Genomic DNA, 56,915 nt, shown 5'->3' on the forward strand with positions numbered 1-56,915 from the left:
TGCACCCCGGCCCCATGAGCCCCGCAACGGCTCACGGGCGTTCGGGGGAACCGCCGCACGAGCCTTACGACGACGGCGTCAGCCGGTCACGAACGTGTGCGCCGCCTTGTCGTGCCAGCACTGCCGCCACGGCCGGTCGAAGAGGCACCAGAGCACATTGAGCACACCGACGACAAGGACGCCGAGCACGCCGTAGAGGAGCCAGCGGCGCAGTGCACCGCCGAAACCGGGCGGCTCGTGGGTCTCGATGTCCACGACCTTCAGACCGCAGAGCTTCTTGCCGAGCGTCCGCCCCCACTTGGCGGTGGGCAGCGACTCGTACAGCACGCCGAGGATTAGCAGGGCACCGAGGACGATGCCCAGATGGCCGGCGGTGGTGCCGTCGAGCAGCCAGACAGTGACCGTCTCGCCGGACAGCTTCGCCGCCTCGATCTTGTCGTCGATGTGGGCGCGCGTCTGCGCGAGGACCGGGACGGCGACCGCGCCGACGAGCGCGCCGAGCAGCACCGTGTCGATCAACCGGGCGGCCAGCCGCTTGCCGAGACCCGCGGGCCGGGCGGCCGCCTGTGCCTGCGCGGCGGCGAGAAACGGGTCGTTGACCGGGGGCTTCCAGGGCAGGACCGGCTCGCCCTCGGCGGTGCCCGGCGACTGCGCGAGCTGGTGCACCTGCTGCGCCCACGAGGCGGCGCCGCCACCGGCGCTGCTGGTCACCGGCGGCTGGGACTGTGCGGGCACCTGGGGCTGGGCCGGGGCCTGCTGCGCGGCCTGGGCGTGCGGGGCCGGCTGGGCGTGGGGAGCCTGCTGGGCGTGGGGAGCCGACCGGGCCTGCTGGGCGGCCGGGGCCGGCTGCGCCTGGGCCGCCGGGGTCCGGGCAGCGGCGGGCGTTTGCGGTGCGGCGGCGGACTGCGGGCCGTGCTGCGCCGGGCCCGGCCGGCCGGGAGCCGCCCCGGCTTCGCCGCCGCCCGGGCGCGGCGGCGCCGCGCCGTCGGCCTGCCCCGGGCGCTGGGCCCGGATGGTGACGGTGTTCTCCGCCGGCTGGTGCGGGCCCGGCGTGCGGCGGGCTGACGTCCCCTCCCCTGCCGGCTGCCCCGTACTGGCGCCCGGCCCCTGGCCGGGACGGACGGCGCGGATGGTGACGGTGCCGTCCGCCGGCGGCTCACCGGAGGATGACGTGCTCACGGGACGGACGCCGCCGGGGACCTCGTCGGCTGCCGGCCCGGCCTGCGGGCCCACGGACCGTACGCCGGGAAGCCGGCCGCCGGTCGGATCGGCGGGCCGGGCGGGTTCGGCCGGGCGGCGCGGGTCGGCCGGTGCGCCGGACGCCGCAGGCCGGTCGGCGGTACGGGGGTCGCCGCCCCACGAGACCCGGTTGTCGAGGTCGCCGCCGAAACCGGCCTGACGCGAGGTGTCGGCCTGCCAGGCGGTGGCGGGCTCGGGGCGGGAGGGTTCGTCCGACGGCTCCTCGTCGAGGAACACCGGGCCCGTCTCCTCGACCGAGGGAGCGGGCGGGGCGGCGGCCGACGCGGCCGGCGCGGAGGAGGCCGCCGACCGTGGCGGGGCGGGCATCGGCTCGTCCGCCTTGGGGGCGGGCCTGCTCGTGCCGGGCACCCATGCCGCTCCGTTCCAGTACCGGACATATCCGGGAATGGACGGGTCCGGGTAGTAGCCGGGCGTGGGGCTGCCGTCACCGGTCGCCGGGGTTGGGGCGCTCATCACCGTGGTCCCGTATCTCTTCGAGGCCTCAATTCAAGGCACCACATCTATCAGACCCGCGCGCACCGCTGGGCCGGTCCTGCCGTAACGACCCCTTTCCAGTCACGGGACAGTCACGGAAAGTTACTACGGAAAGTCGCGTCATGACCGCGGGGCAGGGCGCTCTCCTCCCCTGAGGCCCACTCACCGGGCCGCCGCAGCAGGCGCAGAAGGAAGGAAGAGACCCATGCAGAACGTGGTGGAACGCGAGCTCGAACTGAAGCTGGTGCTGTCGCCGGAGCGCAACGTCCCCGTACCGGCCCGGCTGAGTTACCGTGCGGACGACCCCTATGCCGTGCACATCGTCTTCCACGTCGGCTCCGAGCATCCCGTCAACTGGACGTTCGCCCGCGAGTTGCTGATCGAAGGGGTGTCCCGGCCGTGCGGCACGGGGGACGTGCGGGTCTGGCCGTCGAAGAGCCAAGGGCGTGGCGTCATCCTCATGGCGCTGAGTTCACCCGATGGGGAGGCGTTGCTGGAGGCGCCGTCCACAGGGGTGTCGGCCTGGCTGGAGCGGACGCTGCGGGTCGTGCCGCCGGGTTCGGAGCCGGCGGCGCTCGGCCTCGACGAGGCCCTGGCGGAGCTGCTCGCTCCGGCCGGGGCGGACGAGATGCGGGCGCACGGCTCCTCCGGTGACCCGCAGGACGGCGATGCCTGAGGGGTGTGGACCGGCGGCGTCCGCCCGGGACGGGTCAGAAGAGCTTGCCCGGGTTGAGGATGCCCAGCGGGTCGAAGGTCTGCTTGATGCCGCGCTGCAACTCGAGGCTCACGGGGCCGAGTTCGCGGGCCAGCCATTCCTTCTTGAGCACCCCGACGCCGTGTTCGCCGGTGATGGTGCCGCCCAGTTCCAGACCGAGCGCTATGATCTCGTCGAAGGACTCGCGGGCGCGCCGCGACTCGTCGGGGTCGAGGTGGTCGAAGCAGACGACGGGATGGGTGTTGCCGTCACCGGCGTGGGCGCAGACGCCGATGGTCAGGTCGTACTTCTGTGCGATCGCGGCCGTGCCGTCGATCATCGCGCCGAGCTTCGACCGCGGTACGCACACGTCGTCGATCATCGTCGCCGACTTGACGGTCTCCAGGGCCGTCAGCGACATCCGGCGGGCCTGGAGCAGCAGTTCGGACTCGGCGACGGTGTCCGCGGGCACCACCTCGCTCGCCCCCGCGGCCTCGCACAGCGCGCCGACGGCGGCGAGGTCGGCCGCGGGATCGGGCGTGTCGAAGGCCGCGAGGAGCAGGGCCTCCGTCGTCTCCGGCAGCCCCATGTTGGCCAGTTCGTTGACCGCGCGGACCGTGGTGCGGTCCATGATCTCGAGGAGGGACGGGGTGTGGCCGCGTTCCATGATCGCGCAGACGGCGTCGCAGGCGGTGGCCGCCGAGGGGAACTCCGCGGCGAGCACCAGCTGGGCCGGCGGCTGGGGCCGCAGCGCCAGGACCGCTTCCACGACGATGCCGAGGCTGCCCTCGGAGCCGACGAAGAGCCGGGTCAGGTCGTATCCGGCGACCCCCTTCGCGGTGCGCCGGCCGGTGTCCAGCAGCCGTCCGTCGGCGAGGACGACCTTCAGCCCGAGGACGTACTCGGCCGTCACCCCGTACTTGACGCAGCACAGGCCGCCGGACGCGGTGCCGATGTTGCCGCCGATCGTGCACATCTCCCAGCTCGAAGGGTCGGGCGGGTAGTACAGCCCGTGCTCGCCCACGGCCCGTGAGAGCACGGCGTTGACGACGCCCGGTTCGACGACGGCGATCCGGTCGACCGGGCTGATCTCCAGGATCCGGTCCATCTTCGTCAGCGACAGCACGATGCAGCCGTCCGACGCGTTGGCCGCGCCCGACAGGCCCGTACGGGCCCCCTGCGGCACGACCGGCACCCGCAGGTCCGTGGCGGTGCGCATCACGTGCTGCACCTGTTCGACGGTGCGCGGCAGGACCACGACGGCTGGGGTGCCCGCCGCGCAGAAGCTCGCCATGTCGTTGCCGTACGACGCGGTGACGTCCGGGTCGGTGAGAAGGGCTTCGGCGGGCAGACCGTCGCGCAGCCGCTCGAGGAGATCGTCCATGATCCCAAGCCTCGCACCGGGGGCCATCGGTGTGAACCCGTCTGCGTTCCACTCCATGGGTCAGAGTGTGTTCTTCGTATCGGCTGTGCGCTGCCGCACAGTGAGCGCCATGAAGAGCGAAACCCTGAAGAACGCCGCTGTCAGCACGCTGGTCGGCGCGACACTGGTCACCGGGGTGATCGTGCTCGCGCCCGGTTGGGGGAAGGACGCGCCGCCGCCCGCCCCCGGTCCCGTGGCCAGGGCGATGGCCGCGGCGGACACCGGAGCGCCCGCCTCGCTCACCGATCTCGACGCGCTGATCCGCAACCGGGAGCGCTTCGTCCGCAGCCATCCGGGTGACCGGCGGTCGTGGGCGGCGCTGGGCTCCGCGTACGTGGAACGCGGCACCCGGTTCGGAGACACGGCGGACTACCCGAAGGCGGAGCGCGCGCTGAAGCGGTCACTGGGCGCGGTGCCCGCCGCCAAGGGCAACGTCGACGCGCTCGTGGGGCTGGCGGAGCTGGCGAACGCCCGGCACGACTTCGCGGGCGCGCGCGGTCACGCCGAGCGGGCCAGGAAGCAGCAGCCGGAACGCTGGTCGGTGTATCCGGCGCTGATCGAGGCGTACCACGGGCTCGGCAAGTACGCGGCCGCCGGAAAGGCCATGGACAAGCTGCTGGAGCTGCAGAGCGGACCGCAGGTGCAGGGGATGGAGGCGCGGGTCTACTGGAACAAGGGCTGGCGCGAGGACGCGGCGGCTCTGGCGTACGGCGCGACCGCGAACTCCCGTACCCCCGCCGAGAAGGCCGTCGCGCTGCACCGTGAGGGCGAGCTGGCCTGGGAGCGCGGCGAGGCCGCGGACGCGGTGGAGCACTACACGAAGGCGCTGAAGGCCGTGCCGGGCGGCCACCGGTCACTGGCCGGCCGGGCCCGCGCGCTGGCGGCACTGGGACGCACGGACGAGGCGCTGGAGGACTACCGGTCGGCACTGGCGAAGGTGCCGCTGCCCGAGTACGCGCTCGAGTCCGGTGAGCTGTACGAGTCGCTGGGCCTGAGCGGTGACGCGGCCACCCAGTACGAGCTCATGCGGCAGCAGGTCACCCGTGCCGGTGAGCACGGCGTGAACGGGGACCTGGTGCTGGCCCGCTACGAGGCCGACCACGGGGACCCGGCCGCCGCGGTGCGCCGGCTGCAGGGCGAATGGCGGCGCGGCCACCGCAGCGTGTACGTCGCGGACGCCATGGGGTGGGCGCTGTACAAGGCGGGCCGGGCCGACGACGCGCTGCCGTTCGCGCGGCTCGCGACCGACCAGGGGCTGCGCAGCGCCCTGTTCTCGTACCACCTGGGCGAGATCGAGCGCGCGCTCGGCGACTACGGTCCGGCGCGGCGTCACCTCGACGAGGCGCTGCGGACGAATCCGCACTTCTCCCCGCTGCTGGCGCCGCTGGCGCGTGAGGCACGGGACGCGCTCGGCGAGCCGGAGGCGGGCGGGCCGACGGATATGACGGGTGACGGGCCGTCGCCGCTCGAGTCGCCGGCACCGCCTCAATCGCCGTCCGCGTCGGCTCCGGCGGCTCCGTCGCCGTCGGACTCCTCTTCAAAGGCCCCGGCGGCCCCTTCGGAGCCTTCGGCCACTTCGGCTCCTTCGTCTCCCTCGGCGTCTTCGGCCTCTTCGGCTTCTTCGGCGGGCTCGGTGCCGGACGGTGCGGCGGCGTCGCAGGCGCCGGCCGCAGCACGGCCCGCTCCGGAGCTGCGGCCGGTGCAGCGCTCGGCGACCGCCGACTCGGCGGTGGCCACGACCGGCTGACCGCCCCGCCCGCTACGGGCGCAGGGCGGCGTGGACGATGAGGTTGTCCACCGGATGGCCCTCGTCGTCGAAGGCCCCGTCGCAGGTGATGAGACGCAAGACCCGGTCGTCGGTCGCCCCGTAGACCCGCTCGGTCGGGAACGCCTTCTTGCTGACGGTCTCGGTGGCGGTGACGGTGAAGCGGTGCGCCGTCCCGGCGGCGTCGCGGACGGTGATGTCCGCGCCCCGACGGATGTCCCTCAGGTCGTGGAAGACGGCCCGGCCGAACCGCGTCTCGTTGTGGCCGATGATCACGGCGGCGCCGAGCTCGCCCGGGACGGCCGCGCCGGTGTACCAGCCGGCCGTCATGCCCTTCTCCGCGGGCGGTACCTCGACCGTGCCGTCCGGCTGCAGGCCGAGCCGCATGAGTGCGCTGCGCACGCCGATCGAGGGGATCGCGACCTGTACGGGTTCGGCGGCCGTCCGGCGCCTGTCGGGGGACGCCGGGGCGGGTGCCGATGCGGTGGACGCCGGTGGCGCGGGGTCGGGGGCGGCCGTCCGCTGCGGTGCCGAGCATCCGGCGACTGCGGCGAGCACCAGGCACACGGCGGCCGTGAGCGCGCGGGCCGGCCGGGCGGTCCGGTGGCGGGGTCGGGACATGGAGGACTCCGGGCGGGGTCGACGTGAGGGCCGGCCTCTTCGGTCACGGCGTGCGCCGTGACCGAAGAGGCCGGGACGGAAGAGTCCGCCGCGTCCGCGCAGGTGCGCACGGGGGCGTACGGCGGGCCGGTGGGTGATTCAGACGCCTTGGGCGCCCTTGCGGCGGCGGAGCACGAGCGTGCCAGCTCCCGCGAGCAGGGCGATCCCCGCCGCGGAACCGGCGAGCGCCGTGCCGGTGGTTGCCCCGGCGGCGGGGCGTTCACCCGCGTCCACGCCGCCCCGCGGGGCCGCCGGCGCGGGGGCCGCGTCCCGTCGCTCGGCGGGCGCCGGCGCCGGCTTGTCGCCTGCCGCAACGCCGCCGCGCGGCGCCGCCGACGGGCCGCGGTCCTGCGACGGCCGGGGCGCGTCGTCGCCGCGGGCGGGGGCGGGTACGGGGGTGGTGCCGTCGGCGCTCGGGGCGGGGGTGCGGTCGGCGCTCGGGACGGGGGCGCCGTCGGCGGCGAACGCCGGTGCGGACGGCAGGAACGCGGCGCCGGCCACGAGCGCGGCGACCGCGACGGTGCGCAGGGTGGGACGGTGGGTCATGGGGGATGGCTCCATTCCGACTGGCTTTCGAATCACCCGGATCCGCAAGACCACGGGCTCGGCCACAGGCTGTCGGGGAGTTGTGAGGAAGCTGTCAGACCGCTGTGGTCATCCCGTCAGGTCCCGCCGCCGGGAGCCGCAGCGTGAACACGGCGCCCCGCCCCTCGCCGCCGCTCACTTCGACGGTGCCGCCGTGCGCCTCGGCCAGTTGGCGCACGATCGCCAGACCGAGTCCGCTGCCCCCGGTGCGCCGGTTGCGGGACTTCTCCGCCCTCCAGAAGCGGTCGAAGACGTACGGCAGGGCGTCCGCCGGGATGCCGCTGCCCGTGTCGGCCACCTCCACGGCGACGGTGCCGGCCTCCGCCTCGTACGCCCTCAGGGTGACGCTGCCGCCTGCCGGGGTGTGGCGTACCGCGTTGGAGAGGAGGTTGCCCAGGGCCTGGCGCAGCCGTACCGGGTCGGCCGTCAGGACGGGTACGGCCGCGCCGACGACGGTCTTCAGCGTGACTCCGGCGGCCTCCGCGAGACCTTGGTGCGCCGCGGTGGCCTGGCCGAGCAGTTCGCCGACGCGCAGGGGCTCCGGGTGCAGGCGCAGGGCGCCGGCGTCGGCCTCCGACAGGTCCCGGAGGTCGTCGATGATGTGCTGGAGCTGCACGGCCTCCTCCAGGAGGGAGGAGACGAGAGCCGGGTCGGGTTCCGCGAGCCCGTCCTGTGCCGCTTCCAGCCAACCGCGGATGTTGCTCAGGGGTGTGCGCAGTTCGTGGGCGACGTCGCTGACCATCGCCTTGCGCTGCCCCTCGAGCCGGGCACGGTGGGCGGCCATGTCGTTGAAGGCCGCGGCCAGGCGACCGATCTCGTTGTCGGCGCTGACGGGCACCGGCTCCGGGTGGCCGTCCTTCATCCGCTGGGCCGCGCCTGTGAGCGCCTGCAGCGGCCGTACCAGGCGGGTGGCGGCGAGCAGGGAGGCCCCGAAGGTGAGAGCCAGGACGAGGGCCGCCGCGCCCGCGATACGGGCCGTGTTCGCCGGCGACAGGTCGAAGCCGGGCACGTTCGCCGTGTCGGCATCGCCGATGAACAGCAGCGCGGGCGAGGCGACGTATGCGCTGAGCTGTTCGCGCCGGGCGGTGCCGACACAGGAGGCGACGACCCGGTCCTGCTCGTCGTCGGCCTCGCGCGGGGCGGGCATCGGCTGCGGGGGCAAACTCCAGGAAAGGTCCGGGTTCAGCCGCACCTCGTCGAAACCCTGGCGGACGAGGCAGGCGTTGGCGAGGTCGTCGAGGGCGGCGAGCGCCTTCGCCTCGGTGGCCGTGGGGGTGTCGAGGGCGTCCGTCGGGCACCGGGCGCCCCGGGCACGGTCGGGATCGTTGCCGACGGTCTGGATGCGGGGCCGGCCGCTCGGCTCTTCGACGACGTCCACGGCGATCCCGTATCCGGTCAGGCAGTCGGCGGCGCGACGTGCGGCGTCGTGCAGGCGGGTGCGTTCGCTCGCGGTCAGTTCGAAGGGGCCCACCGCGCGGGGGTCGATGCGGTCGGCGGTGCCCGGCTGGGCGCCGCCGGCCGGCGCGAGCGCCGTGTCCGGGGAGAGCGGGTCGACGACGGCCGAGGCCGTGGGTGGCAGGGCGGGGACCGGGCCCGCCGAGTCGGCGGAGTCGGCGGAGTCGGCGGAGTCGGCGAGGGGCGTGCGCTGCTGGGTGGTCAGGGCGATCCGACGGCCGGTCTGCGCGGCCAGTTTCCGCAGCGTGGCGTCGACGCCGTCCCATTCGGGGTGGGTGGCGGCGTAGCCGAGGAGGGTGTTGTAGATCCGGGCGTCGTCGGCGAGGTTCTGGCCCTGTTCCTGCTTGATCGCACCGGAGGTGGTCTGCACGGCGAGCCAGGCGGTGGCGGCCACGGAGCAGGCGGCGACGAGGGCGGAGACGGCCAGCAGCCGGCCCAGCAGGCTCTTGCGGAGCGGCAGCCGCCCCGGGCTCGTGCGTTCCCGCTCAGCCCGCGGCACGGGAGGCGCCCTTGTCCGGGTCCGTCAGTTTGTAGCCGACGCCGAAGACCGTGAGCAGACGTACGGGGCGGCGCGGGGCGGATTCGATCTTCTTGCGCAGGTTCATGACGTGGACGTCGACGGTGCGGTCGCTGATGTACCGGTCGTAGCCGTGGAGTTCGGCGAGCAGCAGCTGTCTGGTGAAGACCCGGTCGGGCTCGGCCGCCATGGCGGCGAGGATGCGGAACTCGCCGGGTGTGCACTCCACCGGCTCGCCGTGGACGGTGACTTCGTGCCGGTCGGGGTCGACGTGCAGCGCGCCGACGGCCAGCGCCGCCGACGGCCGGGCGGCGGCCACGGGCCGGGTGCGGCGGAGCAGTGTGCGGACCCGGGCCATCAGTTCCCGCGGGCTGTAGGGCTTGGTCATGTAGTCGTCGGCCCCGAGGTCGAGGCCGAGCAGCAGGTCGTCCTCGGTGGTGCGGGCGGTGAGCATCAGCACCGGCAGTTCGCGGGCCTCGGCGCGCAGCACGCGCAGCACGTCCAGCCCGTCGGCGCGGGGCATCATCACATCGAGCAGCAGCAGGTCGGGTTCGCGTCCGCGGACGGCGTCGATGGCCGCTCTGCCGTCGCGTACGAGGGTGACCGCATGACCCTCGTGTTCCAGGTACCGGCGTATCAGTTCGGCCTGTTTGCCGTCGTCTTCGGCCACCATGACGTTTGCGCACACACCGACGATCGTAGGCGGGCCGGTGGAACGGCCGCGGCCCCACGGGTCAGGGTCCGGGGGGCCGCGGCGGTGCCGGGGGCGAGGGACTACAGGTTTCCGCGCTTCTCCTGCTCGCGCTCGATCGCCTCGAAGAGCGCCTTGAAGTTGCCCTTGCCGAAGCCCATCGAACCGTGTCGCTCGATCATCTCGAAGAAGACCGTGGGGCGGTCCTGGACCGGCTTGGTGAAGATCTGCAGCAGGTAGCCGTCCTCGTCGCGGTCGACCAGGATCTTCAGCTCGCGCAGCGTCTCGACCGGCACCCGGGTCTCGCCGGCCCACTCGCCGAGCGTGTCGTAGTACGAGTCGGGGGTGTCGAGGAACTGGACGCCCGCGGCGCGCATGGAACGCACGGTGGAGACGATGTCGTTCGTGGCGAGCGCGATGTGCTGGACGCCGGCGCCGCCGTAGAACTCGAGGTACTCGTCGATCTGCGACTTCTTCTTCGCGATCGCCGGCTCGTTGATCGGGAACTTCACCTTGAGGGTGCCGTCGGCGACGACCTTCGACATCAGGGCGGAGTACTCGGTGGCGATGTCGTCGCCCACGAACTCCTTCATGTTGGTGAAGCCCATGACCTTGTTGTAGAAGCCGACCCACTCGTTCATCCGGCCGAGTTCGACGTTGCCGACGCAGTGGTCGATGGCCTGGAAGGTCCGCTTGGCCGGCGGCTCGACGATCGGGGCGGCGGCGGCGAAGCCGGGCAGGTACGGGCCGTCGTAGCCGCTGCGCTCGACGAGGGTGTGGCGGGTCTTGCCGTAGGTGGCGATGGCGGCCATCACGACGGTGCCGTGCTCGTCCTTGACCTCGTACGGCTCGGTGATGCCGGTGGCGCCGTGCTCGACCGCGTACGCGTACGCCTTGCGGGCGTCCGGCACCTCGATGGCCAGGTCGACGACCCCGTCACCGTGAGCGGCGACGTGGTCGGCGAGGAAGTGGCCCCAGTCGGTGGACGCCTTGATCACGGAGGTGAGGACGAAGCGGGCGGCGCCGTTGGTGAGGACGTAACTCGCGGTCTCGCGGCTGCCGTTCTCCGGTCCGGAGTAGGCGACGAGCTTCATGCCGAAGGCCGTGGAGTAGTAGTGCGCGGCCTGCTTGGCGTTGCCGACGGCGAAGACGACCGCGTCCATTCCCTTCACCGGGAAGGGGTCGGCCTGCCGCGTGGTGTCGGGGGTGTGATCGATGGTCTCAGTCATAGGGGAAGGCTCCCGCCGATCCACAAGGTGCGCAATAGTTTGTGTTCTGGCTGGGCAATCTGCCCAGCTGAGGTCCACAATCGCCGGACGTTGTGTACAGGATGACCATCGGGAGGGCGCCATGGCGATCGATCATCTGGACGGGCGGCTCATCGTGCTGCTGGCACGTGAGCCGAGGATCGGTGTACTGGAGGCGTCACGGCGGCTCGGCGTGGCACGCGGGACGGTACAGGCGCGCATGGACCGGTTGCAGGCACAGGGGGTCATCCGGGGTTTCGGGCCGGACGTCGACCCGGCGGCGCTCGGATATCCGGTGACCGCCTTCGCGACGCTGGAGATCAAACAGGGGCAGGGCGCGGACGTGCGCGCACATCTGGCGACCGTGCCCGAGGTGCTCGAACTGCACACCACCACCGGACACGGGGACATGCTCTGCCGGCTGGTCGCCCGCTCCAACGCCGACCTCCAGCGGGTGATCGACCGGGTGGTCGGCTTCGAGGGGATCGTACGGGCGTCGACGGCGATCGTGATGGAGAACCCGGTGCCGCTGCGGATCATCCCGCTGGTGGAGCAGGCGGCGGAGGACTCGCGGGGCACCTGAGGCCACTTGCAAAGGAGTGGTTGCAAAAAAGCGTTGCAAAGGTCTCTTTGCAACGCTACCTTTGCATGCATGAGCGAGAAAGAGGAACCGAGAGAGCCCGCCGAGGGCGAGGCCGGGGCGCGCAAGGTCCGTGCGCTGGATCCGCGCTCCCTGCGCGGGCTCGCCCACCCTCTGCGGATGCGCCTGTTCCAGACGCTGCGCCAGGACGGCCCCGCGACCGCCTCCCGGCTCGCCGAGAAACTCGGCGAGTCCAGCGGTGCCACCAGCTACCACCTGCGCCAGCTCGCGGCCCACGGCTTCGTCGAGGACGACCCGGAGCGCGGCAAGGGCCGGGAGCGATGGTGGAAGGCCTCCATCGACGGCATGCTCTTCGACCACGCCCTTTACACCGACCCCGATCCGACGGTGCGCGGAGCCGCCGACCTGTATCTCCACGAGCACGCGACCATGCACACGCAGGAGGTCGCCACCTGGCTGGGCACCCTGAGGGACTGGCCCGAGGAGTGGCAGCGCGTCTCCGACCTCAGCGACTTCACCCTGCGCCTGACCGCGGCGCAGGCCCACGAGCTCAGCGAGAAGATCCACACGCTCATCGAGAGCTACCGCGACCACGAACGGGCGCCCGGTACCGAAGGCGCCGCCCAGGTCCGGCTGCACCTCCACGCATTCCCGCGCTCCACCGGCTGAGGAGACCCGAGAGTCATGCACTCCGACATACATCTGATGCTGCACGCACTGCGCGCCGGGGACCTGCGCACGGCGGCCGCCGGCCAGGTGCCGCGTGAGGCACTGCGCGCCCGACTGGGCCTGGCCTTAGTCGGGTTGGGGCTGCGACTGCTGCGGCAGCCACCCGCGCCCGCCCTGTGCACGACCCGCCTCGCATGAGCGGGCAGGGGGGACCGAAGGCGACGCGGAGGGGGCCGCTCGCCACCGTACTGGCGGCCAACGCCGTCTCCATCACCGGCAATTCACTCACCCTCATCGGCGTCCCGTGGTTCGCGCTCCAGACCACGGGCAGCCCCGGCAAGGCCGGCCTGGTCGCCTTCTGCGCCACGCTGCCGGTCGTCGTCTCCGCCATCATCGGCGGACCCGTCATCGACCGGATCGGCCGACGCCGGGTCAGCATCATCACCGACGTCGTCTGCGCCGTCGCGCTCGCCGCGATCCCGCTGCTCCACTACGCGGGAGCGCTCCGGTTCTGGATGCTGTGCGCGCTCATGGCCGTCACCGGCCTCTTCCACGCACCCGGCGAGACCGCCCGCTACGTGCTCGTGCCCGACCTCGCCGAGCTGGCGGGGACACGGCTGTCCCGTGCCGCAAGCCTCTTCGACGCCGTCTCGCGCGGCGCCCGGATGGCCGGCGCGGCCCTCGCCGGCGTCCTCATCGCGCTCATCGGCGCGGAGGCGGTCCTGCTCATCGACGCGGCCACGTTCTGCGGCTCCGCCCTGCTGATCCGCCTCGGCCTGCGGCGGGTCGGCGCGGCCGAACCGCAGCGGAACTCAACACCGGTGTCCTTCGCCGCCTACCGGGACCAACTGCGCGAGGGCTACGCCTTTCTGCTGCGCACACGCCTGCTGCTGGGCGTCGTGCTGATGGTGATGGTCACCAACGGCCTCGACCAGGGCTGGAGTTCGGTCCTGATGCCCGTACACGCCAAGGACAACCTGGGCGGCGCGCGGGACCTGGGCCTGCTGGCCGCCGTCTTCGGCGGCTGCGCCCTGCTCGGGGCACTGCTCTACGCGGCCGTCGGGCACCGCTTCCGGCGGCGGGTGCTCTTCACCGTCGCGTTCCTGATCTGCGGACTGCCGCGGTTCGCCGTGGCGGCGCTGGTCGACGGCACCGTGCCGCTGGCCGTCACCATGGCGGCGGGTGGGCTGGCCGCCGGGATGCTCAACCCGATCCTGACCACGGTCATGTACGAGCGGGTACCGGAGCGGCTGCGCAGCCGCGTAGCGAGCACCACCACGGCCGGGGTGCTGATGACCACACCGCTCGGCGGCCTGGCGGCCGGCTACCTCATCGAACAGGCGGGCCTGGCGACGGCGCTGCTCACCATGGGCGGGCTGTACTTCCTGACGACGCTGGCCCCGGCCGTGTTCCCGCGCTGGCGGGAGATGGACGCGGGAGGCGTCCCGCAGGAGGGCCGCCCGGAGAAGGAGCCGGACGAGGGCCCGGACGACGGCCCGGACGACGGCCTCGAGGTCAGCAGCTCGGGACCTTCCCGCCCTTCTCCAGCGACCGCAGGGACTCCACCGCGCCCTTGAGCGTCGTCACGGGGATCAGGCGCATCCCCTCGGGCAGCTCGGCCTGCGCGTCGGAGCACTCGTCCTCCGGCACGAGGAAGACGGTCGCCCCGTCGCGGGCCGCCGCCTGCGTCTTCAGCGACACCCCGCCGACCGCGCCGACCTTCCCGTCGGCGGTGATCGTCCCCGTACCCGCGATGCTGCGGCCGCCGGTGAGGTCGCCGCCGGCGCCGTCGCCCTCCAGCTTGTCGATGATGCCCAGCGAGAACAGCAGCCCGGCGCTGGGTCCGCCCACATCGGCCAGGTGCAGCGAGACCTTCACCTCGGCCGGATCCTCGCCGAGGTACGAGAGGGCGGCCCGGGTGGCGACGTCCTGCGACTCCTCCATGTCCCTGGCGTTGTGCCGCTGGACCTCCTTCTCCGACTTGCCCGGCGGATAGACCGCGTCCCGCGGCAGCACGGCACGGTCGGTACGGAACCAGCCGTCGGCCACGTCACCCAGGTCCACGTCGGCGGCGGGACCGGTCGCCACGATCGTCGTCATCCGCAACGCCCCCTCGGTGGGGCGGGTCGGCGCACCGGAGATCGTGATCACCGGCGTCCCCTGGTGCTCGCCGAGCACGTCCGCGGTCATCCCGGGCTGGGCGACGACGAACGGCAGCGGCGCGAGCCCGGCGACGGTGAACAACGCGAGAACGGGCAGGGCACAGACGGCGAGGGCGCGGGGGCGCGTGAGACTGGAGAGCACGCGCCCAATGTAACCGGGCCGACCGGGCGCGACGCTTGCGCGCTTGCGTGCTCGGGCGCTTGCGTGCTCGGGACCGGGGCGGGCTGCGCCGGTGGGTGGTTACGGGGGCCGGGGCCTCCGGAGCGCGGCACCCGGACTGCTTTCCCGTACCTGCCCCGCCCCAACCAACGACGCCTTACGTCCGGGCACCCCACTCCTCCGACCCCGCCCCCCTCCCGCCCCTGGCACCCGTCCCGACCGGTGGTCGCCGCCCGGGCCGGTGGCCCCCGTCCCGCCGGGGGGCCACCGGCCCGGCAGGGCCTGCGTCGCGCGGGGCCGCTTCCCATCCCGGGCCGGGCCGGAGCGCCTTCCGATGCACGGGACCGCTCCCCGTCACATTGAGATGGGCCGGAGCCAACCCGGGCAGGGCCCCCGTGCGCGAGGGCCGATTCCGGTCCCGGGTCCGGGGGCGGAGCCCCTTCGGGACAGGAGGCGGGTCCCACGGCCCGGGTCCGGGGCGGAGCCCCGGTTTCGGGAAGGGGCGGGGGGACGGGGGGACTTTTCCCTACCCAGCACCTGCCCACCGGTAGGAGCGACGGCGTCGGCCCGGGGCAGGGGGACGCGCAGGGGGCGTGTTCGGGACGTAAGGCGTCGTAAGTCTTGGGCGAGGCAAGTACGGGAAAGCAGTCCCGGACATGCCCCCGGAGCGGCACCCGGACGCCGCGCAACACAGACCGGGCCGAGCCCGAGACGCACCCGGACGCCACACCACACGGACCGGGCCGAGCCCGAGAAGCACCTCAGGCCACGCCCGAGAAGTACCCGCACCCGGCCACGCCCGGAAACGTGAACCCGGTACGCCGCCCGCCCGAGGGCCCGTCAGCGGAGCGCGTCCGCGACCTCGCGCGCCGCGTCGACCACGCGGGGGCCGACCCGTTCCGGAACGGAGTCCGCGAGCATCACCACGCCGACGCTGCCCTCTATGCCCGTCACCCCCACCAGCGCCGCGGCCGCGCCGCTCGCGCCCGCTTCCAGTTCGCCGTGGGTGAGGGTGTATCCGGGCTCGGTGGTCTTCGTCCGGCGGGCGGCGAGGATGGCCTTGCCTGCCGCGCCCCGGTCCAGCGGGTGCCGGAAACCTGCCCGGTAGGCGACGTGGTAGTCGGTCCACGTGGGCTCGACGACGGCGACGGCGAGAGCCTCTGCCCCGTCGACGAGCGTGAGGTGCGCGGTGGCGCCTATGTCCTCGGCGAGGGAGCGCAACGCGGGCATCGCCGCCTCCCGCACCAGCGGGTGGACCTGGCGGCCGAGGCGCAGCACGCCGAGGCCGACCCTGGCCCGCCCGCCGAGGTCGCGGCGGACGAGGGCGTGCTGCTCGAGGGTGGCGAGCAGACGGTAGACGACGGTGCGGTTGACGCCGAGTTTGTTGGACAACTCGGTGACGGTCAGCCCGTGGTCGGTATCGGCGAGCAGCTTGAGGACACGTAGTCCCCTGTCGAGCGTCTGGGAGGTTTCCGCGGTCACGACGCCCTCTCCTTCGGAGTGAGTGACGGCGGCCCTCCGAAGGGAACCTGCGGCACCGGTCCCATCGGCGACGCACCCAGAGGCCGCCGGCAGGCCATGGCACACCGACTGCGCTCCGCGGCGGCGCTGCCACGGGGCGTTTGTATTGCGGGGACAGTAGCGACCGGCACCGCTCAGCGGAAGCCCTCGTCCAGAATCCGGGCGCCGGGCCGCCGACGTTGGGGTTGTTGCTCCCTGTTCGTCACCCCTCACGAGCCGCTACGGCGACTCGGCGCGTCAGCGCATGCGCGTGGCCCACTCCTGAACCTTCTTGATCCGCTCCCGGATCTGACCCGCCGTCGCCTCCGCGCTCGGCGGTCCGCCGCACACCCTGCGCAGCTCGGTGTGGATGACGCCGTGCGGTTTGCCGCTCTGGTGGACGTAGGCGCCGACCATGGTGTTCAGCTGCTTGCGCAGTTCCAGCAGCTCCTTGTGGGAGACGACCGGTCGCCGCTCGGCCGGGAGTTCCAGGAGGTCGGCCTCCTCGTCGGGCTTCTTGCGGCTGTGCGCGATCTGGCGCGCCTGCCGCTTCTGGAGCAGCAGCTGCACCTGGTCCGGTTCGAGCAGTCCCGGGATGCCGAGGTAGTCCTGCTCCTCCTCGCTGCCCGGGTGGGCCTGCATGCCGAACTCGGCGCCGTCGTACAGCACGCGGTCGAAGACGGCGTCGGACTCCAGTGCCTCGAAGGGCAGCATGTCCTGTTCGCCGGTGTCCTCGTCCTGCTGCTTCTCGGCCTCCGCCATCTCCTTCTCGGACTCGGCGTACGGGTCCTCCTCGCCCTCCTTCTTCGGCTTGTCGAGGGCGTGGTCGCGCTCGACCTCCATCTCGGAGGCGAAACCGAGCAGGCCCGGGATGGTCGGCAGGAACACGGACGCCGTCTCGCCGCGCCGGCGGGACCGTACGAAACGGCCCACGGCCTGGGCGAAGAACAGGGGCGTCGAAATCGTCGTCGCGTACACGCCGACGGCGAGGCGCGGTACGTCGACGCCTTCGGACACCATGCGGACCGCGACCATCCAGCGGGAGCCGTCCTCGCTGAACTCCTCGATGCGCTTGGACGCGGCCGCCTCGTCGGAGAGGACGACGGTGGCCTTGTTGCCGGTGATCTCGCGGATGAGCTTGGCGTAGGCGCGGGCGGAGTCCTGGTCGGAGGCGATGACGAGTCCGCCCGCGTCCGGGATGCCCTTGCGCACCTCGGTGAGCCGCTGGTCGGCGGCGCGCAGCACGTTCGGCATCCAGTCGCCGCGGGGGTCGAGCGCAGTGCGCCAGGCCTGGGAGATCGCGTCCTTGGTCATCGGCTCGCCGAGCCGTGCTGCGACCTCGTCGCCGGCCTTGGTGCGCCAGCGCATGTTGCCACTGTAGGACAGGAAGATCACGGGCCGGACGACGCCGTCGCCCAGCGCGTTGCCGTAGCCGTACGTGTAGTCGGCGGCGGAGCGCCGGATCCCGTCGTTGCCTTCCTCGTACGTGACGAAGGGGATGGGATTGGTGTCGGACCGGAACGGCGTACCGGTGAGCGCGAGCCGCCGGGTCGCCGGCTCGAATGCCTCGAGACACGCCTCGCCCCACGACTTGGAGTCACCGGCGTGGTGGATCTCGTCGAGGATCACGAGGGTCTTGCGCTGCTCGCAGCGGTTGCGGTGCAGCATCGGGCGTACGCCGACACCCGCGTACGTGACCGCGACCCCGTGGTACTCCTTGCTCAGCGGTCCCGCGCTGTACTCCGGGTCCAGTTTGATCCCTATCCGCGCCGCCGCGGCCGCCCACTGCTTCTTCAGGTGCTCGGTCGGCGCGACGACGGTCACCTGCTGCACGACATGGTGGTGCAGCAGCCAGGAGGCGAGGGTCAGCGCGAAGGTCGTCTTGCCGGCGCCGGGCGTGGCGACGGCGAGAAAGTCACGCGGCTGCTCCTGGACGTACTTGTCCATCGCGCCCTGCTGCCAGGCACGCAGCTTGTTGGCAGTGCCCCAGGGGGCGCGGCCGGGGAAGGCGGGTGAGAGATGGTGGGAGGCGGTAGTAGTCACGGTCTCCGGTTCGCTGGCTCTCGGGTGCGGGACGCGGGCGGGTCGTCATGTACGGGGTCGTTACGTACGACAACCGGGCCACCCTACCGGGGGCCCGGTTGTCGTACGTGGCGGGACGCTCCCCGCCGCGGGGAGTGGGAGGCGCCTCACATCCGGGTCACTGGGCGAACCGCGGCAACTGCTCGGCGGTCTTCGGCACGTCCAGCAATCCCTGGCACACGTTCAGTACGAACTGCTCGGCCTCATCCACGTCGAACCCCGGACTCAGCCGATGCCCGTTCATGTGCAGGAAGACCCATGTCGCATACCAGGCGATGCGCTTGTTGCCGTCGACCAGCGCATGATTGCGGGCCAGCGATTCCATGAGCGCCGCGGCCTTCTGCCAGATGTCCGGATAGGCGTCCTGCCCGAATACGCTCGACTGCGGTCGGGCCAGGGCGGAGTCCAACAGCCCGTAGTCGCGCACCTCCTCAGCCCCGAGGCGTTCCGCAAGCTTGAGCAGCTCGGGAAGCGTGAGGTAGTTCATCAGGCGAGCCTCCGGTTGAGCTCCTCACTCGCCTTCAGAACGTGATCCGCCGCCTCGTTGAAGAGGCGTGAGTGCTCATTGATGGCGGTGATCACGGCGTCGTGCGCAAAGGACTGCATGCTTCGGCCTTCCGCCTCGGCACGCTCGCGCAGAGCGTTCAGCTCTTCCTCGGTGAACCTCAAATTCAATCCGGCCATGTACCTGATGGTACCAAGCGGTACCATCAGGTACTACGTGATTGCCGCCCGCAGCCGCGTCGCCACCCACGCCCCCACCAGCGCCACCCCGGCCATCGGCAGGAACACCGCGGCGAAGGCGACCGGATGCGCGGCGGACGCGCCGCCGGTCACGGCGTGGGCCGCGCCCACCGCGCCGCCGCCCAGGGCGGCGAACGCCGCGCCGCCCGCCGCGAGCAGCAGCACGTTCGACAGCGCGTCCGAGATCTGCAGCGCGGCCGAGTTGGCGCCCGCCTCCTCGGGCGCGGAGAGCTTCAACAACAGCACGCTCGTCGAGCCGATCACCAGGCCCATACCGAAGCAGCCGAAGGCCCAGGCGACGGCGACGATCCAGACCGGCATCGCCTCGATCAGCACGCTCGGCGCGGTCACGATCGCCGCCGCGACCAGCAGCATGCCGAACACGACCAGCCCTTGGCGGTACGGCTCCACGCGCGGCCGGGACTGGACGTACGAGCCCAGTGCCCACGTCGCCCCGCCGGCCGCGAGTGAGAGCCCGGCCAGGGTCGGGGAGAGCCCGCGCTGGGTGACCAGCATCAGCGGCACGAACGACTCGGCCGCGATGAAGGACCCGGCGGCGATGCCGCGCAGCAGGACCACTGACGGCAGTCCGCGCGCCGCCCGGTACGTCCCGCGCGGCAGCAGGCCGAGCGCGGACGGCACGAGCAGCGCCGCACCGGCCGCCGCGGGCAGGAGCGAGAGCCGGCGTAGATCCTGGCCCGCGTACTGAAGGAGAGCGGCGCCCAGAGAGATACCGAGGGCCAGCCGGATACGACGCCGGTCGAAGGGCGGCACGGGCCCGGCGGGGTCAGCGGGCCCGGAGGCCGTACGCCGTATCGCCGGCAGCGCCAGCCCCAGCGGCAGCGCGACCAGCGCCGGGATACCGAGGAACACCCAGCGCCAGCCGAGCTGCTCGGTGACCGTGCCCGCGGCGAGCGGCCCGACGACGGAGGGGATCACCCAACTCGCCGCGAACGCAGCCATGATCGCGGGTTGCAGCCGCTGCGGGTACGCGCGGCTGACGACGACGTACAGCGCGACGATGACCAGCCCTCCCCCGAGCCCCTGAACAGCCCGGCCGAGCACGAACACCCACATGGCACCCGCGGTCCCCGAGAGCACCAGCCCCGCGGCGAACGCGCTCATGCCGCCCGCGAGCGCGCCCAGCGGTCCGCTGCGGTCCGCCCACTGGCCGGAGACGACCATGCCGAAGAGGCTGGTGGTGAAGTACGCAGAGAAGGCGAAGGCGTAGAGAGGGATGCCATGCAGCTCGCGGGCGGCCACCGGCATGGCGGTGCCAACTGCCGTGGCTTCGAAGGCGATCAGGAAGACGACGGCAACGATGCCGATGCTGAGCGCCCGGTGCTCGCGCCCGAGGACGCCGCCGCTCTGTCTGTCGTCCGGAGCGAGGGCTGCTGCGGGGCGCGGCGCGACGGCGTCACTCGGTTCGAGGGGGGGCACGGCCCCAAGAGTAAGGGGCGATTCATGGGATGGGCCCTGTCGCGAGTCGGGGCCGGGATGGTCCTTTGGTCGTACGTCCGTGAACGGCGGCTGGCAGCCTCCACTCAAGGGTGACGGCCGGCCCTGGTAACGAGGGGCGGCCGTCACCGTTACCCTGCCGCTCCCCAGCCGCCAAGGCGGCGCGCCAGGCGGCTCGCGAGGCGGCCGGAACGCGCCGATCACCCTGCAACACACCGTTACGGTGACGTCACACCCCGACACCGAAGAGGTCGGGGCGACGGGGAGCGGAGGATCTTGGCATGGCCGACCCGGAGGCCGGCGCCCGCCACGGCGCCGCCGAACTGAAGGTGAACACCGACGAGCTCGGCGCGGTCGGGCACGACGCGTACGTCCTCCGCGGGCGGCTCACGCGGGACGGCGACCACGCCCGTGCCTCGACGTTCGACGCGGCGATCGCGTTGACGAACGGGAACTTCGCCAGCGGGGCGGAACTACTGAAAATGCACGACCGCTGGAACACGCAACTGCGGACCCTGCTCGACGCGTGCGCGCAGATCTCCAATCACCTCGACTACTCGAAGGCCGCGCATGCAAAGGACGACGCCGACATCGGCGGCAACCTGACCGCGGTCTCCAAGATCAGCGAATACTTCAAGTAGTCCACCGGGGGGAAGCGCAGTGCTGAAGTACGAGGACGTCGTCGACGCACCCGTCACCAAGTTGAAGGAAGCCGCCGACGACTGGTCGGAGATGCTCACCAAGCTGGAGAAGCTCGCGGTCGAAGCCCGGCGGGGCATGAAGGCCAAATCCGACAGGGCCGACTGGCGGGGTCTGAACGCGGGTGTCACGAAGCCGTTCATCACCAAGACGGCCAGGGAGTTCGACGATGCGGAGGCCCAGGCCAGGAGCATCAAAATGCTGCTCGCGGACGCGCACGCATCGTTCAAGGCCGCCAAGGACGCGCTGTTGAGGATCCGGGACGAGGAAAGCCCAGCCGCGGGCATCCACGTGGACGCGAACGGCAAGGTCCGCCCCCGCCACGACCTGAAGACCGACGCGGCGGCACGCCATGACCCCGGCTATGCGGAGGCATTGCGCAAACAGGAGCAGGCCGTGGCCTCCTGGCAGCGGAAGATCGACAGAATCGTCGAGGACTGCTCGGACGCCGACGACTCCCTGAAGCGCGCCCTCGCCGCGAACGTCAAGGGCGCGCACAACTTCACCGCCCCCAAGTACGAGAGCCTTGACGCGGAGCAGGTCGACCGGGCGGCGGAACTCATGAAGAAGGTCACCGGCGACGACGGCACCGCGCGCAACGTGGCCGCTCTCAAGGAACTCGAAGACCTTCTGGACGACAACCGCAGCGACCCCGGGTTCTCCGCCTCCTTCTACCGGAAGCTCGGCGCGGAAGGGACCCTCGAGGCGTACGCGAACATGTCGCTGAACGCCACATCGCTCGGCCCGTCCGTGGAGGCCCAGGACCGCGTGAGGATGGTGCGCAACATCCAGAACGACATGGGCGCGATCCTCGGCCTCGCCACGCAGGCGTCCACTCCGAACCACCTCGGCGCCATGTGGACGACCCAGCTCATGAAGGTGGGCCGCAAGGAACTCGACGTGTCGGGCACCACCGGGCTCGGCACCAAGCTGTACGGCTACCAGGCTTTGGCGGCTCTCCTGCGAGAGGGGACGTACAACACCGAGTTCCTCACCTCGGTGGGCCGCGACATGGTGGCCATGGACAAGAAGAACCCAGGAATCTGGGACCACAGCATGCCCATCGAACGGGCCATGTCCATCAATCTGGACAATGAGGGCGGCAGTGGGTTCAACCCGCTCACCGGGCTCATGGAAGCGATGAGTCACAACCCGGAGGCATCAACGGCCTTCTTCAACGAACCGCTCCGGGAGGACACCAACAAGGACGGCATCGTCACCTTGTCGGACGGCGCGATCGGGGGCAAGGACGCGCAAGGGCTCGTCGACTACATGCTCGACAAGAAGCCGACGGCCGACTACTACGACACGATCGTCGGCGGAGAGGCCACCCCCGGCCAGACCGCGCTCGGCAACGCCCTGGAGGCGGCGGTCGCGGGGCGCGTACCGGGCGACGAGGACGCGCCGCCGGTGTACCACACCGAAGCCATGAGCAACGTGATGGAACAGGTCGTCGCGAAGATCGGCGCGGACCCGACGCTGGTCGCGGCGAACCCCGGCGACATGCCGGGCCCGCTCAGTGGCCTGGCCCCGCAGTTCGGCAACATGGCCGCCGAGTACATGCCCGACTTGCAGGGCACCGCGGAGAACGGTGCGAATCAAGCCAAACCGCTCGGGGTCATGGCCGAGTTCCGCAAGGACGAGATGGCCCTGTTCCTCGGCGCGGTCGGCCAGGACCCCCAGGCCTACGGCGCGATCACCAACGCCCAGCAGGCGTACACCACGGCGCTCGTTTCGGACGTCTTCCGCAACCCGGACGAGCACGGGGACACCGAGGCGGCAATCCAGAACGCCGTCCACCCGGGCGGCGAGATCGCGGGCATCCTGACGGAGGCGAGGGCGCAGGCCATCCACGACACCAAGGCCCATGAAGCAGATGAGTACAACAAGGGCGTGGAGGAGAACGCGAAGTGGACGAATCGCGTTATCGATGCGCTGGGGGCCAGGTACGTGGAGATGGTGCCGGTGTTGGGTGATGCGGTGATGTGGATGAAGGAGGAGGTTACGGAGTCGGCCGTGAACAGCGCGCTAAAGGACAACACCGAAGAGTCTCGTCGTGAGTCGGCCGAGGGCTACACCAGGGCTGAAGGCGCGGCAAAGCTGGCGGCGGCATCCGCCGTAGAGACTGCCGCCCGTGGATCCGGCCTCACACAGGAGCAGATCGATGAGTACAGGGGAGCAGCCTCCACTCAGACTGCTACTGCACACTCCATCGGCCGCGACCTGGTCGCCAGTTCAGCCCCGAAGGGAAGCTAGATGCACCGAAACAACACACGTGCGACCGCATTGATGAGCGCCCTCCTACTTACGGTGGCTGCCTGTTCGGACGGTGAGAGCGCGGCAGTCCCGGAGCTCCCGGAGCGGATCTGCTGGGGTGTGTTCACGGCCGACGACATCGAGCCTCTCATGCCGACAGGCAAGAAGGCCGAAATGTTCTCGGATCCCTTCGTCTTCGACGATGAGGGAACGGACTCCGTCACGTGCAACCTGGACATTGACGGCCGAAACGGAATGGGCGTCGATGCAACCCGTCTCGACTTTGAGCATCAGGTCGACTGGTCCTCCTGGGACGCGGCCGAGCCAAAGCCCATTGACGTGGGGCAGAAGGGCATCATCTGGTCGAGCGGCGCCGGCACTCACATCGCCTGTGAGCCCTCCACGTCCACCTCCGACCCCGGGAAATACATCCAGCTGTACGTCAGCACCGACCGCTCACCAGACAAGAAGAAGCTGCGCGCCGCGCTGCCCGGCCTGCTTCAGCAGCTCGTCACCTTCACGAAGCGTGAGCTGAACTGCCCCTGACGGACAGCTCAAGCGGTTGCGTTTCATGTACACACGGTGCCGCCACACACCTTGGTGGTGGCGGAGAGCGCTCAGCGCGGAGGAACCGGCTAGCGCACCTGGATGTCGCCGAACTCCTGCGACGTGCCCTGCCAGTGGAGGACGGCGAGCTCGCCGCGACGCTCCTTCCTGCCCACCTGCAGGGTGAAACGGGACCCGCGGTGGTGTGCATCTCCAGTCAAAATCCCAGCGGTTCGGATCGGTGTTCCCCGCCCCGAGACGAAGGGGTGGCAGCCTTGACGCACTCGCGCTGGCCACCGGTCGCGACGTAGGAACGCGTGGCATCGCCGGACTCGACGGAGTGGCTGCCAGACCCCTGACGTCGTCGTGCTCAAGCCACCCTGCCGGAGTGCGGCGGTCGCCCTCCGGACCGCCGTCCGTGCAACGCCGACCTCATGCTCCAGCCACACCTCGGAGATCAAGGAGCGCGGCGGCGGGTCACCGGCGGCAGTCCGTTCCTGGAGCCCATTGCCAATCCGCGCCCACTTGGGCCGGGTGGGGTCGAACTCGCTCACGGCCCGGACTGTACGCCGGATTCTCCGAAGACTCTCCCTGACCAGTCACGTCGCGGGCACGACTCCAGTGCAGTCGAACTGCTTGCCAACCGACTCGACGAAATCCCGAAACAGTACGTGATCCTTGACGAAGCCAGCCGATTCCAACGTCTCCGTGTATTGAACTCCGAGCTCCATTGCGAAATAGGTCTCTGTTCCGTTGCAGTTCGCCACGATGTGTCGGGGGCCCACCCCTGTAACCGGCCAACCAGGGATCGGATCTTCTGCGGAGTAGTCGTCCATCTTCTTGATACCAGCGAGGATGAGGGGATCCCGCGTCACGGAGTACGTGATATAGCCGGACCGCTCCACGGAAGCCACGTCCATTCCCACTCTCCCCACGCCATCATGTACCCCCGTCTTTCCTGTTCTGGTTGTGGTGTGCACCGTGTGGTGGCAGTGGCTGCTGCGCGTAGTACGGCTGACCCGATTCATGCGGGTACGGCGGCGTGGTGACCGCCGGTGCCGGTGTGGTCCTGGTGCGGCGTCGGTTTCGGAGCCCCGGGATTACGACGGCCGCACCGAGGACGGCGGCTGTACCGATGCCGGCAGCAATCCAGACGGTGGGCGAGTTACTGTCGTCGTCGGACGCGGTCGACGGGGCCGTCGGCTGGGCGGAGGCCTTAGCAGGGCTGGAAGGCTCCGGGGACGGGGACTTGGCGGCCGCGTAGGTGAAGTCGGGGAGCGGGTACTCGTCCGCGGGGCCAGGGTCGCCCGGCGTTGTCAGCGCGCGCAAGGGGCGCACGGCGCCGTAACCGATGTGGTCGTTGCGCTTGTTGCCGCTGGTCGGGCCGCTGATGGTGTTCAGCATGACTCGCAGGACCTGGTTGTTGGTCCACTCCGGGTGCTGAGACCAGATCAACGCGGCGGTGGCGGAGGCGATGGCGGTGGCGTGACTGGTGCCCTTGCCGTTGCACAGTCCGGTTTTCCCGCCGCATGCATGGATGATGTTCTCGCCAGGCGCGGAAACGTCGACCTGTGGTCCGAACTGAGAGAAGTCGGACTTCTTGAGGTCCTTGCCAAGGGACCCCACAGCAACGACCCCCGGAGTCGAGGCCGGGTATTCGTCCTGATTCAGGCCATCGTTGCCTGTGGCCGCGAAGATCAGCGAGCCCTTCTCGTTGGCGTATCGGACAGCAGCCGCCAGTTGCGGCGATCCCCTGTCAACCCCCATGGAGACGTTGATGACTTTGGCGCCCGCGTCAGTGGCGTAGCGAATCGCCTCCGGCGCGAGTACGTTGAACTGTTCTTCCGCCTCAGCCTGGCTCGCCAACTGCTTTTCCCCTGGCACCCGAACTGGGAGAATCTTGGCACCTGGTGCCAGCCCGAATGCACCATCTCCTCCGCCACTGCTCCCCGTACCGGCGATGATGCCTGCCATCCCAGTGCCGTGGCCGTCGTTATCCGTCCGCTCGTCGCCCGGTTCGTCCGGGGTCAGGTCCTTGCCCTCGAGGACGCGGCCTCGAAGATCTCCGTTGGTGGCGTCAACACCGGTGTCGATGACCGCGACGGTCACGCCCTTGCCTGTACTGATCTTCCAGATCTCGTCCGCGCCCATCGCATCGAGATGCCACTGCTGCGAGCGGATGGACTCGGCGTGTGCCGGAGTGGTCGCAATGCCTGCCAGCACCGTCGTCAGGAGCATGGACGCCGCAGCTCGGGCACGTGCACGGCGTTTGGTGCTGGCAGGCATGTACATCCTCTTCGCTGGTGTCGGGTGAGGTGTCAGTCGATGACCGGAGGCACGACTCGGCGGCTGTTCTGCTGCCAGGTCTCGTCGTCCTCGGTGAGGTAGTCCGGTCGCTCGCCCTCAGTATTCTCACGGGCTGAGGAGGGCCGCGAAGACGTGCCCGCGATTCCACCGCGTGCCGGTCCGGAACCACTCTGGGTGGACGGACGCCCGCCTGTGATGCCTGTCTGCACGGGTCGCCCGCCGGGGGTCCGACTTTGGCCGGATCCCAGGCCGCCACCCGCGCCTCCGGCACCATGTGCCATGGGTGGACGGGCGAACCCGCTGCTCTCGGCACCGATCACGTTTCCACGCGGGATGCCGGCCGACCGCCCTGAAGCGGGCGGCACAGGGCGTCCGCCGACGATGCCGTCTCTCGGGGGCCTCGCGCTGCCGGAGCCGGGTCCCGGCACTCCAGTCGGCTGTCCCGGCAGCACCGGGCCCCGGGGAGCTCCTGGGATCCGCCCAGTCCCGTCCTGCTTGGCAGACGGAGACACGGGCCCTCCACCGGATACCGGGGGTACCAGGTTCACCGGCGGGTTCGTCGGCCCCTCGAGGCGTACCGGACCGGGTGTGGGCTGGGCTTGAGGAGCCGTCTGCGTCGGCGGCAGCGTGCTGATGCTGTCGATTTCCATGGCAGCAGGGGGCATGCTCGGCTCCACGGCCGCAGGAGGCGCCTCGGGCCCGGGCACGCGTTCGGCCGCGGTCGCGGGTGCCGGTGCACTGCCCATCACAGACGCGGGAGCGGCATACCCCGCGCCGGTCCCGTACTCTGCTGCCGAACCGCCGCCCGAGCGGTCTACATCCTGTGTGCCCATACCGTGGTCGATGTCCGGCGGCACGAACTCCGCCGGCGGCGGCCTGAACGTCGGCACCTCCAAGTTGTCCATCTGCGACGCCGACTGGTCGTACGCCTGCGCCAGCTTGCGCATCTCGGCGGCGGCCTCCAGGCGTTTCAGCTCCTGGGACGCGGCCAGGGTGGCCTCCGCCTTGGCCGCCACCGTCGACGCGTCGGGATCGTTGTGGTGGGACTTGGCGGCGTCGAGGTTGGCCTGGGCCTGATCCTTGGAGGTGTAGCGCGGGATGGCGGCCTGGGCGCGGGCGATGGCGCCCGAGGACTGGCCGAGCCACTTGGCCGCCTCGTCGCTGTAGTCCGCCAGTCGGAACGTCGAGGAGGCGAGGCTCGCGCCCCACTCGACGAACGCGTCGAAGCCCTCCCCTTCCCACTTCACCCGCTCGGGGCGGAACTTCAGCAACTGGGCGATGCTCCGGATCTCCCCCGCCGCCGCCGACAGCCGGTCGGCAGCCTCCTGGACATGGAAGCTGCTGGCCTGGTCCAGCCAGGCCAGCATCTCCTCGTGGGACTTGTCTTCGAAGGAAGTGCGGCGTCCTCCGCCGCCTCCGCCACCGTCGTTGACCATCTCGTCCGTCTCCCCCTGTCGTCCGTCGAACGTCGCCTACTTGAGCCCGCCGGCGCCGACCGTGTCCCCCGGCTCGGCCGCCGGTGCGCCGTCGGCCGGTGGGCGGCGCTCTGCCGTCGGGTCCCGGTCCGCGTCGTAGTGCTGCTGTGTGTGGGCCTGGATGGCCAGCATCCGGCGGCGGATGTCGTCGTCGACGTCGGCGTAACCGCTTTTGGCGGAAACGACCGCGATACCCATGCCTTCCAGGCAGTCGCTCATCAACTGGGACAGCTCCTTGAGCCGTTCGACCACGAGCTCGTACGACGCGTTCAGTCCCGCCGCTTCGGCCCAGGCGCCTTCGCCTCCGCCAAAGTGGTTGCGTTTGGTGTAGGCCGTGCCCACCTGCTTCGGTGCCGCGGGCGAGTCGCCCAGTTCGATGACGAGCTGGTCGACCCGCTTCTTAAACTCCACCATCGACTCGGCGTCGTACGACAGCGAGGCCACCGCGCCCGGTTGGCGCTCGCCACCCGGCTTGCCGCTCGGCCAACCGTCGTGCTCCGCCATCGCGCCGCCCCCCATGCACACAGAAAACCGGTCTGCCACTCTACCGAGCAGTACGGACAGTGCTTCGCACCCTGGGGGCAGTCCCAGCCACGTGGGACTGCCTCCTCCAAGGGCGGTGGAACGCGGCCCATATTCGGAGCGAGCCCCCCAAAGGCTACCGTCCACCTGTGCCCGGCCGACGCGCCGGTAGGCTCCTGTGGCGTTGTCATGCCTAGGGGGATCTCGCCAAGATGGAACGAGCGCATACGGAACGCCCACGGCAGGGCGGGCCGCGCCGGATCGGCCCGTATCAGCTCATCACCCGGCTCGACCCGACGGGACCGGGCCATCCGCCGGTCCCCGAGCGGCGGTTCGTCGCGCGCAGCGCCGACGGGCAGAGCACCGTGCTGATCAGTGCGCCGCTCGACGGGGCGGATCCCGGGCGGTTCCTCGTCGAGGCGGACGCCGCTCGCCGGCTCGTCGGCCCGTGGACGCTGCCCGTCGCCGAACTGTCGCCGACGCCGAAGGCCCCGTGGTACGCCACGCCCTATTTTCCGGTGATCCCGCTTCCGGTGGCGCTGGCCGTGCACGGCGGCCCGCTGCCGGAGCGCACCGTACGAGCCCTGGGCGCCGCCCTCGCGGAAACCCTCGTGGGCGCGCACGCCGCCGGCATCACGCACGCCGGGCTCTCCCCCGCCGCCGTACTGCTGGCCTGGAACGGGCCGCGCCTGACCTGCTTCGGCGCGGCTCGCGCGGCCACCCCGGACGGTGAGGTCCGCACCGGTCTCGCCGGGCTGGAGCCGGGGAGCCTCGCCCCCGAAGCCGCGGCAGGCGGCCGTCCCCGCCCGCCGGGCGACATCCACGGGCTGGGGGCCGTCCTCGCGTACGCCGCCACCGGCCACACGGTCCCGGACAGCGCCGAACTTCCGGAGTCCTTGCGTGCCGTGGTCTCCCGCTGTCTGACCCGCGACGCGGCGGCCCGGCCGACGGCGTCGGAGCTGCTGCTCGCCCTGCCCCCGTCCTCCGCGGCCCCCACGTCGACGGTTCTGGACTCGGCCGGCTCGCTCCTGGGGCCCGGCTGGCTGCCGGGCCGGGTGGCGGCGGCCATCGCCCGGCAGTCGTCGCAGGTCCTGGCCGCCGAGGTCCGTACAACCGCGTCTTCGTGACGGCGGGTGAGGAACCGTCGGCTCTGCCGGTGTTCGACCGACGGGGCGCGGCGACGGCGCCCCACGTGTCAGGCTCGAGCCGAGGTCAGGACTTCGGGGCAGCCACCGCCGCCTGCGGTCTGATCGGGAGGCGGTTGATCGGGCGGCCGGTGGCGGCGCGGACGGCGGAGGCGACGGCGGCCGGGGAGGTGACGACCGGGGCCGCGCTCGCGGGTTTGGCGCCGAAGGGGGCCACGACGTCGCGTTCCTCGACGAGTTTGACGATGCGGATGTCCGGCGCGTCCAGGGATGTGGGGAGCGCGTAGCCGGTGAGGTCGGGGTGGCGGATCAGGCCGCGGGCCGTGCGGAGGTTCTCCGTTAGGGCCGCGCCGATGCCCTGGGTGACGCCGGCTTCTATGCGGGTGGCCAGTTGGGAGGGGTTGAGGACGCGGCCGACGTCCTGGGCCACGGCCATCTCGACCACGCGTACGGAGCCCAGTTCGATGTCGACGTCGACCACCGCGCGGACCGCGCAGAACGCCAGGCCGACGAAGGCGTCACCCTGGCCGGACTCGTCCAGGGGCTCGGTGGGGTGCGGGCGGCACTGGGCGGTCGCCCAGAGTTCCTTGCCGTCCATCGCCTCGGTGACCGTCGTCGACAGCACGCCGTCGTACGACGTGATCTTGCCGTCGGTGATCTGGAGGAGTTCCGTGGACATGCCGAACTGATGGGCCAGCGGCTGGAGAAGCTGGGTGCGGACCATCTTGGCGGCGCGTTCGACGGCGCCGCCGGACACCCAGGTGTGGCGGCCGTGGGCGGCCGGGCCGGCCGGGGGCTGGTCGGTGTCGACGGCAGCGACGCGGACGTCCTCCACGCCCAGCGTCTCCTGCACGATCTGGCGGGCCAGTGTGGAGAAGCCGGAACCGGTCTCCACGGCCGCGCAGATGACCGTCGCCACTCCGTCCTGGACCCTGACCGTGGCGGTGGAGACCTCGTCGGTGCCTTCCGCGCCGAGCATGTGCACCATGCCCAGGGCGTAGCCGACGCCGCGCCGTACCGCGCCCGGTTCCCCGGCGCCCTCGGGGCCGCCGGGGAGGAGCCAGTCGTCCTCCGGGGAGTCCTTGGGGAGGGGCGGGAGGGGGAAGTCGCGTACGGCCTGGAGCAGTTCGGCGACGGGGGCCGGACAGGTGACGGTCTGGCCGGTGGGCAGGATGTCGCCGGTGGCCAGGACGTTGCGCAGCCTGATCTCGGTCTGGTCCAGGCCGAGTTTCACGGCGAGCTTGTCCATCTGCGCCTCGTACGCGGCGCAGACCTGCATCGCTCCCTCACCGCGTACGTGGCCCGACGGCGGGTTGTTGGTACGGACCGCCCAGCCCTCGATGTGGGCGTGCGGGACGACGTACGGGCCGCAGGCGAAGGCGACCGCGGCCGCCAGCGACTCGGAGGAGGCGTCGGCGTACGCGCCCGCGTCGAGCAGCAGCTGGGCCTCGACCTTGACCAGGTGGCCCTCGGCGTCCGCGTGGTGGCGGTAGCGCAGCAGCGTGGGATGGCGGTGGGCGTGGCCGAGGAAGGATTCCTCGCGGGTGGCGGTGAGTTTGACCGGGCAGCCGGTACGGAGGGCCAGCAGGCCGAGCGGGAGTTGGAAGCCGGGGTCCTCGCGGTCGCCGGTCGCGCCGGGGACGCCGGTGACGACGACCTTGACCCGTTCCGGTTCCAGGCCGAAGCAGGAGGCCGCCAGGTCGCGGTCGGTGTGCGGGTCGGTGGAGGCGACGTAGAGCTCGACGCCGCCGTCGGGGCGGGGCACGGCGAGGCCCGCCTCGGCGCCGATGGGGGCGGGGTCCTGGCGGCCGATGCGGTACAGGCCCTCGACGATCACCTCGCCGGTGGCGTCGGGGTCGCCGTAGCGCAGCGGGATGTGTCGGACGAGGTTGCCGTCGGGGTGCAGCGGTTCGGCGGCGAAGGCCTTCTCGGGGTCGGTGACCGGTTCGAGGATTTCGTACTCGACAGCGATCGCCGCCGCCGCGAGGCGGGCCGTGTCGGGGTGGTCGGCCGCGACCGCGGCGATCGCCTCGCCGTGGTGCCGGACGATCTCGGAGGCGAAGACGGGCCGGTCGGCGATGCGCCGTCCGTACGAGCCGTCGCCGGGAACGTCCTCGTGGGTGATCACCGCGTGCACGCCGGGCATCTCCAGCGCGGCTGAGGTGTCGACGGAGACGATACGGGCGTGCGGGTGCGGCGAGCGCAGCAGCGCGGCCCACAGCAGGCCCTCCGCCCACAGGTCGGAGGCGTAGGGGAAGGTGCCCTCGCTCTTCGCGCGGGTGTCGGCGGCGGGAAGCGACGCGCCGAGGCCGTGGGCAGGAGGCTCCGGCTGAGGGCTGTCGGCCTGCTGCGGCATCGCAGTGGTGGCCGCGTCGTTGCTCACGCCATGCCTCCGTCGTGCGGGTGAATCTGCACACTACCTGCGCCGGGGGGTGCCTGGTGCGGGATGCGGGCTTCGCCACCGGCGTCCGGCTTTTCGGCGTCGGCCGCTTCGGCCGCGGCCGCTGCGCTCGCCGCGCGTTCGGCGACCACCTCGCGCACGGCGTCGAGGACGCCGCGGTAACCGGAGCAGCGGCAGAGGTTGCCGCACAGGGCCTGACGGGTCTCCAGTTCGGTGGGGGCGTGGTTGCCCTCGAGGAGGTCGTGGACGGTCATGGCCATGCCGGGAATGCAGAAGCCGCACTGGACGGCGCCGCAGGCGGCCAGGGCCCGCTGGACGTCGGAGGGTTCGCCGTCGGTGGCCAGGCCCTCGACCGTACGGACCTCGGAGCCGGCGGTGGTCGCCGCCGGGACGAGGCAGGAGGCGACGAGGCGGCCGTCGACCTGGACGTTGCAGGCGCCGCATTCGCCTTGGGAGCAGCCGTCCTTGGCACCGGCGAGGCCGAGGCGCTCGCGGAGCACGTAGAGGAGGGACTCGCCTATCCAGGCGTCGCTGACCGGGCGGTCGGTGCCGTTGACGCGCAGGACGTACGAGGTCGGCGGGTGCTCCTCGCTCCCGACGGGCAGCACGTCCGCCGGTGCGGCGGGGGGCTCGGGGTCGGGGGCGGGCTCGGGTCCGGGTTCGGGCTCGGGCTCGGGCTCGGGCTCGGGGCCGGTGTCGACGGCCGCAGGGGCAGATTGAGGGTCGGCGTCGGGCTCTGGTTCTGGTTCGGGCTCGACGGCCGCTGCCTCGGCCTCCGGCTCGGGTTCGGTCCCGGACACGCCGGCCGGCTCGGGGGACGGCGCGGCGGCTTCGTGGGCCTCGCCGGCGATCTCCTCGGCCTCCGGCTCGGCGGACGCCACCGGCTCGACCCCGGCCTCCGCAGCCACGGGCTCCGCCACCGGCTTCGGCTCCGCCGCCCAAGGTGCCGGGGCTCCGCCCGGCAGCGTCGCCCACGGCGCGGGCGCGCCTCCGGGAAGCGTGGCGGGCGGGGTCGTGGCGGCCCAGGGCTCGTCGGCGCGCGGCGGCAGCGGGAACTCGCCCGAGTCGCCCTCGGACGACACGGCGGGTTCGGACTCCTGGAAGTCCTGGAACGTCCACTGGCCCGTCACGCCCTGCTCCATCGGCTCGCCCGAGCCCTGCGAGGAGTCCTGCGCCGCGGGCTCCGGCCACTGGGGCGTCGCCCAGCCGCCCGCCGACGCGGGGTCCGTATCGGCGGCAGGCGTCAACGGGGTGATCATCGGGGGTACGTAGCCGTGTCCGGGGGCCTCCAGCGGGGCGGCGTCGCCGGTGATCTCGGGGGGCAGCTGGAAGAACGCCGTGGCCTCGCCGTCGTACTCGCCGCCCTGCGGCGTGGGTTGCCAGCCGCCGCCCTGGCCGCCGTACGCATCGTGGGAGCCGTAGTCACCCGCACCGGCGCCGCCGGTGCCGGGACCGGCCCCTGCGCCGTAGGACCCGTACGGGTCGTACTGCTCCGGCCGGGAAGGCTGGGCCGGCCGGCCGTGCCAGTCGTACCCGTCCTGCCCGTCCTGGCCGTCCTGCTGCTCACGGCCGTCCTGCTGCTCATGGCCGTCGTAGTGATCGCCACGGTGGTCGGACTCGAAGCCCTCCGGCAGCCGGAACTCCGGCGGAAGGCCGTGCGGGTTGTTCTCGTTGCTCACGACAGCGCCCTCCCCAGTGCCCGTCGGGCCAGCGCGGCGACGGTACGCCGCAGGTGCAGTACGGCCGGTGACGGCACCGGTTGTTCCTCGCCCTCCGCGGCCGGCGCCGGGTCGGGGATGCACGCGGCGGCGACGTACTCGCCGAACGCGGTGAGTGCCTCGCCCGCCAGGCCGCGCTCGCCGTCCCAGTCGATGAGCGAGGCGATCCACCGCTCCGCCTCCAGCGGCCGCAGCGGCATCGGCGCGATGGCGCCCACCGCGCAGCGCACACTGCGCCGGGCCGGGTCGAGCACGACGGCCACGGATGCCGTGGCACGGCCGGGGCCGGTGCGGCCGGTCGCCTTCAGGAAGACCTGCGGGGCGTGCAGCAGGGGGACGCGTACGAAGCCGATCAGTTCGGCGGGGCCGAGCATCTCCCGGCCGGCCAGCAGGTGTGAGACGGGGATCTCGCGGCGGGCGCCGCCGGGGCCCGCGACGACGAGATCGGCCTCCAGGGCGGCCAGTACCGGCAGGGTGTCGTTGGTGGGCGCGGCGCTGACGATGTTGCCGCCGAGTGTGCCCGCGTTGCGGATCTGGGGCGGGCCGGCCGCGCGTGCCGACGCGGCGAGCGCGGGGATGAGGGCCGCGAAGTCGGGGCGGCCCATCCGGGCGTGGGTGAGTCCGGCTCCGAGCAGCGCGTGTCCGTCCTGGTAGCGCCAGCCGCGGATCTCGCTGATGCGGCCGAGGCCGACCAGGCCGGCGGGGCGCAACTGGCCCCGGTTGACGGCGGCCATGAGGTCGGTGCCGCCGGCGACGGGAACGGCGGCGGGCATGGCGCTGAGCGCCGCGACGGCCTCGTCGAGCGAGGCCGGCAGCGTCACCGAATGTGCCGTGTGCGGTGCGTGCGTGGTCACCAAGCTGCCCCTTCCCGGCGTCCGGGCTGTCCCGCCTGTGTTGCCGTACCGTACGTGCTCACAGGCCGGACGGGGCAACTCTGGCACATCTTCCGGGCGGACCGGCGGGAGGGTCCGCGAAGGGCAGATCCACCCCACAATTGCGAAACCGCGACAATGGTCCGGTTTCGCACCCGGGTGGCGCCAAGGGGGCATTGCAGTGCTTCGGCGGCGGTTGTACGCCTTGTTCCTCGCGGTGGCACGGCTCCACGGTCTCAGGGCCCGGGCCGCCGGGCGGCGGCCTCGGGCCGGGCTCACACGTTCGGGGGCGTTTTGTCGATCGGGCGTCCGGCGACACCGGGGCGCTGCTGCCAGGGCAACGGGCCCCCGGGCGGCCGGTAGTGGACGCCGAGCGCGTCGAGGCGCGCGTAGTGGGCGGCCATTCGGCGCTCGAAGTCCGCGAAGTCGCGGTCGGCGGGCGCGGGCAGCGCGGACCAGGCGACCTCGGCGAAGGCGGCGAGGCGCGGGAAGACCTGGTAGTCGACGCGGGAGCTGTCCTGCATCACCTCGGTCCACACATTGGCCTGGGTGCCCAGCACACGGGCGGCGGCCTGCGGTGTGAGCGCGGGCGGCACGGGCTCGAAGCGGTAGACGTCCTCGAGGGTGCGCACGTAGCCGATGGGCATCGGTTCGTCGTCGCCGGCGGCCTGCCGGTGGTCCAGATAGACCTGCTGCTCGGGGCACATGACGACGTCGTGTCCGGCTTCCGCGGCGGCGATGCCGCCCCGGTACCCGCGCCAGGAGGAGACGGCGGCGCCGGGTGCGAGGCCCCATGCCGTCGTATCGCCTCCGGGTTCCTGTACTCCCTCGGGCCGGTTCCCGCCTTCGAGGATCTCGTCCCAGCCGATGAGCCGGCGGCCGCGCTCCGTGAGCCAGCGGTCGAAGTGACGGATGAACCACGACTGCAGTTCGTCCTCGTCGGCCAGGCCCAGCTCCTTGATGCGGGCCTGGGCGGTGGGCGATGCCTTCCACTGGTCCTTGGGGCACTCGTCGCCGCCGATGTGGACGAACGCCGACGGGAAGAGTTCCAGGACCTCTTCGAGGACGCCCTCGTAGAAGCGGAGGGTGTTGTCGGTGGGTGCCAGTACGTTGGGACTGATGCCCCAGTTGTCCCAGACGGTCAGGGAGGTCGTGTCGATGACGTCGGTGTTGCCCAGTTCCGGATATGCGGCGATCGCCGCCTGCGAGTGCCCGGGGATGTCGATCTCGGGGACGACGGTGATGTGCCGCTCGGCGGCGTAGGCGACGATCTCGCGGATGTCGTCCTGCGTGTAGTGGCCGCCGTGGGGTTTGTCGTCCCACAGCGGTGAGGCCCGGTGCCCGTACTTGGTCCGTGCCCGCCACGCGCCGGTCCGGGTCAGCTCCGGGTGACGCCTGATCTCGATGCGCCAGCCCTGGTCGTCGGTGAGGTGGAAGTGGAAGACGCTGAGCTTGTGGGCGGCGAGCAGGTCGAGGTAGCGCAGGACACCGTCCTTGGGCATGAAGTGCCGTGCGACGTCGAGCATGAGACCGCGCCAGGAGAACCGGGGTGCGTCCTCGATGAAGATGGCGGGCACCTCCCAGCGCCTGCCGGGCGCCGCGGGCGCCTTGCGGTACGCGTCGGAGCCCAGGAGCTGACGGAGCGTCTGCACACCCCAGAAGACTCCGGCGGCGCCACCGCCGTGGATCGTTACACCCTCGCCGTCCACATGCAGCTTGTAGCCCTCGGGGCCGAGATGCCCGGCGTCCGCGGCATCGACGCGCAGCCGGATCGCCCCTCGGGCGTCACCTCCGCCGTCACCTCCGCCGGCACCGGCACCGGGCGGCAGCGGCAGCCCTGTCGCGGCGCCCAGATCGGCGCGCAGCCGGCGCTCGGCGCCTTCGGTGCCGGGGCCCGCGTCGATGACGGTCGACTCGTCGAGGACGAATGCGTCGCCGCTGCGCGTCGTGGCGCTGCGCGGCAGGGGAAGGACATCCATCAGGTCCGCCTTTCGGGTCGGTCGGATCCGCCAGGCACGGCAGCGCGCCCGCCTGCCCGCCGGGGGCCGGACGCCCCCGGTGCGCGGGGCGCCGGGCGCCACACGGTCAGTCCTTCACGGCGCCGCCGAGTCCGGAGACCAGGCGCCGCTGTACGAGGACGAAGAAGACGAGCACCGGCACGGTCATCACGGTCGACGCCGCCATGATCCCGCCCCAGTCGTTCTCGTCCGGTTTGAAGAAGACCAGCAGCGCCATCGGCAGTGTCGACTGCGAGGTGTCGCTGATGATGAACGACTTGGCGAACAGGAAGTCGTTCCAGGTGGAGATGAAGGAGAACACGCTGGTCGCGACCAGCCCGGGGAAGACCAGCGGGAAGAGGATCTGCCACAGGAAGCGGCTGCGGCTCGCGCCGTCGATGTACGCCGCCTCCTCCAGCGCTTCCGGTACGGCCTTGACGAAGCCGCGCAGCATCCAGATCGCGAACGGCAGCGAGAAGGCGATGTGCGGCAGGATGAGTGAACCGAGGGTGTTCAGCTGTCCGAAGTCGCGCATCAGGAAGAACAGCGGAATGGTCAGCGCCTCGACCGGGACCATCTGCGCCACGAGGAACATGATGAGCAGCGTCGTGCGGAACTTGAAGCGGAACCGGGTGACGGCGGTGGCGGCGAGGAAGGCGATCAGCGCCGAGGCGACGACGACCGTACCGGCGACGATCAGGCTGTTGAGGAAATAGGTTCCGAATTCCTCCTGCTGGAAGACCCGGCGGAACGAGTCGAGCGACGGGGAAAGAGTCCACGGCTTCGCTTCCGTCGACTGGATCTCTCCGGCCGGTTTGAAGGCGGAGAGCACCATCCAGTACAGCGGGAAGGCGACGACGACCGCGATGACCAGCGCCGCTGCCTCCGCCAGCAGCCGCCCGGGCCGCCGCACCCGTATCGGTTGGCGCATCAGGCTCATATCTCTTCTCCCTGACGTCGCAGCAGGCGCAGATACACGAGGGTGACCGCCAGCAGAATCAGCAGCATGACCACGCCGATCGCGGAGCCCAGGCTGTACTGCGAGGACGCGAAGGCCTTCTGATAGGCGTACACATTGAGCACGAGATTCTGTCCGGCGATGCCTCCGCCGTTCGTCATCACATAGATCTGGGTGAAGACCTTGAAGTCCCAGATGATCGACTGGATGGTGACGACCACGAGAATCGGCCGGAGCATCGGAGCCATGACGGAGCGCCAGATCCGCCACTGCGAGGCGCCGTCCAGCGAGGCGGCCTCCAGCACCTCCCCGGGGATCGCCCTGATCCCGGCGTACACGGTCACCATGACGAACGGGAACGAGCACCACACGACCTCGAACAGGACGAGCGCGAAGGCGCTGAGACGCCCGTACGTCCAGGAGAAGTCGCCCAGTCCCAGGATCCGGTTGACCGGGCCGTAGTCGGGGTCGAAGAGGAACACCCAGACGGTGGAGCCGGTGATCGCGGGCGTCGCCCAGGCGCCGAGCGCGGCGAGCATCAGCGCGAGCCGCGGCAGTGCGCGTACCCGGGTCAGCAGGACGGCCAGTGCGCAGCCGACGGCGAGGGTGGTGACCACGCATGCCGCCGCGAAGAGCAGGGTCGCCAGGAGCACCTGCCAGAACTGGCTGTCGGCGAAGAGCGTCCGGTAGTTGCCGAGCCCCTGGAAGGTGGTCGGTTCACCGCCGCTGACCTGGGCCTGGGTGTATTCGAGGAAGGAGATCAGGCCGAGCTGGTAGATCGGGTAGACGAGCAGTCCGGCGAGTATTACCAGCGCGGGTGCGAGGTAGAGCCAAGGGGCCTTGGCCCCTCGGCGTCGCGGCGGCTTCGCAGGCCGGGTGGGCGTGCGCGGCGGGCGGGACGCGGCCCCTGCGGGGACCGCGACCGGCTCGGGTGCGGCTGTCCTGTACGCCATGGGTTCAGCCCGCGTCGGTGAACGCGGCGTCCATCTTCTTCGCGGCGTCACCGGCGGCCGCGGCCACGTCCTTCTTGCCGCTGACGATCTCCTGGAACATGGTCGGCAGGACGAGTGACGCGTCGATCCGGCCCCACGCGGGCGAGGCGGGGACGAACTTGGTGCCGGCGCCGAGCGTCTCGATGAAAGGCTTCACGAACGGCTGCTTCTTCGCCGCCTCGGTGCGCACGTCGGTGTACGTGGGCAGGAAGCCCATCGCGTCGAACAGCTTGCCCTGCGTCTCCTTGCCGGCGAGCCGCTTCATCAGGTCCACCGCCAGAGTGCGGTGCGAACTGCTCCTCAGCACGCCGAGGTTGTTGCCGCCGGCGAAGGCGGGGGCGATCTCTCCGGCCTTCACACCCGGCAGCGGTACGACGGCGTACTTGCCCTTGACCGTGCCGGCCTCGACGGCCTGGTGGCTGAAGTCGCCGCCGATCGCCATGGCGGCCTTGCCGGAGGCGAAGGCGGTGACGGTGGCGTTGCCGCCCATGGAGGCGCACTTGGCGGCGGGGCAGTTTTCGTCGCCGAAGAGGGACGTGTACGCCTTGATGCCCTTCTGAGCGGCGGCGCTGTCGATGGCGGACGTGTAGGAGCCGCCGCTCTCCTCGGCGAGCTCGCCGCCGTGGGACCAGATGAAGGGCATCGCGCCGTAGGTGTAGGCGCCGCCGACCGCGAGGCCGTAGAGATCGGGCTTCGCCTTGTGGATCTTCTTTGCGGTCGCGATCAGCTCGTCCTGGGTCTTGGGGGCCTCGATACCGAGTTCCTCGAAGACGTCGGTGCGGTAGTAGAGGGCCCGTACACCGACGAAGAGCGGGGCACCGTAGATCTTCCCGTCGACCGTGACGGACTGCTCGGCGGTCGGGTCGGTGTCCGCGGCCTCCTCCCAGGCGCCGAACTCGGCCGTGATGTCGGCGAGTCCGCCGTCCCTGACGTATCCGGCGGTGTCGGTGTTGCCGTACTCGACCAGGTCGGGGGCGCTCGAGGGGTCGTTGAACGCCGCCTTGATCCGCTGGGCGCGGGTCTCCACCGGGATGTACTCGACCTCGACCTCGGCGCCCTGGTGCGCCTTCTCGAACGCGGCGACCGCGACGTCGACGACCTTCTCCTTGGGCTTGTTGTTGACCTCCTGGAACAGCCAGACCCGCAGCGTTCCGCTCTTGTCGTCCTGCTGTGCGCTGTTGTCGGAGGTCCGGGGCGCGCAGGCGGTGGCGGTGAGACCTGCCAGCGCGAGTGCCGCGACCGGGGCGGCGATTCGGGAGATGAGCTTCATGCGGGTCCCCTGCCAATTGAGCGTTGCAACATACGCAACGGGTGTTTCGCACTGCACAACAGGCAGGAGGCTAGGCCCGGCCGAACGGCCGGACAAGAGGGAGACGAGAGGTCTCAACCACTCTGTGACCGGGTGGCGCATTCCGTGCAACGGACCACCGCGGACGCCGGTACGCAGACGGCCCCCGGCACGCGCCGAAGCGCGTCCCGGGGGCCGTTGCCGACTGGGCGGCGGAAGGCTACTTCTTGTCCTTGCCGCTCTTGCCCTTGTCCTTGTCCTTGTCGCCGCCGGCGCCCATGGACTCGTAGATCTCCTTGCACATGGGGCAGACCGGGTACTTCTTGGGGTCACGCCCCGGCACCCAGACCTTTCCGCACAGTGCCACCACGGGAGTGCCGTCGAGGGCGCTCGCCATGATCTTGTCCTTCTGGACGTAATGGGCGTAGCGCTCGTGGTCGCCGTCGCCGTGCGACACCTGCGGTGTCGGCTCCACGAGGGTTCCCGTGCCTGTCCCGCGCTCGGGCTCAAGAGTGCTCATGGGCTCCAAGGGTACCCACGACGCGGTGCCTTCGGGAGCAAGGCCCTGCGGGCCGTTTCAGGACGGCCCTCTCCCCCTCTGCCCGGCGGCCCCCCGCGCATCTGCGGACGGCCGGATTCCCCGCCGCCCGGCCGGGGCGGCCGGGCCCGTGCGGGCCGCGCGGTCGGTGCCACGCGCCGGTCAGTTCAGGCTCGGGTCGTCCGGGTACGTGGCGAACATCGCCAGCTCGTTGCGCTGACGCCGCAGCACCGACCGCCACAGGCTCTCCGGGCGGGGCGACGACACGTCCCCCGGCTCCGACTCCACGACGTACCAGGCGCCGTCCTGCAGCTCGTCCTCCAGCTGCCCCGGACCCCAGCCCGCGTAGCCGGCGAAGATCCGAAGGGAGCCGAGGGCGCCGCCCAGCAGTTCCGGCGGGGCCTCGAGATCGACGAGTCCGATCGCGCCGTACACCCGCCGCCAGCCGAGCGGGCCCTCGTCGCCGGGTATCACGGCGACACCGAGAGCCGCGTCGAGGGAGACGGGGCCGCCCTGGAAGACGACGCCCGGCTCACCGGCCAGCGCGCCCCACGACTCGAGAATGTCCTCGACGACCACCGGGGTGGGTCTGTTGAGGATCACACCGAGGGAGCCCTCGTCGTCGTGATCGAGCAGCAGCACCACCGCCCGGTCGAAGTTCGGGTCCGCCAGGGCGGGTGCGGCGACGAGCAGCCGGCCTGTGAGCGAGGACACCTCGGTCATGCGAGACATGATCCCGCATCTTGGCCGTCCGCGGGGCCCGAGCGGCACAGTGTCCGAACCTCGCAGGATGGGCGCAGCTCACGGACGGGCGGGCGGCGGAGCTCCGCCGCCCACAGCGGTGACGGTGCGCGAGGCACGGGGGACACAGCGTGTTGTGCCCAATTCATTACGTACCAGAAGCGTCCCGGGCCATACAGAACCGGTCCTCCGCCCCCTTACCCTTTTCTCTGTCCCCCGACCGCCCCTCCCCCTCGCTCCGCTGGGGGACCTCCGGAACGCGAGATTCATGACCGGCACAGACGATGTACTGCTTGTCCACGGCGGCACCCCGCTCGAGGGCGAGATCCGCGTCCGCGGCGCGAAGAACCTCGTGCCCAAGGCCATGGTCGCCGCCCTGCTGGGCAGCGAACCGAGCCGGCTGCGCAATGTGCCGGACATCCGTGACGTGAGAGTCGTACGCGGACTGCTGCAGCTGCACGGTGTGACGGTCCGCCCCGGCGAGGAGCCCGGCGAGCTGGTCCTCGACCCGACGTACGTCGAGAGCGCGAACGTCGCCGACATCGATGCCCACGCGGGTTCGTCGCGCATCCCGATCCTCTTCTGCGGGCCCCTGCTGCACCGCCTCGGCCACGCGTTCATCCCCGGGCTCGGCGGATGCGACATCGGCGGCCGGCCCATCGACTTCCACTTCGACGTGCTGCGACAGTTCGGCGCGACGATCGAGAAGCGCGCGGACGGGCAGTACCTGGAGGCCCCGCAGCGGCTGCGCGGCACCAAGATCCGTCTGCCGTACCCGTCGGTCGGCTCGACCGAGCAGGTGCTGCTGACGGCGGTGCTCGCGGAAGGCGTCACCGAGCTGACGAACGCGGCGGTCGAGCCGGAGATCGAGGACCTCATCTGCGTGCTGCAGAAGATGGGCGCGATCATCTCCGTGGACACCGACCGGACGATCCGGATCACCGGTGTCGACAAGCTCGGCGGTTACGCCCACCGGGCCCTCCCGGACCGCCTGGAGGCGGCGTCCTGGGCGTCCGCGGCGCTGGCCACCGAGGGCAACATCTACGTACGCGGCGCCCAGCAGCGCTCGATGATGACGTTCCTCAACACGTACCGGAAGGTCGGTGGCGCGTTCGAGATCGACGACGAGGGCATACGCTTCTGGCACCCCGGCGGGCGGCTCAAGTCCATCGCGCTGGAGACGGACGTGCACCCCGGCTTCCAGACGGACTGGCAGCAGCCGCTGGTGGTGGCCCTGACGCAGGCCACGGGGCTGTCCATCGTGCACGAGACGGTGTACGAGTCGCGGCTGGGATTCACGTCGGCGCTGAACCAGATGGGTGCGCACATCCAGCTGTACCGCGAGTGCCTGGGCGGCTCCCACTGCCGCTTCGGCCAGCGCAACTTCCTGCACTCCGCGGTCGTGTCCGGCCCGACGAAGCTCCAGGGCGCGGACCTGGTCATCCCCGACCTGCGCGGCGGCTTCTCGTACCTGATCGCGGCGCTGGCGGCGCAGGGGACGAGCCGGGTGCACGGGATCGACCTGATCAACCGGGGGTACGAGAACTTCATGGAGAAGCTGGAGAAGCTCGGCGCGAAGGTCGAGCTGCCGGGCGGACCGATCGTCTGACGACGCCTGCCGTACACCGACGGTCCCCGCGGGTGCTCCCGCGGGGGCCGTCGGCGTACCGGGTGACGCCGCTGCGCGGGCCTTTCCCCCACCCCGCTCCTTCCCGTGACCGGGGGCGAGCCCTCGGACCTCCTGACGCCCTCCGACCGCCCGCGCCGCCCCTCTGCGACCAGGCTGCCCCTGTGCCGGGCGTTGCAGTGTGCCTCCAGCCTCGTCTACGTCTACGACTGCGGCGCACGCGCGGGCAGAGCCCGGCCCCGCAGGGGCGCGGCCGTGCGGGGCACGGGGCAGTGGCCCCCGCAGAGGGCTCCTGCCCCTTCCGCGACCCCGGGGCGGGCCCCGGAGCCCGTGACGGCCTCCAGTCGCCTCCCAGACCGCGCCTCGTCGAGACGTGCAGGGCACCCACGGCGCCCGGTCGAGGTGCCGGCGGCGCCGGTGCGGGGGCGCGGAACAGTCAGGGGTGGTCCTGCAGGGCCGGGGCCCGGGATTGCCAGAGGCGGCCCCTCAGGGCGGGAGCCGGTGCCCCTGAGGGATCTGGGCCGGGGCATGGGCGGGGCAGGCCCTGCGGCGCCGGGGCGGGCCACAGGAAGGCCAGGGTGGGCCCTGCGGGTCCGGGCGTGCAGAAGGGCGGCCACCCGTGCCGGGTGGCCGCCCTCTTGTTGTGCCGGGGCCTTACTTGCCCTTGGCGGCTTCCTTGAGCTTCGAGCCCGCGGAGACCTTCACGCTGTAGCCGGCCGGGATCTGGATCGGGTCGCCGGTCTGCGGGTTGCGCGCGGTGCGAGCGGCACGGTGGGTGCGCTCGAAGGTCAGGAAGCCGGGGATGGTGACCTTCTCGTCGCCCTTGGCGACGACCTCGCCGACGGTCTCGGCGAGAGCGGCCAGAACGGCGTCGGCGTCCTTGCGGGTCACCTCGGCGCGGTCGGCCAGCGCGGCCACCAGCTCACTGCGGTTCATTTTGTTACTCCCGTGTTCTTCTTGCCTGTGAGGCGTGGATCGAAGCCGATGCTGCCAGGGCCCTCGGACAGTCCCCGGACCCGGGTCTGCTGTCAGACCCCTCCGCGCCCGCGGGGGCCTGCCCCCAGGACGCAGGTCCTCGGGGGAGCATCCTGCCCCCACCAGCGGCGGGAAAGCGAATCCGGCACCCTCCGGTGTCACCCTGGAGCCGCACGAAATCCACCACCGCCTCATCGTGGTGACGTCCCGTCGACTCCCTCGGAGCCGACGGAGCCGGCGGCCGGGGCCGCGTGCTCCCTGATCCGCCACCCTAAAGGGGGGTTTGCAAGCCCGCGACCCGCGACGCGCCGTATGTCAGTGGGACGTGGGACCCGTCACAGCGGCGCCGACGGCCTTCGCCGCGTCCCGTACCGCTCCCGCGACGGCTCCGGCGACCTTGTCGTTGAAGACGGACGGGATGATGTAGTTCGGGTTGAGCTCGTCCTCGGTGACGACGTCCGCGAGCGCGGCGGCGGCCGCGAGCATCATCTCCGTGTTGACGGTACGGGACTGGGCGTCCAGCAGACCGCGGAAGACACCCGGGAAGACCAGCACGTTGTTGATCTGGTTCGGGAAGTCCGAACGGCCGGTGGCCACAACTGCCGCCGTCTGACGGGCGATTGCCGGGTCGACCTCCGGGTCGGGGTTCGCGAGCGCGAACACGATCGCCCCATCGGCCATGGCCGCGACATCCTCCGCGCCGAGGACGTTCGGCGCGGAGACGCCGATGAAGACGTCCGACCCGGCAACCGCTTCCTTCAGCGTGCCGGTGACGCCCTCGGGGTTGGTGTTGTCGGCGATCCAGCGCAGCGGCGAGTCCGGGGTGGCGGCCACCAGGTCCTCGCGGCCGGCGTGCACGACGCCGTGGATGTCGGCGACGACGGCGTGCTTGACGCCCGCCGCGATGAGGAGCTTGAGGATGGCCGTACCGGCGGCGCCGGCGCCGGACATGACGACCCGTACGTCGCTGATGCTCTTGCCCACCACGCGCAGGGCGTTGGTCAGCGAGGCGAGGACGACGATGGCGGTGCCGTGCTGGTCGTCGTGGAAGACGGGGATGTCGAGGGCCTCACGCAGCCGGGCCTCGATCTCGAAGCAGCGGGGCGCCGAGATGTCCTCGAGGTTGATGCCGGCGAAACCGGGCGCGATCGCCTTGACGATCTCGACGATGGCGTCGGTGTCCTGGGTGTCGAGGCAGAGCGGCCAGGCGTCGATGCCGGCGAAGCGCTTGAAGAGGGCCGCCTTGCCCTCCATGACCGGCAGTGCGGCCTTGGGGCCGATGTTGCCGAGACCGAGGACGGCGGAGCCGTCGGTCACCACTGCGACGGAGTTCCGCTTGATGGTCAGCCGGCGGGCGTCGTCGGGGTTCTCCGCGATCGCCATGCAGACCCGCGCCACACCGGGGGTGTAGATCATCGACAGGTCGTCACGGTTGCGGATGGGGTGCTTGGACGCCATCTCGATCTTGCCGCCGAGGTGCATCAGGAACGTACGGTCGGAGACCTTGCCGAGGATGACGCCCTCGATGTTCCGCAGACCTTCGACGATCTCGTCCGCGTGGGCCGTGGAGCTGGCCGCGATGGTGACGTCGATCCGCAGCTTCTCGTGGCCGGAGGCGGTCACGTCCAGGCCGGTCACGGAGCCGCCGTGGGACTCCACGGCCGTGGTCAGCTGGGAGACCGCGGTTCCGCTCGCGGGCACCTCCAGCCGGACCGTCATCGAATACGAGACGCTGGGCGCCGTTGCCATGACCGGGTTCCTCTGCTTTCCCTAGCTTCTTCGCTATGCGGCACCGACGGCCGAAGGCCCGGCAGCGCTGTGAAGATGGTGACACCTACCTGCGAGTAGCAGGTAATGCGGTCATATTGTTTTCGGAAACTGTTTTCCACCATACGAGAAACCGGCCGGGAACTGAAGAGGCCCGCGTCACCTGTCAGGTGACGCGGGCCTCATCATGCGGTGGTCCGCGGCGGTCAAGTGGCACCGACCCGCCATGCTCGCCTCGCGGCAAGTGGTCCCTCTGAGGGACGAAGGTTGGGCCCGGGGGCTTGGATCGGGCCGGTGCCGTAACCAGGCTAACGCACCCTCCCGGCAAGTGATTCCCGTACGGGGCACCGACTTCGGGAGGGTGGCCCGTTCAGTCCCGCAGCAGGTCCGGCACCCCGTCCCCGTCGGGCTGGTCACGACGGCCGGAGACCACCGTGAGCTGCTGGGTGGCCCGGGTCAGCGCCACGTACAGGACCCGCAGGCCGGCGGGCGATTCGTCGGCGATCTCGGCGGGCGAGACGACGACGGTCGCGTCGTACTCCAGCCCCTTCGCCTCCAGCGAGCCCAGCGCGACGACCCGCTCCCCCAGGCCCGCCAGCCAGCGCGCCGCCTGCTCACGCCGGTTCATCGCGACGACGACACCGACCGTGCCGTCGACCCGGTCCAGCAGCCGCTCGGCCTCCGCCCGTACGGCCCCGGCGAGGTCCGCGCCGTCCGGGACCACCGCGAACCGCGGCCGGACCCCGGTGGAGCGGACGGCGGCCGGGGATTCCATGCCGGGCATGGCCAGCCTGAGCACCTTGGCGGCCAGCTCGGCGATCTCGGCCGGGTTGCGGTAGTTGACGGTCAGCTCGAAGCGGCGGCGCGGACGGGTGCCGAGCGCCTCGTCGCGGGCCTCGGCCGCCTCGTCCGGCGAGGACCACGACGACTGGGCCGGGTCGCCGACGACCGTCCAGGTGGCGTGCCGGCCGCGGCGGCCGATCATCCGCCACTGCATGGGCGTGACGTCCTGCGCCTCGTCGACGATGACGTGCGCGTACTCGGTGCGCTCCGCCGCGAGGCGCTCCGCGCGCTCGCGCTGCGACTCCTCGCGCTGCGGCATCAGCTCCTCGAGCCCGGTCAGCTGGTCCAGCGGGTCGAGCTCACGCCGCCGGCGGGGCCGTGCGGGTGTGCCGAGCAGGGTGCTCAGCTCGTCCAGGAGCGCCACGTCGTGCACGGACAAGCCGTCGCGGCGCAGCGAGCGGGCCAGTCGGCGCACCTCGCCCGGGTTGAGCACGCGGCGGGCCCAGCGGCCGAGGCGCCGTTCGTCGGCCATGGCGGCGAGCACGGCGCGCGGAGTCAGCTCGGGCCACCAGGCGTCCAGGAAGGCGGTGAAGCTGTCCTCGCCGGTGACGTCCTCGTCGAAGGAGGAGCGGAGCTCCGCGGCGAGTTCCGGGTCGCCGGTGTGCCGCGCCGCGGCGCCGGACTTGGCGTACAGGGCGTCCAGCAGCAGCCGCCGGGCGCGCGGGCGCAGCAGGTTCACGGGGGCGGTTCCGCCCAGCACGTTGTGACGGATGCGCTGGAGTTCGTCGGCCTCCAGCTCCAGGCGCCGGCCGAAGGCGACGACGCGCAGCCGGGTGGGCGTCGCCCCGGGGGCGTCCGGCTCCTCGCCGAAGGCGAGCTGACCGTCGTCCGGGGCGGAAGGGGGCAGCTCCAGCGCGCCGCGCGCGGCCTTGCGCAGCACCTTCAGCATCCGGGAGGAGCCCTTGACGCGGGCGACGGCCGGCTCGTCGTAGACCGTGGCCTCCGCTCCGTCGACCAGCGAGCCGACGGCGCGGATCGCGACCTGCCCCTCCTCGCCCAGCGAGGGCAGTACGCCTTCGGTGTAGGCGACGAGCAGCGGCGTCGGGGACACGATGAGGATGCCGCCCGCGTAACGGCGCCGGTCCTGGTAGAGCAGGTAGGCGGCGCGGTGCAGGGCGACGGCCGTCTTGCCGGTGCCCGGACCGCCCTCCACGTACGTCACGGACGCGGCGGGGGCGCGGATCACCAGGTCCTGCTCGGCCTGGATGGAGGCGACGATGTCCCGCATCGTGTGGCTGCGGGCCTGCCCGAGCGCCGCCATCAGCGCGCCGTCGCCGATGACGGGGAGGGGCTGTCCGTTCAGCGCGGCGGTCAGCTCCGGTCGCATCAGGTCGTCCTCGACGCCGAGGACCTTGCGGCCCTTGGAGCGGATGACGCGGCGGCGCACCACACGCCCCGGGTCGACCGGGGTGGAACGGTAGAACGGCGCGGCGGCCGGGGCGCGCCAGTCGATGACGAGCGGGGTGTAGTCGGAGTCGAGTACGCCGATCCGGCCGATGTGCAGGGTCTCGCCGATGTCGGCGGTGTTGTCCGGCCGTACGGCGTCGTCCGCGGGCTCGACGGAGGTGTAGGCGCCGTCGGGGCCCTTGACGCCGTCCTTGCCGGCCAGCAGGTCGATCCGGCCGAAGAGGAAGTCCTCGAACTCGTTGTTCAGCCGGTTGAGGTGGATGCCGGCCCGGAAGACCTGGGCGTCCCGCTCGGCGAGCGCGCCGGGCGTGCCGACCTGGCCCCGTTTGGCGGCGTCGTTCATCAGGAACTCGGCCTCGTGGATCTTCTCCTCGAGACGGCGGTACACCTGGTCCAGGTGTACCTGTTCGACACCGATCTCACGGTCTCGCACCGTGTCGGCGGTGGAGCCGACCACGGATTCGACAGCGGCATCCTGCGCGGCCACCGGGCCCCCTTCTCAACAGCACTGGGCAGCCGTCAACCGTACGGCAAGGGGCGAGGATATTGCACCTGCCCGGGCCGCGGCGGGGCAGGTGGGGTGCAGGTCCGGGGCGTGTGCGCACAGGACGGCGGACGCCGGCCCCCGCGCACCGTCCGCGGACACGCGAACGGGGCCGGGGACCGCAGGGCTTCCCGGCCGGATGCGGCGGCAACGGCTACGCGTCGACCTCGACCAGCCGTTCGCCCTCGAACGTGCGGACCTCGAAGTGGTCGATGTCGTTCCGGTCCATCGCCGCGCCGCCGTGGACGTACAGCGGGTTCTTGGCGTCCTTGTTCGGGCTGTCGGGGATTCCGTAGCCCCACTTCGGGACGGCCCAGGAGGTCACGACCTCCTCCTCACCGGTCTTGGAGACGGCGATGAGGTTGCACTTGAGAGGTCCCTTGACGTTTTTCAGCTCCAGGACGGCGTGGGTGCCCCAGCCCTTCTCCTCCATGCCGACGACGGCGCTGACCTTGGTTGTCGGGTCCTTGGCCTGCACCTTTTCCTCCATGTGGTGGAAGAAGGCGTCCTCGGCCGGGCTGGTGGGATGCGGGTCGGCCCCTGCCACGTTGCTGCCCGTGCCGTCCGCCGTGACGACGACGGCGACGGCCGGACCGCCGATGATCAGCGCGGCGGCCGCCGCGAGCAGGTACATGCCGCGCCTGCGCTTGTGGGCGCGCTTGACGGCGACCTCGTTCAGCAGGCCGTCGAGCACCTTGGGACTCGGGGACGTGGGCACCACGGGGACGGGCCGGGGCGGCGGGAAGTCCTCCATGCCGCGCATTCCGGGCAGGCCGTAGACATTGCTCTGCGCCGGTGCGGGGGCCGGGGCCTCCGCGAGCATCGCGAGCATCGGCTCCATCCCCGAGAACTCCTCGAGGTGGGCGGCACAGATGTCGCACCCCGCCAGATGCGCCTCGAAGGCGGAGGCGTCCGCTTCGTCGAGCACGCCGAGCACATATGCGCCGACGGCGTCGTGCACGGATTCCTGCTCGTGCATGGTCATGCCGAGACCCCCCTCTCCTCAAGAGCGAGCTTCATGGAACGGAGCGCATAGAACACTCGGGACCGCACGGTCCCGCTGGGTATGCCGAGCGTTTCGGCCGCCTCATTGACCGTACGCCCCTTGAAATACGTCTCGACAAGAACTTCCCTGTGGGCGGGCGTCAAATCGTCGAGCGCATCTGAGAGCGTCATCAGCCACAACGCCTTGTCGATCTCGTCCTCCGCGGGCATGACCTCCAGCGGCGACGGATCGACCTCCTGCGGCCGGGCCTGCCGGCTGCGGTGGCCGTCGATGACGATGCGCCGGGCGACCGTCACCAGCCAGGGTCGGACAGAGCCGGTCGCACGGTTGAGCTGGCCGGCGTTCTTCCAGGCACGGATGAGCGTCTCCTGCACGACATCCTCGGCGCGCTGGCGGTCGCCGGCGACGAGACGCAGTACATAGGCGAGCAACGGTCCTGCGTGTTCACGGTAGAGAGCACGCATCAACTCCTCGTCGGGCACAGAGGTGTCGATACGCGGCTTCTCACTGCGATGGCGGGCCCGTTGCGGACGGTCATCGGCCACGGCGGCATCCTTGCGCACCTGCACCTCCCGGTCGAGACCTGATTTCGTCGGCTGGCCGCCAGGCGCCCCTGCGGCGCGTCCTGGTCCCTCTTCACTACGGGGACCGCGGGAGGTTCACTCAACGCCGGCCGAAGAAACTTCAAGATCTTTCACGGCGGTCCTCCTGCGGTGCCGGGCCACGCGCTCGCGGTTCCCGCACACCTCGCTGGAGCACCAGCGCCGACGCCTGCCGCGCGACGTGTCCAGGTACACCCGGCGGCAGTTGTCGCCCTCGCACTGCCGCAGCCGTGAGCGTGCGACGGGATCGGTGAGGAGGTCGATCGCGTCCCTGGCGACGACGGCGAGGAGCGCGGCGCACCCGGGGACGGTGCTCAGCGCCCGTACCAGGTGGCCCTCCTCGTCGCGAACGGCCCTGACGCCCGGCGGGGCGCTCTGCGCACGGGAGTTGAGCACCGCCAGATCGTGCTCCGCGCAGCCTTCCCCGGGGCCGTTGCGCACCAGACGGTCGACGCAGTCGCGCAGTTCGACGAAGGCGGCCACCCAGCCGCTGTCGGCGCCGGTCAGCCGGGTGCCGGCGGGGACGAGGCCGGCGCCGGTGAGCCAGCTGGTCAACCGCCCTGGCTCCGCCAGGGGTTCGCGCCCCTCGGGCTGTCGGTCCGCCTCCTGTGCCGTCGCCACCAGGTCCAGGCAGATCCGACCGGAGTCGAACCGCCAGGGCTGTGCGTGGGAGCCGCCCGTACCCGCCGCTGTCATGCGCCTGTCACCGCCTCGGGATCACCGTCGGGTGTTCCCACCAGAGTGCCCGCCGACGGGTGCGGCCGGAAGACCTCATCGGGACGCGCTCAGGCGTCGGTGCCGCCGCCGTCGCCCGAGTCGCCGCCCATGCCGGTGCCGCCGCCGTCGCCCTTGCCCGTGTCGGGGCCCGTGTCGGTGTCGGGTTCCGCGTACTTGGCGTCGGACGCGGGGTCGAGGGCCAGCCGGTAGCCGCGCTTCACGACGGTCTGGATCAGCTTGGGCGTGCCCAGCGCCGTACGCAGCCGGGCCATGGCCGTCTCCACGGCGTGTTCGTCCTTGCCCGCGCCGGGCAGTGCCCGCAGCAGGTCCGGGCGGGAGACGACCCAGCCGGGGCGCTCCGACAGGGCACGCAGCAGGGCCATGCCGGCGGGCGGCACCGGACGCAGCTCGTCGTCGACGAGGACGGCATGGCCGCGGATCTCGACGCGGCGGCCCGCGGCCGGAAACGTACGGGCGCGGGCGGGCAGTTCGAAGCCGAGCAGCTGCACCAGCGGGCCGAGCCTGAACCGCTCCGGCTGCACCGTGGCGACGCCGGCGGCCTGCAGCGGAACCGCGGTGACCGGGCCCACGCAGGCGGCCAGGACGTCACGGCCGAGGGCGCCCAGCAGGTCGGGGAGGAGGCCGCGGCTCTCCGCCCGGTTCAGCAGGGAGGCGGCGGCCGGGGCGCTGGTGAAGGTGACGGCGTCCAGGCCGCGCGCGACCGTCGCGTCCAGCAGCCGGTCGAGCGGCGCGATGTCCTCGGGCGGCATCCAGCGGTAGACGGGTACGAGGACGACCTCCGCGCCCCCCGCCCGCAGCGACTCGACGAATCCGGGCAGCGGCTCGCCGTGCAGCTGGAGCGCGACCCGGCGGCCGGCCACCCCCTCGCCGAGCAGCCGGTCCAGTACCTCCGCCATGGACTCGGACGGCGGCGACCACTCCTCCGTGAGCCCCGCCGCGCGGATGGCGCCCTTGACCTTGGGTCCGCGGGCCAGCAGCTCGGCGCCGCGCAGCCGGCCGAGCAGCTGCTCGCCGAGCCCCCAGCCGTCGGCGGCCTCCACCCAGCCTCGGAAGCCGATGGCGGTCGTGGCGACGACGACGTCGGGGGTGTGGTCGATCAGCTCCTTGGTCGCGGCGAGCAGCTCCGCGTCGTCGGCGAGCGGAACGATGCGCAGCGCGGGGGCGTGCAGTACGGCCGCGCCCCGCCGCTGGAGCAGCGCGCCGAGCTCGTCGGCGCGCCGGGCGGCGGTCACGCCGACGGTGAAGCCCGCGAGGGGGCCGTGCGGTTGGGCTTGGTCGTGCATCTCGGTCGTCCCCACTGCAGTGCCCTGATGGCCGGTGCCATTGAACGGTGAACGGGCGACCGAGCCTGTCAAAGGCGCGTGACAGGCCCGGTTCGCTCATATTTCACCGTCGTTACGTACTCCGCTCGCTCAGACCCGTGCGTGGACCCGGTCGGGCTCTGCCTGCGCGTCCGAGGTGCGGACCGGTACCACCACGGGCCGGCGAAGGTATACCGCCCAGGTGACGGCCGAGCAGACAGCGTAGAAGACGAGGAAGGAGACGAAGGCGGCGGTTCCGGTCCCGGCGGTCTGGAAGGACTGGCGGAAGGCGAGGTTGATGGCGAGGCCGCCGACCGCGCCGACGGCGCCGATGAGCCCCATGGAGGCGCCGGACAGCCGGCGCCCGTAGGCGGCCGCGGTCTCACCGGTCATGCCCTTGGCGAGCGCCTTGTTCTGGAAGATGCCGGGGATCATCTTGTACGTCGAGCCGTTCCCGAGGCCGCTGAGCACGAACAGGGCGATGAACCCGACGAGGAACACCGGCAGCGACTCCTGGACCGAGGCGGCGACGACCACCCCGGTCGCGACGGCCATGGCCACGAAATTCCCCAGAGTGATGCGCGCCCCGCCGAAGCGGTCGGCGAGCAGACCGCCCAGCGGCCGGATCAGGGAGCCGAGCAGTGGGCCGATGAAGGTGAGGGACGCCGCCTGCAGCGGTGTGCGGCCGAACTGGGTCTGGAGCACCAGGCCGAAGGCGAAGCTGTAGCCGATGAACGAGCCGAAGGTGCCGACGTAGAGGAAGGCCATGATCCAGGTGTGGCCCTCCTTGGCCGCGTCGACGGCCGCGCCGGTGTCGTTCCTCACCGGTGCCAGGTTGTCCATCCACAGCGCGGCGCACAGCGCGGCGAGCACGATCAGCGGCAGGTAGATGCCCAGTACGAGCCGCGGGTGGGCCGCTCCCGCCGTGCCGATGATCAGGAGGGAGACCAGCTGGATCACCGGTACGCCGATGTTGCCTCCGCCCGCGTTGAGGCCGAGCGCCCAGCCCTTCTTCCGCAGCGGGTAGAAGGCGTTGATGTTCGTCATCGACGACGCGAAGTTGCCGCCGCCGACACCCGTGAGCGCGGCGACCGCGAGGAACGTCGTGTACGAGGTGCCCGGCTCCATCACCAGATACGCCGCGCCGGTCGGCACCAGCAGGAGCAGCGCGCTGAAGACCGTCCAGTTACGGCCGCCGAACTTCGCGACGGCGAAGGTGTACGGCACCCGGATCACGGCGCCGACGAGGGTCGCCGTGCCGATCAGGAAGAACTTGCCCGCCGGATCGATCCCGTACTCGGGCCCCATGAAGAGGACCATCACGGACCACAGGCTCCAGATGGAGAAGCCGATGTGCTCACTGAGCACGGAGAAGGCGAGGTTGCGCCGTGCGACCCGCTCCCCCTCGGTCCGCCAGAAGGTCTCGTCCTCGGGGTCCCACTGCTCGATCCATCGCCCTGCCATCACGCGCCTCCACCTGATTGCGATCGTGGAGCCGACGTTATGGACGGCGCGTTTCAGGGCCGGTGGCAGCAGGTGACCGGAGCGAAACCTTGCTCTCACCCGACGGCCGGGCCGGATGTGAGCACCGGGCCCCGCCTGTCCGGGGCCGGGCGCCCGGGGTGCGCCGCAGTACTAGGGACGGGCTTCGAGTACCAGGTTGAAGGGCGTCTGGGTGGCGCGGCGGAACCGCGTGAACCCCGCCTCCTCGGCCACCTCGCGAAGCCTCTTCTCACCGGCCTGCGCACCGAGTCCGGTGGCCACCTCCTGTGACAGCGAGGACGGAGTGCAGATGACGGTCGACGCCGCGTAGTAGATGCGGCCGACCGGATTGAGGTTGTCGGCGAGCTCGTCGTTGGCGAACGGCTCGACCAGCATGACCGTCCCGTCGGGCGCGAGCGTCTCACGTGTGTGGCGCAGGGCTCCGACAGGGTCGCCCATGTCGTGCAGACAGTCGAAGAAGCAGACGAGGTCGTAGCCGTCGCCGGGGAAGTCCTTCGCCGAAGCGGCGCTTGGTGCGCTCGGTGACATCGGCCGGCGTCAGCGGTCCGGCGTCCTTGAGCGCCGACCACAGACCGAGCTCCACGCCGATCATGATGAGCACGCCGTTTCATGGCGGCCCCCATGTCGGTGACCGCCTGCCCGAGGAGTTTCTCCAAGCGTTCCGAGTCGAAAGCCGGCTGTCCGGCCGTGCGACCGGTCTCTGCTCTCGTTGCCATGAGGACCGCCTCCTGGAGTGGCCGGTGCGACCGCACCCGCCTCTGAAATCGGGCTAGTTCTCCACATGACGGACAACAACGGACGAATCTGATCAGGGAGAGCCGTACACGTGAAAAACCTCCGGCCCGCGGATGTTTCCGCGGGCCGGAGGCTTACATGGGATGAGTGGAGATGGCGGGAATCGAACCCGCGTCCAACGGTGCAGAACCAGGGCTTCTCCGTGTGCAGTCCGCTGCGATTTTCTCGGCCCCGGAGATCACGCGAACAAGTCTCCGACGGGCTCAGTCACTGTTTGATTTCCCTCTACGCCCCGTGACCGGGCTTAGAGGTTTAGTTCCCTAGCTGATGCCAGGATCCGGGTCGGGAACAGCCCCGGGCTGACACTTCGCAAGTCGCTACTTAGGCAGCGAGGGCGAAGGAATCGCGCTTGGTGTTGGCGATTATTGGTTGCGACATATGGTTAACGAGATCATTGCCGCTTCCTCGACACGCTTCCCCTGCTTCGACATCCGCTGTCGAAACCGATCATCCCCATGTTGATTTTTCAAGCCCCGTGCGGGGCGGCGCCCCGCCTGGCGGGACAGGTGCCATCGTACGTGACCAACGCACCCCGGTGCCAGCGTATTCCCCGGCGTCAGCCGCGCTGCCGCCGCCGGGCCGCCGACACCGCGCGCTCCGCCTCACGGCGGTCCTGCTTCTCGCGCAGCGTCTGCCGTTTGTCGTACTCCTTCTTGCCCTTCGCCAGCGCGATCTCGACCTTCGCCCGGCCGTCCTTGAAGTACAGGGCCAGCGGCACGATCGTGTGCCCCGTCTCCTGAGACTTCGACTCGAGCTTGTCGATCTCCGCCCGGTGCATCAGCAGCTTCCGCCGGCGGCGGGCGCTGTGGTTGGTCCAGGTGCCCTGGCTGTACTCCGGCACGTGGACGTTGTGCAGCCATGCCTCGTTGCCGTCGATCTGGACGAAGCCGTCCGCCAGCGAGGCCCGTCCCTGGCGCAGCGACTTCACCTCGGTACCCATCAGCACGAGACCGCACTCGTAGGTGTCGAGAATGTGGTAGTCGTGCCGCGCCTTCTTGTTCTGCGCGATCAGTTTGCGCCCTGTTTCCTTAGCCATAGTGCGGTCATTTTCGCACTACGACCCTCCCCCGAGGCCACTCAATACCGTCTGCGCCCGTTTTTCGGCGCCCTCGGGCGCCACCAGGTCCGGAGTGATGCCCTTGCCGTCGACGGCGTCACCCGACGGAGTCCGGTAGTGACCGACGGTGAGTTCGGCGACCGAGCCGTCCGGGAGCCTGCTCGGCATCTGCACCGAGCCCTTGCCGAAGGTACGGGTACCGACCGTGACGGCACGACCACGGTCCTTGAGGGCCCCCGCGACGAGTTCCGCGGCACTCATGGTGCCCGCGTCGACGAGAGTGACGACGGGCCGCTCGGTGTCGCCGCCCTGTTCCGCAAGGAGGACCCGCTGCCGGCCGCGCTCGTCGTACGTGGCGACGAGGCCGCCGTCGAGGAAGGCCGACGCGGTGATGACCGCCTCCGACACCAGGCCGCCCGCATTGCCCCGCAGGTCGAGGAGGACGCCGGCGTCCGCGGGGGCGTCGCTCAGGGCCTTCCGTACCTGCATGCCGGAGCCTTTGGTGAACGACGAGACCCTGATCGCGACGGCGTCGTCAGCGAGCCGCTCCACGGTGACGGTCTCGGTGGTCAGCAGGGCGCGGGTGAGCGTCTCGGACCAGCGGCGCCCGTCGCGCTCCAACTCCAGGACCACGTCCGTGCCGCTGCCGCCGCGGAGCAGTGCCACGACCTCCGTGACCGGCCGCCGGGCGACGTCGCCGCCGTCGATCGAGAGGAGCCGGTCGCCGGCCCTGATCCCGGCTCGTTCGGCGGGGCTGTCCCGCTGCACCCTGGCGACCTCGACCCGGCCGTCGGCGGCGCGTCTCGCGCCCAGGCCGACGCCGGTGTACTCGCCGTCGAGTGCCTTGCGGAACTCCTCGTACTCCTGCTTGTCGTAGACGGCGCCCCAGCGGTCGCCGCTGCGGCTGACGACCTCCTCGGCCGCCTCCGTACCGGACTTGCCCTCCGCCGCGGCCTGTGCGGCGGCGCGGGCCACGTCCTCGCGGTCCACCGTCGCCGCGGCGGCACGGGCGGAGAGCGAACCGGGTGCGGAGTGGTCGTCCTGCGGCAGGCAATTGGTGGCCGCGGCCGTGGCCAGGACGAATCCGAAGACCAAAGTCAGGGCAGCCCCGCGGCGAATGCCGTGGGGCCGGGGACTGAACTCGGGACCCGACATGGCGATGAGTCTAGGACAAGCAAAAGGCGCCGTACGGAGGTTGTCCGTACGGCGCCAGGGGCACTTGTCACACCTTCAGGTACTTGCGCAATGCGATGAAAGCGGCCACAGCGGGCATGAGCAGCCCGATCGCCAGCACCAGGGGCAACTTGGTGATCACGGCGTCCCAGCCGATGAAGTTGACCAGCTGCATCTTCTCGGAGAGCGCCAAGCCGTGGTCGATCAGGAAGTAACGGCCCACCAGCAGCATCACGGAGGCGACCACACCGCCCAACAGGCCCGCGAATGCGGCTTCCATGATGAACGGCATCTGGATGTAGAAGCTCGACGCGCCGACGAGCCGCATGATGCCGGTCTCACGCCGACGGCTGAACGCCGAGACGCGCACGGTGTTGACGATGAGCATCAGCGCGATGACCAGCATCAGACCCATGACGAAGATCGCCGCCACGTTCATGCCGTTCATCAGTGAGAACAGGTTCTCCAGGATGTTGCGCTGGTCCTGGACCGACTGCACACCGTCCCGGCCGGCGAACGCGGTCGCCACGACCTTGTACTTCTCCGGGTCGTCCAGCTTCACCCGGAACGACTCCTGCATCTGGTCGGGGGTGATGGTGGACGCGATGGGGGTGTCGCCGTACTGCTCGCGGTAGTGCTTGTACGCCTGTTCCGCCGTCTCGTGGTGGACCACGTCGACGACGTCCATCTTCTTCAGATCGGCCTCGATCTGTTCCTTCTGCGCCGTGGTGACGGCCCCCTTGGAACACTGGGGCGAGGTCTCAGCGTCGTTCTTGTTGCAGAGGAAGATGGAGACGTTGACCTTGTCGTACCAGAAGTCCTTCATCGTGCTGACCTGCTCACGCATGAGCAGCGCACCACCGAACAGGGCGAGCGACAGGGCTACGGAGACGATCACCGCGAAGGTCATCGTGAGATTGCGGCGGAGACCGACCCCGATCTCCGACATCACGAACTGGGCGCGCATGGCGTGCT

Annotated in this window: 50 protein-coding genes and 1 other RNA gene; 11 read left to right on the plus strand and 40 right to left on the minus strand. The window is 71.2% G+C overall.

Annotation, left to right across the window (positions count from 1 at the left end; genetic code table 11):
- Positions 1-78: 78 nt before the first annotated feature.
- Positions 79-1,713 (minus strand): RDD family protein, encoded by a 1,635-nt coding sequence (locus OGH68_RS13260; RefSeq protein WP_264243730.1) that lies wholly within the window; start codon positions 1,711-1,713, stop codon positions 79-81.
- A gap of 226 nt (positions 1,714-1,939) precedes the next feature.
- Between OGH68_RS13260 and OGH68_RS13265 the strand changes: the two genes are divergently transcribed.
- Positions 1,940-2,410: an SsgA family sporulation/cell division regulator gene (locus OGH68_RS13265; protein ID WP_264243733.1), complete on the plus strand. Its 471-nt coding sequence runs from the start codon at positions 1,940-1,942 to the stop codon at positions 2,408-2,410.
- Positions 2,411-2,444: 34 nt separating this feature from the next.
- Here the strand turns inward: OGH68_RS13265 and OGH68_RS13270 are convergent, their stop codons facing one another.
- Positions 2,445-3,812 carry an FAD-binding oxidoreductase gene (locus OGH68_RS13270; RefSeq protein WP_264243735.1) on the minus strand — a complete coding sequence of 456 codons (1,368 nt, stop codon included), beginning with the start codon at positions 3,810-3,812 and terminating at the stop codon, positions 2,445-2,447.
- A gap of 109 nt (positions 3,813-3,921) precedes the next feature.
- On the opposite strand from OGH68_RS13270, the gene OGH68_RS13275 reads away from it, so the two are divergent.
- Positions 3,922-5,598 carry a tetratricopeptide repeat protein gene (locus OGH68_RS13275; RefSeq protein WP_264243736.1) on the plus strand — a complete coding sequence of 559 codons (1,677 nt, stop codon included), beginning with the start codon at positions 3,922-3,924 and terminating at the stop codon, positions 5,596-5,598.
- Positions 5,599-5,610: 12 nt separating this feature from the next.
- Here OGH68_RS13275 and OGH68_RS13280 read toward each other — a convergent pair whose 3' ends face one another.
- The 5 genes from OGH68_RS13280 to hppD form a co-directional block, all read right to left on the minus strand.
- Positions 5,611-6,237 (minus strand): class F sortase, encoded by a 627-nt coding sequence (locus OGH68_RS13280; protein ID WP_264243739.1) that lies wholly within the window; start codon positions 6,235-6,237, stop codon positions 5,611-5,613.
- A gap of 138 nt (positions 6,238-6,375) precedes the next feature.
- Positions 6,376-6,822, minus strand: a complete 447-nt coding sequence (locus tag OGH68_RS13285) for a hypothetical protein (protein WP_264243741.1) — start codon at positions 6,820-6,822, stop codon at positions 6,376-6,378.
- Positions 6,823-6,916: 94 nt separating this feature from the next.
- Positions 6,917-8,815: a sensor histidine kinase gene (locus OGH68_RS13290; RefSeq protein WP_264243743.1), complete on the minus strand. Its 1,899-nt coding sequence runs from the start codon at positions 8,813-8,815 to the stop codon at positions 6,917-6,919.
- Positions 8,802-9,506, minus strand: a complete 705-nt coding sequence (locus OGH68_RS13295) for a response regulator transcription factor (RefSeq protein WP_264250059.1) — start codon at positions 9,504-9,506, stop codon at positions 8,802-8,804. Before OGH68_RS13295 ends, OGH68_RS13290 begins: the two co-directional genes overlap by 14 nt.
- Positions 9,507-9,607: 101 nt before the next feature.
- Positions 9,608-10,753, minus strand: coding sequence for a 4-hydroxyphenylpyruvate dioxygenase (gene hppD, locus OGH68_RS13300; protein ID WP_264243745.1), 1,146 nt, complete (start codon positions 10,751-10,753; stop codon positions 9,608-9,610).
- A gap of 121 nt (positions 10,754-10,874) precedes the next feature.
- Between hppD and OGH68_RS13305 the strand changes: the two genes are divergently transcribed.
- The 4 genes from OGH68_RS13305 to OGH68_RS13320 all read left to right on the plus strand — a co-directional run bounded on the left by OGH68_RS13305 (position 10,875) and on the right by OGH68_RS13320 (position 13,618).
- Entirely contained in the window at positions 10,875-11,354 is a 480-nt protein-coding gene (locus OGH68_RS13305; protein WP_264243748.1) for an Lrp/AsnC family transcriptional regulator, read from the plus strand.
- A gap of 69 nt (positions 11,355-11,423) precedes the next feature.
- Positions 11,424-12,041, plus strand: coding sequence for an ArsR/SmtB family transcription factor (locus OGH68_RS13310; protein ID WP_264243749.1), 618 nt, complete (start codon positions 11,424-11,426; stop codon positions 12,039-12,041).
- 15 nt (positions 12,042-12,056) lie between these two features.
- Positions 12,057-12,239: a hypothetical protein gene (locus OGH68_RS13315; protein WP_264243751.1), complete on the plus strand. Its 183-nt coding sequence runs from the start codon at positions 12,057-12,059 to the stop codon at positions 12,237-12,239.
- Positions 12,236-13,618 (plus strand): MFS transporter, encoded by a 1,383-nt coding sequence (locus tag OGH68_RS13320; protein ID WP_264243753.1) that lies wholly within the window; start codon positions 12,236-12,238, stop codon positions 13,616-13,618. Before OGH68_RS13315 ends, OGH68_RS13320 begins: the two co-directional genes overlap by 4 nt.
- On the opposite strand, the gene OGH68_RS13325 is transcribed toward OGH68_RS13320, so the two are convergent.
- From OGH68_RS13325 to OGH68_RS13350, 6 genes are all read right to left on the minus strand, one after another.
- Positions 13,557-14,345: a PDZ domain-containing protein gene (locus OGH68_RS13325; protein WP_264243755.1), complete on the minus strand. Its 789-nt coding sequence runs from the start codon at positions 14,343-14,345 to the stop codon at positions 13,557-13,559. The two genes, OGH68_RS13320 and OGH68_RS13325, sit on opposite strands and share 62 nt — an antisense overlap.
- 858 nt (positions 14,346-15,203) lie before the next feature.
- Positions 15,204-15,845, minus strand: coding sequence for an IclR family transcriptional regulator (locus OGH68_RS13330; RefSeq protein ID WP_264243757.1), 642 nt, complete (start codon positions 15,843-15,845; stop codon positions 15,204-15,206).
- Between the two features lie 276 nt (positions 15,846-16,121).
- On the minus strand, positions 16,122-17,906 hold the full coding sequence (locus OGH68_RS13335; RefSeq protein WP_264243759.1) for a DEAD/DEAH box helicase: 1,785 nt from the start codon (positions 17,904-17,906) through the stop codon (positions 16,122-16,124).
- A 157-nt stretch (positions 17,907-18,063) separates the two neighbouring features.
- On the minus strand, positions 18,064-18,432 hold the full coding sequence (locus tag OGH68_RS13340) for a type II toxin-antitoxin system death-on-curing family toxin (protein ID WP_264243761.1): 369 nt from the start codon (positions 18,430-18,432) through the stop codon (positions 18,064-18,066).
- Positions 18,432-18,629 (minus strand): Arc family DNA-binding protein, encoded by a 198-nt coding sequence (locus tag OGH68_RS13345; RefSeq protein WP_159691605.1) that lies wholly within the window; start codon positions 18,627-18,629, stop codon positions 18,432-18,434. The genes OGH68_RS13340 and OGH68_RS13345 overlap by 1 nt, the downstream gene beginning before the upstream one ends.
- Positions 18,630-18,662: 33 nt before the next feature.
- Positions 18,663-20,129 (minus strand): MFS transporter, encoded by a 1,467-nt coding sequence (locus OGH68_RS13350; RefSeq protein ID WP_264243763.1) that lies wholly within the window; start codon positions 20,127-20,129, stop codon positions 18,663-18,665.
- Positions 20,130-20,428: 299 nt separating this feature from the next.
- On the opposite strand from OGH68_RS13350, the gene OGH68_RS13355 reads away from it, so the two are divergent.
- The 3 genes from OGH68_RS13355 to OGH68_RS13365 are packed head-to-tail and all read left to right on the plus strand — an operon-like array spanning position 20,429 to position 23,648.
- Complete coding sequence (locus OGH68_RS13355; RefSeq protein WP_264243765.1) at positions 20,429-20,788, plus strand: hypothetical protein; 360 nt, start codon at positions 20,429-20,431, stop codon at positions 20,786-20,788.
- A 19-nt stretch (positions 20,789-20,807) separates the two neighbouring features.
- On the plus strand, positions 20,808-23,102 hold the full coding sequence (locus OGH68_RS13360; RefSeq protein ID WP_264243767.1) for a hypothetical protein: 2,295 nt from the start codon (positions 20,808-20,810) through the stop codon (positions 23,100-23,102).
- A complete protein-coding gene (locus tag OGH68_RS13365; protein WP_264243769.1) occupies positions 23,103-23,648 on the plus strand; it encodes a hypothetical protein in 546 nt (181 codons plus the stop codon).
- An 89-nt stretch (positions 23,649-23,737) separates the two neighbouring features.
- Here OGH68_RS13365 and OGH68_RS13370 read toward each other — a convergent pair whose 3' ends face one another.
- From OGH68_RS13370 to OGH68_RS13390, 5 genes are all read right to left on the minus strand, one after another.
- Positions 23,738-23,869 (minus strand): hypothetical protein, encoded by a 132-nt coding sequence (locus OGH68_RS13370; protein WP_264243771.1) that lies wholly within the window; start codon positions 23,867-23,869, stop codon positions 23,738-23,740.
- A gap of 378 nt (positions 23,870-24,247) precedes the next feature.
- On the minus strand, positions 24,248-24,568 hold the full coding sequence (locus OGH68_RS13375; protein ID WP_264243773.1) for a hypothetical protein: 321 nt from the start codon (positions 24,566-24,568) through the stop codon (positions 24,248-24,250).
- A 19-nt stretch (positions 24,569-24,587) separates the two neighbouring features.
- Positions 24,588-25,886, minus strand: coding sequence for a type VII secretion-associated serine protease mycosin (gene mycP / locus OGH68_RS13380; RefSeq protein ID WP_264243775.1), 1,299 nt, complete (start codon positions 25,884-25,886; stop codon positions 24,588-24,590).
- 80 nt (positions 25,887-25,966) lie between these two features.
- On the minus strand, positions 25,967-27,391 hold the full coding sequence (locus OGH68_RS13385) for a WXG100 family type VII secretion target (protein ID WP_264243780.1): 1,425 nt from the start codon (positions 27,389-27,391) through the stop codon (positions 25,967-25,969).
- Positions 27,392-27,427: 36 nt separating this feature from the next.
- Complete coding sequence (locus tag OGH68_RS13390; protein ID WP_264243783.1) at positions 27,428-27,934, minus strand: hypothetical protein; 507 nt, start codon at positions 27,932-27,934, stop codon at positions 27,428-27,430.
- Positions 27,935-28,164: 230 nt separating this feature from the next.
- Between OGH68_RS13390 and OGH68_RS13395 the strand changes: the two genes are divergently transcribed.
- A complete protein-coding gene (locus tag OGH68_RS13395) occupies positions 28,165-29,079 on the plus strand; it encodes a serine/threonine protein kinase (protein WP_264243785.1) in 915 nt (304 codons plus the stop codon).
- Positions 29,080-29,164: 85 nt separating this feature from the next.
- Here the strand turns inward: OGH68_RS13395 and OGH68_RS13400 are convergent, their stop codons facing one another.
- The 9 genes from OGH68_RS13400 to OGH68_RS13440 all read right to left on the minus strand — a co-directional run bounded on the left by OGH68_RS13400 (position 29,165) and on the right by OGH68_RS13440 (position 40,584).
- Positions 29,165-31,480, minus strand: coding sequence for a xanthine dehydrogenase family protein molybdopterin-binding subunit (locus tag OGH68_RS13400; protein ID WP_413470978.1), 2,316 nt, complete (start codon positions 31,478-31,480; stop codon positions 29,165-29,167).
- Positions 31,477-33,177: a 2Fe-2S iron-sulfur cluster-binding protein gene (locus tag OGH68_RS13405; RefSeq protein ID WP_264243788.1), complete on the minus strand. Its 1,701-nt coding sequence runs from the start codon at positions 33,175-33,177 to the stop codon at positions 31,477-31,479. Before OGH68_RS13405 ends, OGH68_RS13400 begins: the two co-directional genes overlap by 4 nt.
- The gene (locus OGH68_RS13410; RefSeq protein ID WP_264243791.1) at positions 33,174-34,070 is read right to left on the minus strand and encodes an FAD binding domain-containing protein; all 897 of its coding nucleotides are present in this window, start codon (positions 34,068-34,070) and stop codon (positions 33,174-33,176) included. Before OGH68_RS13410 ends, OGH68_RS13405 begins: the two co-directional genes overlap by 4 nt.
- A gap of 293 nt (positions 34,071-34,363) precedes the next feature.
- Positions 34,364-36,067, minus strand: a complete 1,704-nt coding sequence (locus OGH68_RS13415; protein WP_264243794.1) for a beta-N-acetylhexosaminidase — start codon at positions 36,065-36,067, stop codon at positions 34,364-34,366.
- Positions 36,068-36,173: 106 nt separating this feature from the next.
- The gene (locus tag OGH68_RS13420) at positions 36,174-37,025 is read right to left on the minus strand and encodes a carbohydrate ABC transporter permease (RefSeq protein ID WP_264243797.1); all 852 of its coding nucleotides are present in this window, start codon (positions 37,023-37,025) and stop codon (positions 36,174-36,176) included.
- Positions 37,022-37,996 (minus strand): carbohydrate ABC transporter permease, encoded by a 975-nt coding sequence (locus tag OGH68_RS13425; RefSeq protein WP_264243799.1) that lies wholly within the window; start codon positions 37,994-37,996, stop codon positions 37,022-37,024. Before OGH68_RS13425 ends, OGH68_RS13420 begins: the two co-directional genes overlap by 4 nt.
- 4 nt (positions 37,997-38,000) lie before the next feature.
- Complete coding sequence (locus OGH68_RS13430) at positions 38,001-39,305, minus strand: extracellular solute-binding protein (protein ID WP_264243801.1); 1,305 nt, start codon at positions 39,303-39,305, stop codon at positions 38,001-38,003.
- A gap of 238 nt (positions 39,306-39,543) precedes the next feature.
- On the minus strand, positions 39,544-39,843 hold the full coding sequence (locus tag OGH68_RS13435) for a DUF3039 domain-containing protein (protein WP_264243803.1): 300 nt from the start codon (positions 39,841-39,843) through the stop codon (positions 39,544-39,546).
- Positions 39,844-40,023: 180 nt separating this feature from the next.
- On the minus strand, positions 40,024-40,584 hold the full coding sequence (locus OGH68_RS13440) for a YqgE/AlgH family protein (protein WP_264243805.1): 561 nt from the start codon (positions 40,582-40,584) through the stop codon (positions 40,024-40,026).
- A gap of 286 nt (positions 40,585-40,870) precedes the next feature.
- Between OGH68_RS13440 and murA the strand changes: the two genes are divergently transcribed.
- Positions 40,871-42,211: a UDP-N-acetylglucosamine 1-carboxyvinyltransferase gene (gene murA, locus OGH68_RS13445; protein WP_264243807.1), complete on the plus strand. Its 1,341-nt coding sequence runs from the start codon at positions 40,871-40,873 to the stop codon at positions 42,209-42,211.
- Positions 42,212-42,883: 672 nt separating this feature from the next.
- On the opposite strand, the gene OGH68_RS13450 is transcribed toward murA, so the two are convergent.
- The 13 genes from OGH68_RS13450 to ftsX form a co-directional block, all read right to left on the minus strand.
- Positions 42,884-43,165: an HU family DNA-binding protein gene (locus OGH68_RS13450; protein ID WP_004571953.1), complete on the minus strand. Its 282-nt coding sequence runs from the start codon at positions 43,163-43,165 to the stop codon at positions 42,884-42,886.
- 354 nt (positions 43,166-43,519) lie between these two features.
- Complete coding sequence (locus OGH68_RS13455) at positions 43,520-44,953, minus strand: NAD-dependent malic enzyme (protein ID WP_264243810.1); 1,434 nt, start codon at positions 44,951-44,953, stop codon at positions 43,520-43,522.
- A 388-nt stretch (positions 44,954-45,341) separates the two neighbouring features.
- On the minus strand, positions 45,342-47,708 hold the full coding sequence (locus OGH68_RS13460) for a HelD family protein (protein WP_264243812.1): 2,367 nt from the start codon (positions 47,706-47,708) through the stop codon (positions 45,342-45,344).
- Between the two features lie 211 nt (positions 47,709-47,919).
- A complete protein-coding gene (locus OGH68_RS13465; protein ID WP_264243814.1) occupies positions 47,920-48,750 on the minus strand; it encodes a zf-HC2 domain-containing protein in 831 nt (276 codons plus the stop codon).
- On the minus strand, positions 48,747-49,340 hold the full coding sequence (locus OGH68_RS13470) for a sigma-70 family RNA polymerase sigma factor (protein WP_264243816.1): 594 nt from the start codon (positions 49,338-49,340) through the stop codon (positions 48,747-48,749). Before OGH68_RS13470 ends, OGH68_RS13465 begins: the two co-directional genes overlap by 4 nt.
- 90 nt (positions 49,341-49,430) lie before the next feature.
- Complete coding sequence (locus tag OGH68_RS13475) at positions 49,431-50,069, minus strand: CGNR zinc finger domain-containing protein (RefSeq protein WP_264243818.1); 639 nt, start codon at positions 50,067-50,069, stop codon at positions 49,431-49,433.
- 89 nt (positions 50,070-50,158) lie between these two features.
- Positions 50,159-51,394, minus strand: coding sequence for a uroporphyrinogen-III synthase (locus tag OGH68_RS13480; protein WP_264243820.1), 1,236 nt, complete (start codon positions 51,392-51,394; stop codon positions 50,159-50,161).
- A 129-nt stretch (positions 51,395-51,523) separates the two neighbouring features.
- Positions 51,524-52,876 carry a nitrate/nitrite transporter gene (locus OGH68_RS13485; RefSeq protein ID WP_264243822.1) on the minus strand — a complete coding sequence of 451 codons (1,353 nt, stop codon included), beginning with the start codon at positions 52,874-52,876 and terminating at the stop codon, positions 51,524-51,526.
- A 171-nt stretch (positions 52,877-53,047) separates the two neighbouring features.
- Positions 53,048-53,443, minus strand: a complete 396-nt coding sequence (locus tag OGH68_RS13490) for a class I SAM-dependent methyltransferase (RefSeq protein ID WP_264243824.1) — start codon at positions 53,441-53,443, stop codon at positions 53,048-53,050.
- A 352-nt stretch (positions 53,444-53,795) separates the two neighbouring features.
- Positions 53,796-54,165, minus strand: a transfer-messenger RNA (tmRNA) gene (gene ssrA, locus OGH68_RS13495).
- 101 nt (positions 54,166-54,266) lie between these two features.
- Complete coding sequence (gene smpB / locus OGH68_RS13500; RefSeq protein ID WP_264243826.1) at positions 54,267-54,746, minus strand: SsrA-binding protein SmpB; 480 nt, start codon at positions 54,744-54,746, stop codon at positions 54,267-54,269.
- Positions 54,747-54,764: 18 nt separating this feature from the next.
- Complete coding sequence (locus OGH68_RS13505) at positions 54,765-55,922, minus strand: S41 family peptidase (RefSeq protein ID WP_264243827.1); 1,158 nt, start codon at positions 55,920-55,922, stop codon at positions 54,765-54,767.
- 67 nt (positions 55,923-55,989) lie between these two features.
- Entirely contained in the window at positions 55,990-56,907 is a 918-nt protein-coding gene (ftsX, locus tag OGH68_RS13510; RefSeq protein ID WP_264243828.1) for a permease-like cell division protein FtsX, read from the minus strand.
- Positions 56,908-56,915: the final 8 nt, after the last annotated feature.

It is taken from the genome of Streptomyces peucetius (assembly GCF_025854275.1).
Classification (GTDB): Bacteria; Actinomycetota; Actinomycetes; order Streptomycetales; family Streptomycetaceae; genus Streptomyces; species Streptomyces peucetius_A.

Excerpts from the sequence above, each read along its gene's own strand:
- OGH68_RS13485 (WP_264243822.1), bottom strand. The coding sequence starts at position 52,876 with ATGGCAGGGCGATGGATCGAGCAGTGGGACCCCGAGGACGAGACCTTC.
- OGH68_RS13305 (WP_264243748.1), top strand. The coding sequence starts at position 10,875 with ATGGCGATCGATCATCTGGACGGGCGGCTCATCGTGCTGCTGGCACGT.
- OGH68_RS13355 (WP_264243765.1), top strand. The coding sequence starts at position 20,429 with ATGGCCGACCCGGAGGCCGGCGCCCGCCACGGCGCCGCCGAACTGAAG.
- ftsX (WP_264243828.1), bottom strand. The coding sequence starts at position 56,907 with ATGCGCGCCCAGTTCGTGATGTCGGAGATCGGGGTCGGTCTCCGCCGC.
- hppD (WP_264243745.1), bottom strand. The coding sequence starts at position 10,753 with ATGACTGAGACCATCGATCACACCCCCGACACCACGCGGCAGGCCGAC.
- OGH68_RS13385 (WP_264243780.1), bottom strand. The coding sequence starts at position 27,391 with ATGGTCAACGACGGTGGCGGAGGCGGCGGAGGACGCCGCACTTCCTTC.
- OGH68_RS13425 (WP_264243799.1), bottom strand. The coding sequence starts at position 37,996 with ATGGCGTACAGGACAGCCGCACCCGAGCCGGTCGCGGTCCCCGCAGGG.
- OGH68_RS13450 (WP_004571953.1), bottom strand. The coding sequence starts at position 43,165 with ATGAACCGCAGTGAGCTGGTGGCCGCGCTGGCCGACCGCGCCGAGGTG.
- OGH68_RS13390 (WP_264243783.1), bottom strand. The coding sequence starts at position 27,934 with ATGGCGGAGCACGACGGTTGGCCGAGCGGCAAGCCGGGTGGCGAGCGC.
- OGH68_RS13315 (WP_264243751.1), top strand. The coding sequence starts at position 12,057 with ATGCACTCCGACATACATCTGATGCTGCACGCACTGCGCGCCGGGGAC.
- OGH68_RS13265 (WP_264243733.1), top strand. The coding sequence starts at position 1,940 with ATGCAGAACGTGGTGGAACGCGAGCTCGAACTGAAGCTGGTGCTGTCG.
- OGH68_RS13465 (WP_264243814.1), bottom strand. The coding sequence starts at position 48,750 with ATGACCATGCACGAGCAGGAATCCGTGCACGACGCCGTCGGCGCATAT.
- OGH68_RS13280 (WP_264243739.1), bottom strand. The coding sequence starts at position 6,237 with ATGTCCCGACCCCGCCACCGGACCGCCCGGCCGGCCCGCGCGCTCACG.
- OGH68_RS13440 (WP_264243805.1), bottom strand. The coding sequence starts at position 40,584 with ATGACCGAGGTGTCCTCGCTCACAGGCCGGCTGCTCGTCGCCGCACCC.
- OGH68_RS13430 (WP_264243801.1), bottom strand. The coding sequence starts at position 39,305 with ATGAAGCTCATCTCCCGAATCGCCGCCCCGGTCGCGGCACTCGCGCTG.
- OGH68_RS13340 (WP_264243761.1), bottom strand. The coding sequence starts at position 18,432 with ATGAACTACCTCACGCTTCCCGAGCTGCTCAAGCTTGCGGAACGCCTC.
- OGH68_RS13365 (WP_264243769.1), top strand. The coding sequence starts at position 23,103 with ATGCACCGAAACAACACACGTGCGACCGCATTGATGAGCGCCCTCCTA.
- OGH68_RS13475 (WP_264243818.1), bottom strand. The coding sequence starts at position 50,069 with ATGACAGCGGCGGGTACGGGCGGCTCCCACGCACAGCCCTGGCGGTTC.
- OGH68_RS13415 (WP_264243794.1), bottom strand. The coding sequence starts at position 36,067 with ATGGATGTCCTTCCCCTGCCGCGCAGCGCCACGACGCGCAGCGGCGAC.
- OGH68_RS13270 (WP_264243735.1), bottom strand. The coding sequence starts at position 3,812 with ATGGACGATCTCCTCGAGCGGCTGCGCGACGGTCTGCCCGCCGAAGCC.
- mycP (WP_264243775.1), bottom strand. The coding sequence starts at position 25,886 with ATGCTCCTGACGACGGTGCTGGCAGGCATTGCGACCACTCCGGCACAC.
- OGH68_RS13435 (WP_264243803.1), bottom strand. The coding sequence starts at position 39,843 with ATGAGCACTCTTGAGCCCGAGCGCGGGACAGGCACGGGAACCCTCGTG.
- OGH68_RS13505 (WP_264243827.1), bottom strand. The coding sequence starts at position 55,922 with ATGTCGGGTCCCGAGTTCAGTCCCCGGCCCCACGGCATTCGCCGCGGG.
- OGH68_RS13455 (WP_264243810.1), bottom strand. The coding sequence starts at position 44,953 with ATGGCAACGGCGCCCAGCGTCTCGTATTCGATGACGGTCCGGCTGGAG.
- OGH68_RS13375 (WP_264243773.1), bottom strand. The coding sequence starts at position 24,568 with ATGGACGTGGCTTCCGTGGAGCGGTCCGGCTATATCACGTACTCCGTG.
- OGH68_RS13295 (WP_264250059.1), bottom strand. The coding sequence starts at position 9,506 with ATGGTGGCCGAAGACGACGGCAAACAGGCCGAACTGATACGCCGGTAC.
- OGH68_RS13420 (WP_264243797.1), bottom strand. The coding sequence starts at position 37,025 with ATGAGCCTGATGCGCCAACCGATACGGGTGCGGCGGCCCGGGCGGCTG.
- OGH68_RS13490 (WP_264243824.1), bottom strand. The coding sequence starts at position 53,443 with ATGTCACCGAGCGCACCAAGCGCCGCTTCGGCGAAGGACTTCCCCGGC.
- OGH68_RS13395 (WP_264243785.1), top strand. The coding sequence starts at position 28,165 with ATGGAACGAGCGCATACGGAACGCCCACGGCAGGGCGGGCCGCGCCGG.
- OGH68_RS13480 (WP_264243820.1), bottom strand. The coding sequence starts at position 51,394 with ATGCACGACCAAGCCCAACCGCACGGCCCCCTCGCGGGCTTCACCGTC.
- OGH68_RS13345 (WP_159691605.1), bottom strand. The coding sequence starts at position 18,629 with ATGGCCGGATTGAATTTGAGGTTCACCGAGGAAGAGCTGAACGCTCTG.
- OGH68_RS13310 (WP_264243749.1), top strand. The coding sequence starts at position 11,424 with ATGAGCGAGAAAGAGGAACCGAGAGAGCCCGCCGAGGGCGAGGCCGGG.
- OGH68_RS13275 (WP_264243736.1), top strand. The coding sequence starts at position 3,922 with ATGAAGAGCGAAACCCTGAAGAACGCCGCTGTCAGCACGCTGGTCGGC.
- OGH68_RS13285 (WP_264243741.1), bottom strand. The coding sequence starts at position 6,822 with ATGACCCACCGTCCCACCCTGCGCACCGTCGCGGTCGCCGCGCTCGTG.
- smpB (WP_264243826.1), bottom strand. The coding sequence starts at position 54,746 with ATGGCTAAGGAAACAGGGCGCAAACTGATCGCGCAGAACAAGAAGGCG.
- murA (WP_264243807.1), top strand. The coding sequence starts at position 40,871 with ATGACCGGCACAGACGATGTACTGCTTGTCCACGGCGGCACCCCGCTC.
- OGH68_RS13320 (WP_264243753.1), top strand. The coding sequence starts at position 12,236 with ATGAGCGGGCAGGGGGGACCGAAGGCGACGCGGAGGGGGCCGCTCGCC.
- OGH68_RS13260 (WP_264243730.1), bottom strand. The coding sequence starts at position 1,713 with ATGAGCGCCCCAACCCCGGCGACCGGTGACGGCAGCCCCACGCCCGGC.